We start from the raw sequence: 55,346 nt of genomic DNA, 5'->3' as shown, positions 1-55,346 counted from the left end.
CCCGCGTGCACGAGGCGATGGATATGACCACCGGCCTCAAATACACCGAGGTCTATACCGACAAGAATTCCGACGTGTGGGGGCTGCGGCGCGCCAACGGCATGGCGCCGATCGAGCCGGGCTATGAGGGCGCGACCAATATCTTCGATTTCCTCTGTGCGCAGCAAAAGCAGGGCGAGCACGGCAAGGCGTTCGCCTACAAGACCGTCAACACCGACGTGCTGGCCTGGATCTGCCGCCGTGCCAGCGGCATGACGCTGTCGGACCTGCTTTCCGAGCGGATCTGGGCGCCGATGGGCGCCGAGGAGGATGCGCATTATCACGTCGACCGCATCGGTACCGAAAGCGGCGGCGGCGGACTGTCGACGACGCTGCGCGATCTTGCCCGCTTCGGCGAGACGATGCGCAACCACGGCCGCTTCAACGGTCGCCAGATCGTACCGTCCGATGTGGTCGAAGACATCGCGCGCGGCGGCGATCCCGGGAAATTCAAGCCGGCCGGCTACACCACACTGCCAGGAGCGTCCTACCGCAATCAATGGTGGGTGACGCACAATGCGCACGGCGCCTTCATGGCGCGCGGCGTTTATGGCCAGGGCCTCTATATCGATCCGAAGGCCGAGATGGTGATCGCGCGCTACGCCTCGCACCCGGCTGCCGGCAACGCGGCCAACGACCCTGTGACGCTGCCGGCTTACATGGCGCTGGCCAAGGATTTGATGGCGGGAGGGTGACGTCCGACTACGCGCGCGACAGCTTCTCGAACCGCTTGATCAGGCGCTCCCGCTTCAGGCGGGATAGCCGCCTGATCCAGAACTCGCCGTCGAGCTGATCGATCTCGTGCTGATGGCACACCGCGCGCAGGCCGTCGGACTCTTCGGTCTGCATGTTGCCGTCGAGATCCTGATAGCGGATGCGGACGCGGGCGTGGCGCTCGACCTCGTCATTGACCCCTGGCATCGAGACGCTGCCCTCCTTGTGCAGGATCATCTCGGGCGAGGTCCGGATGATCTCCGGATTGACATAGGTCCGCGCCCCCTCGCTGGCATCGAGCTCGAGCACCACGACGCGCAGGGATACACCGATATGCGGCGCGGTGATGCCGATGCCGGGCGCCGCGCGCATGGTTTCGAGCAGGTCCTGCGCCAGTTCGCGCAGCGCCTCGTCGAACATGGTCACCGGCTCGGCCGGCAGTGCAAGCCGCGGATCGGGATAGCGCACGATGGGGCGAATGGTCATGCCCGTGTCTTAGGCCAGGGCATCGCGCCGGACAAGCTGATGCGGGCGCCGCGCGCGGAGCGCCGTTCAGAGATGCTTTTCGAAGAACAGATCGGGGTAGGGGTCGCCGTTGAAGCGCGGGATCTCGGTCCAGCCCGTCCGGCGGTAGAGCTGGCCGGCTTCCGGCAGCGCGCTGTTGGTGTCGAGCCGCAACACCGCGATGCCGAGCTCGCGCGCGGCCTTCTCGGCCGCGTCCATCAGGCGGCGGCCGAGGCCGAGACCGCGCGCGCCAGGTGCGACCCAGAGCCGCTTGATCTCGGCGAACCCGCTGCTGCCGCCCTTCAGCCCGACGCACCCGATCGGCAGGCCGTCCGACATCGCCACGATGAAGCTGCCGCGCGGCCGCACCATGTCCTTGGCCTCAGGGTCGCGCGACAACCTGACGTCAAAGCCTTTCTCGAAGCGCCGCGCCAGCTCGGCGTAATATTCGCCGAGGCAATAGCGCGCCTCGTCGCCGCGCGGATCCATCTCATCGAGGGCGGTGCCATCGCGGCCGAGCGCCGAGGCGATCAGGTCCATCGCCGCCAGCAGCGCCTCGCGTTGGCTGTGGTGGGAGAGAAAGTCCTTTGCCTGCCGGTTGGAGATCGCCTCATAGGCGTTGAACTCGCGCTTACCCGCCGCCGTCAGCCGCGCGATGCGGCGGCGCGCGTCGTCGCCATGCGCCGTGGTCTCGATCAGTTCCTCGTCCTCGAGGCTGCGCAGCAGGCGGCTCATCAGGCCGGAATCGAGCCCGAGATAATCCCTGATCTCGCCGACATCGGCGCGGCCGTGCCCGATCGCATTCAGCACGCGCGCCGCGCCGAGCGGCCGGCCGCGCCCGAGGAACGAGGTGTCGAGCGCGCCGACGGCGGAGGTCACGGCACGGTTGAAGCGACGGACGCGGGAAACAGGGTCGAGCATATATCTGACTTTAGTCAGATATCGTCGCCGCGTCAATCGGCCGACGATCCGGACCGAATGGAGCCTTGTCGCCTAGTGCAGAGGCCATGCGATAGCGACGCGCATCAGCCTGGGACGCAGTGGCGCGAAGTCAGCCGCTGCGCCGTGTCGTGCCATTTCCGCGGTCACGCCGCAGCCATCCTGGCCTTGAGCACGTGCGGATCGACGAAGCCGCCAAAGCCGACCGCGATCCGGTTCCAGCCGTTGATGACGTTGATCAGCAAGGTCACCTTGACCTGCTCCTCCGGCGTGAAATGCGCCTTCAGCGTCTCGTAGGCCGCGACATGGGTATGCTGCTCACAGATCCGCGTCAGGGCTTCGGTCCAGCCGAGCGCGGCGCGCTCGCGATCAGTGTAGCAGGGCGCTTCGCGCCAGGCCGACAGCAGGTAGATGCGCTGCTCGGTCTCACCCTCATCGCGGGCGAATGTCGTGTGCAAATTGATGCAATTGGCGCAGCCGTTGATCTCCGAGGCGCGGATCTTCACGAGCTCGGCGAGCTTCGGCTCGAGGCTGGAGGAGATCGCGACCGACGCGTCGAACCAGATCTTCATGATCTTGGGGGCGGCGGCGAGCGGATCAAGTCTGACAGTCATGGTCGGTTTCCCTGGGTTGGTTGACGACATCATGACGAACGAGGAACGGCGAATGTGACATGCCGGCGCGATATTTTCATCCGCCGCGGCGCTACTGGGGCGCGAGATCGCTCGCCGCTTGCGGCAGTTCTTGCAGCAGCTCTGTTTCCCATTGCGAAGGATCCGTCAGGAACCGCGCGAGGTTGTCGAAACAATAATACCCGAACTCCGACTTTGATCGGGCGGCGGACGTCGCGGCTGCACGCGCCAGCAAACGCGCCGCATACTGCTTCGCCGTCATCAGGCTCGCCGCGTGCTCGGCCATCTTCGCCATTCGCCAGAGCGCCGAGTGATCGATGGCATTGCCGAGATCGCCGAAATAGAACCCTTCCGCGAGCTCCAGGCGAGCGCTGGCACTGCCCGCGTTCTCCAGCATCAACGGAGCGATCTTCTCGAAAAAGAAGCTCTCGTGATCGGTATCGACCAGCCCGTAGTAGCGCAGCAGGACATCGTTGCTGGTTTTGTCCACGCGCGCGAGGCACCATGCGGCGTAGCCGAACAGCGCGGTCGGAATCTCGTCTCCGTAAGGATCGTACCAGGCGCTGGCATGCGGTCCGATGTGCGTGCATACCGCGTCGATCAGCCTTCGGATCGCAGGCGCGGCGCGGGGGCAGTGCTTCGCAACATGCGAGAAGAACTTCTTCTCGTTGAGCCGCTTGCCATCGAAACGGAACACTGCCTGCAGGTGGTTGTCGTGAGGGCGCTCATTGATATCGGGGCTGATTTGCGCCGTGAGCGCATCGATGGCCGCGATACAATCGGGCTCGCTCATCGAGGCGAGATCGACGGCGTAGGTGCTGAACCGCTTGGCGAGCGTCTCGGCCTTCTTGGCCAGCGCGGCATCCTTGTCCTCTTCTTGCGGCTCGGGTGGCGCGGGCCTGAAATGATCGTCGGTTACGGGCACCACCCGGACGCGGTGTACCGGATCGCCCGGCGCGCCGGAGACCGTCACGATCCCCTCGGTGAACCGGATATCGAGGCGACGGTCCGGCAGGGGCGTCGCCTTCGACCAGCCGCGGGCGCGCGCCAACCAGGGACGGTCGTCCATCCCGAACCGCTCCAGCATGATCTTTGGCGAGACCGTTCCGTCCACGCCGACGCAGGCGACGAAGTCATTTCGCCTCAGCCAGAAGGCCAGACTATCGGGTTGCCAGCCAATCACGTCCCGCTCGGAAAGCTCGAAGTCGCGCAGATTGCTGCTGACGTTGGCGTAGTGGGTGTTCGGATCCGGCCACAGATCGGGGTGCGATTTCGCGTTGATCTCGTTGGTCGTCAGCGTGGCCTCGCGATCGAGCAACTGTGACACCTTGCGGTAGATCTCGCCTCGCCGAGGCGGCAATCCCTGCTTCCGCCTGTCGAGATCGAGCTGGGTCGTGTCGGGCAACCCTTCCGCCTGCATCCACATCGGCGCGACGGAGTGCAGCCGCCGCAGCGGAAATGCCTGCCAGATCTCGACGGCAAAGCTGAAATATTCCCGCTGCGCCGTGGTGTCTCTACCCAGCAACCGGGAGACGAGCGAGCTCTCCTCGGTAATCATGGGAAGCCGGGAATTGTCGGCGCGCAGCCAATAGCGGCCGCACGGGCTCGAGCGGATCAGGAACGACCTGGCACGCGATCCCTCGCAGCTCGACACATTGTAAGCGCCGGTCTGCGGATCAATGCGCAGCAGCAGCGCGATAATTCCATTGTCATGCCGGAACGCCGAAACCAGAATCCGGCCAGCCTGGTCCAGAACCGGCGGGCACAGCGAGTTGCCGCTCGGCATGTCCAGAACCGAGCGGACGATCGCCCTGCGCTCGAGGTCGATGACATGCAGGTCAGTCGCGTTCGCGGCGTGATAAAGCACGAGATAGACGAACCGGCCATCCTTGCTCTGGAGAAATCCGTAACTCAGATAGTCGTCGCGCGCGTCCTTTCCGTCGTGGCCGCGCGCCCAGGGCGTTTGCAGCCGATCGACGAGCCGGCGATGCGCCAAATCATAGAAGGCGAATCCCGCGTCGGTGTTGAAGAACCACGCGATTGCGTCCGGCAGCAGCCCGGCATTCCGCGCGGGCCGCTGGCCGAGGGCAGGACGCATGATCCAGTCATCCTGGCCGTCGACCTGGATTGCGAAGTACTCGGTATTGCGGATTTTGCGGATGGAGTTCACGATCGGGTAACCCTGCGAAGCCGCCTCGTCGTCCCGGGTTGCTTCTTTATATGCGAGCCGGACAACGTCCGATTAATGCGATCGGGAAACATGCGGTTGACCAGCCGGCGACCGGCGGCGGGAGGACACTTGCCGCATGTATCTTGCTGTGCGCCGACGAGCCGGTTAGGCGCGCGCCAGGACCAGCACGTTGCCGGCAAGGATCGCGGCGGCGCCGGCGAGCACAGGCCAGCCCAGCGCAAGGTGCTCGAACAGGGCGGACAGCACGAGCGCGACGAGCGGCACCAATGCGAGCGTATAGGCCGCGCGGCCGGGACCGAGCCGGCGCACCAGCTCGAAATAGAGCATGAAGGTGATGCAGGACGCGGCGATCGCGAGATAGAGGAAGCTCGCCACGTAGGAGGGCGAGATGTCGGCCGCAAACGGCGTGCCCGTCGCGACGGCCCACAGCGCGCTCGCCGTCGCGCCGACGAACGCGCCCCAGCCGAGCACGGAGACGACGGGCAGTCCGGCGCGCTGGTTGCGTGCACCGACCGTTGTCCCGGCGCCGGTTGCGATGGCCGCGGTGAGCGCCCAGACGAATCCCGCAAGCGGCGCGGCGCCGTGCGCGGCGGCGCCGGGCAGGAAGATGATCGCCAGTCCAAGGATGCCGCACAGCGCGCCCGATACGAAGCCGGAGGAGATCGGAACGCCGAGTGCGGCGCGCGCGAGCACGGCCGCGAACAGCGACGATGTCGACAAGACGAGTGCCGCAAGCCCGCTCGGCATCCGTGCGGTCGCCTCATAGAAGGCGATGAAGGCAATGGCGAAGAACAGCAGGCCCTGCAACACGACCGCCGGCCGGTCCTTTCGCGGGATCGCGAGCGGCACGCCGCGCAGCCGTCCGTAGCCGAGCAGGATGACGCCCGCGAGCACCATGCGCAGCGCGACCGACCACGGCGCGGGCGTTACGCCGGCCTGCATCGCCGTTGCCAGCGCGCCGCCGCCCCAGAGCAGCGCGGTCAGCGCGAACAGCAGGACTGTCATGGCGTGCCGGCGTCGTCGCGCAGTGCGCGCCAGCCGCCGGCATCGATCCGCGCGCTTTCCCCCTCAAGCCGGGTGAGGGCGGAATCGAGCGTGACGCGTTCGCTCTCCGAGAGCCGCGCCAGCAGCCGCGTCTCGATCGCGCTGCCGAGTGCAGCGATCCGGTTGAACGCGGCCCGGCCGCTGCGGGTGATGCTAACGGCGGCAAAGCGCCGGTCGGACTTGCCGGAGCGTCGCACCGCGAAGCCGAGCTCTGTGAGCTGGCCGATGCCGCGGCTGACCGCGAACGGATCGAGCGCGCAGGCGCGGCGGATCTCGGAGGCGTTGGCCGCGTCGCGCTCGGCGATGACGGCGAGGATGCGCCAGCCGGCCTGGCTCAATCCGAACGTCTCGCCGTAGAAGCGCTCGAGCGGTCGGGCGACCTGCGCCGCGACCAGGAACAGGCGGTAGGGCAGCCAGGCACTGAGCTTCAGCCCGTCATCGGACGCAGGCGCGGTCTGTTTCATGGAATGAGAGGCTCGCACATATAATTGCAAAGTGCAAGCATATCGCAAATACTTATTGGATCGCATGCGTGAAAATCCCGACACACTTGTCACTCCCACTCACTGCTGCCGCGGCGCCAGATTGGGGCATGACCAACGGCGAACGGCGGGCGGCGATGGAACCGCGCTGGGATCCCGGAGTTCGTCCAAATCGGAGATGGAGAGACCATCATGAATAAATCAGCTGAAAGCGATCGCGGCGGCCTGACGGCGATGCAGACGCCGCCGGTGGTGTCACGGGAGGCGTGGGAGGCGGCGCGCCTCGAGATGCTGGTGAAGGAAAAGGCCCAGGTGCGGGCACGCGACGCGCTTGCGGCGGAGCGGCGGCGAATGCCCTGGATGGCGGTCGAGAAGCCGTATGTCTTCGAAGGACCGAACGGCAAGGCGAGCCTGCTCGACCTGTTCGAGGGCCGCCGGCAGCTGATCATCTACCGCGCCTTCTTCGAGCCCGGCGTGTTCGGCTGGCCGGATCATGGCTGCCGCGGCTGTTCGCTCGGCGCCGATCAGGTCAGTCATCTCTCCCATCTGAACCAGCGCGACACCACGCTCGCTTACGCCTCGCGCGCACCGCAGGCGGACATCGCGCGGCTGAAGGCGCGGATGGAGTGGGACATGCCGTGGTACACGATCACCGACAGTTTTGACACCGACTTCGGCGTTGCCGAGTGGCACGGCCACAACGTGTTCATCCGCGACGGCGAGCGGATCTTCCGCACTTATTTCGTCAACAGCCGCGGCGACGAGGCGATGGGTACGGTGTGGAGCTATCTCGACATCACGCCGCTCGGCCGCCAGGAACTCTGGGAGGACTCGCCGAAGGGTTACCCGCAGGGGCCGACCTACAAATGGTGGAACTGGCACGACAATTACGAGGCCGAGGCCACGCCGAACGCAAAATGGGCGGCGGTGACCGATGCCGGCGAGGCCGCGTTCCGCAAGATCGCGGAGCAGGAGCGCAAGGCGACGTAAGGGGTAGAGCAGGGAGAACGCGCGGCGTGCTTTCAAGGGCTTCGGTTTTGATTGGATCAGAACCGAAGCTCTCGCTTCTTGTCTTGCCTGCCTTCTTGACGCGGACCGGCGTCCACCTCGCTCGACGCTCTAGCGGCCATTGTCCCTGGCCGAGAGCGCCTTCAGCGCCGACAAGGTCTGCCGCAGCCCGCGATCGAGGCGCTTGTCGCGGCGGATCACCACCGCGAGCCGGCGGTAGAGCTTTGGTGACAACGACCGGACGATCAGGTCGCGTTGCTTGGTCCTGGCGGGAACGGCCATGCCGGGCAGCACCGCGCAGCCCAGCCCGGCGCGCACCATCTCCTTGATCGCCTCGACGCTGCCGAGCGACATCAACGGCTTCAACGACACGCCGCCGCGGGCCAGCCACTCGTCCGCGGTGCGTCTGGTGTTGCCGCCCGGCTCGAACAGCAGCACCGACCTGGTCGCCAGCACCTCCGGCGTGATCCGCGCCGGCAGTTGCATGTCGCGGGGCGCGATCAGCACGAACTCGTCGTTCACGACCGGCGTGATCTCGAAGCTGCGCCCCGACGCCGGCAGCGTGACAAGCGCGATGTCGATGGTGTTGTCCTCGACCGCCCGGGCGATCTCCGCGGTGTTGCCAGTCGTGACCGTGATCTCCAGCGAGGGCAGCGCGGCGCGCAGTTCCTTCAGGATCGGCGGCAGCAGGAAGATGCAGGCGGTCGCACCGGTGCCGAGCCGCACGCGGCCTGCCGTTCCGGTCGTCTGCTGTGCAACGGCGTCGACCGCCGATGCCACCGCCGCATTGATCTGATGCGCGTGCGAGAGCAGCGCGACGCCGGCGGCGGTCGGTCTGGCCTTGCGTCCGACCCGCTCGATCAAGGTCGCATTGAGGCTGCGCTCGAGCTGGCGCACCTGCAGGCTCACCGCGGGCTGCGTGAGTTGCAGCCGCTCGGCCGCCGCCGAGAAGCTGCCGCAGTCGATCACGACGGCGAAGCTTTCGAGATAATCGAGGTTGAGGTTCTTCATCAAAGTATCTCTTATGCCGCGCATAAGCTGTCAAAGCTTCACTTATATAACGCCGGGGCGCATAGTCCGGCAAGCGACGGCTTCGGCAGACCGGGAGTGGGCTTTGTCCGGCCTCAAGTCCATTGGCGGTGTCATCGTCGAGCTGGGGCGCTATCTTGCGGTCTCGCCGCATTCGCGCATCCGCCGCAGGCAGGCGCTGCGCGAGCTCGACGATCGCCTGCTGGCCGATGTCGGACTGTCGCGCAGCGATGTCGAGATGAGCCCGTGGTGCCTGCAGCATGCACCGGCGCGTTGTCGAAGCACCGGCATAATGCCGCAAGACGAGGCAAGGATGAGAGACAACGAAGACACCGTGATCCGCGACGCCACAGAGGTCGACATGGCGGAGGTGCAGCGCATCTACGCGCACCACGTGCTCAACGGACTGGCGACCTTCGAGGAAGTGCCGCCGACACTCGACGAGATGCTCAGGCGCCGTGCCGCCGTGCTGGCCGCGGGGCTGCCGTATCTCGTGGCCGATATCGAGGGACGGGTGGCCGGCTACTCCTACGCGACGGCGTACCGGCCGCGGCCGGCCTATCGCAACACCATTGAAGACTCGGTCTACGTGTCGGAAGCCCTGCGTGGCCGCCGCGTCGGCGCGGCGCTGCTGCGGGCGCTGATTGAACGATCGGAGGCGGGACGCTGGCGGCAAATGATCGCGGTGATCGGTAACAGCGGCAACGCCGGATCGATCGCGCTGCACCGTCGCATGGGCTTCGAGACGGTGGGGACACTGAGGTCGGTGGGCTTCAAGCTCGGGCAATGGGTCGACACCGTGCTGATGCAGCGGCCGTTGGGGCCGGGCGCTTCCACGCTTCCGTCAGACAAGGAAACGGCCCGGTGATCGCACGCCGGGTCGTGATTGCCCTCGGGCTGGCTCAACTGATCTCGTGGGGCGCGACCTACTATCTGATCGGCGGGTTCGGCGAGCAGATCGCCGCGGATCTGGGCTGGAGCCGCGACATCGTCTACGGCGGATTTGCTGCGGCGCTCTTGGTCATGGGGGTGACGTCGCCCCTTGCGGGCAGGTGGGTGGACAGAAGCGGTGGCCGGCAGGTCATGGTCGCGGGCGCGGTGATCAACGCGCTCGGCTGCGCCGGTCTCGCGCTCTCGCACCAGATCGGCAGCTATTTCGCATCCTGGATCGTTCTTGGCCTCGGTATGCGGTTGACGCTGTACGATGCCGCCTTCGCGGCGCTGGCCCGGATCGGCGGGCCGGAGGCGCGCCGTGCGATGTCCGGGATCACCTTGCTTGGTGGCTTGGCCGCCACCGTGTTCTGGCCGCTCGGCCATACGCTCTCGGACCATTTCGGCTGGCGCATCGCGGTGCTGGCCTATGCCGGCATTGCGCTATTGACGATCCCGCTGCATCTGCTGATTCCGAACCAGCGATTTGCCGGCGTGCCGGGCTCTGCTGCGGTGGCATCGAGGCAACCGCGCGCGGCGGGGCGACGGCAGCTTGCGGCGGCGAGCGGGCTCTATGCCGTGATCATGACCGGCGCGAACTTCCTGAACGCCGGCATGTCCGCGCACATGATCGCGGTGCTCACCGGCCTCGGGCTCACCGTCACTGTTGCGGTCTGGATCGCAACGCTGCGGGGGATCGGGCAATCCGCCGCGCGTCTCTGCGAAGTCCTGTTCGGCGGACGGCTCGATCCGCTCGTGCTCAACCTGATGGCCTGCCTGATCATGCCGCTCTCCTTCATCGCCGGCCTGTTCAGCGGATCAGCGCGGGAGATGGGGGTCGCGTTTGCGCTGCTCTACGGCGCGTGCAACGGCATTCTGACCATCACCAGGGGGACGCTGCCGCTCATCCTGTTCGATCATCGCAGCTATGGCACGCTGGTCGGCCGGCTCATTGTCCCGAGTTTCATCCTGCCGGCGGCGGCGCCGCTGATCTATGCAATCATGATCGACCGGTTCGGCGATGCGAGCGCGCTCTATCTCTCCACCGGTCTCGCCCTGGTGACGCTGCTTGCCGCCATCCTGCTCAAGCTGCTGTTTCCGCCGCCGCTCGCGGCCGCGAAGCAATAGCCGTCGGCGGTGTCGATCTCAACGCGCCGCCGGCTCGCGCGGCAGCCACAGCGACAGCCAGCCACCGAGCGCCAGCAGCGCGACGTTGCAGCCGAGCGCGATCGTGAAGGCGTGCGCGTAGTCATCGGCCTGCGGATGCGGCCCGAGCAGGCTGTAGAAGATGCCGCCGATCATCGCGACGCCGAGTGCGGCGCCGATCTGGAAGGTCGAGATCATCATGCCCGATGCCAGCCCGGCATGGCGCGGATCGATGCTGCCGATCACGGCCTTGATCACCGAGGGCATCACGGTGCCGAAGCCAAGCCCGCCGCAGATCAGACCGAATTCGAGGCTTTGCGGAAGCGCGCCGCCGACCGACAGCATCACGACACCGAAGCCGACAACCTGAAGCGCAAAGCCCAGCGTCAGCGTGCGCGGGCCAAGCCATTGCATCACCAGCGACGACACCAGCGAGCTGACGAAGAAGCCGGCGGCAAAGGGCAGGGTGGCAAGGCCGGCTTCCAGCGGAGATTGGTGCAGGCCACTTTGCAGGTAGACCGCGAAGGTCAAATAGAAAGACGACAGCATGTAGAAGGCCAGCGCCATCACCAGCCCGATCACGAAATCGCTGTTGCGCAGCAGATGCAGCGCGACCAGCGGGTCGCCGCCTCGGGCTTCGAGGCGCGCTTCGTAGCGGACGAAAGCGGCGAGCATCAGCGGAGATGCCAGCAGCATCGCGACGATCCGGATAGGCCAGCCGGATTCCCGGCCCTCGATCAGCGGATAGACCAGAAGGCCAAGCGTGAGCGACAGCAGAATGACGCCCCCGACGTCAAGCCGCTGCGCATGCGCGGCGTGCGAGTCGGTCAAGAACAGCAGGCCGGCGACGAAGGCGGCGAGGCCGATCGGCACGTTGATCAGGAAGATGGCCTGCCAGGCCAGTCCGAACGGATGAGCCGAGACGAGTACGCCGCCCAGCAGCTGGCCGCAGATATTGGCAAGACCGAAGGTCGCGCCATAGAAGCCGAGCGCACGGCCCTGTTCGGCCGCCGGAAACAGCACGCGGATCGAGGCGAGCACCTGTGGGGCCATCACGGTGGCGGTGAGGCCCTGCAGGATCCGTCCGGCGACCAGCATGGCCGGTGACCACGCGATGCCGCACAGCACAGATGCGATCGTGAAGCCGGCGACGCCGGTCAGGAACATCTGCCGCCGCCCCAGGAGGTCGCCGAGCCGGCCGCCGGTGATCAGGAACACGGCGTAGGTCGCGGCATAGGCCGAGATCACGAACTGCACCTCGCTCGGGCTGGCGCCGAGATTGTCGCGAATGGCCGGCAGCGCGAGATTGACGACATTGAAATCGAGGATCGGCAGGAAGGCGCCGGTGAGCAGCACCGGCAGCGCCAGCCATCGCCGCGGGTCGACCGTCGCCGGCCGGGCGGCGTGCAATTGCAACGTCTCGGTGGTCTCGCTCGTCACCTGCCAGCTCCTCTCGGCAATCGCCGGCGCCCTCACGAGGGGTGTCGTCGGTTGAACGTCCGGGAAGATGGCCTGTCCGTTTGTGATAAGATATTATCCTGCCCTGCGAAGTGAGTTTGCAAAAATGCACAGTGTCCTCGACTGGAACGACCTTCGGCTAGTCCTTGCGGTCGCACGGGAAGGCAGCCTCTCGGGGGCGGCGCGCCAGCTCGGCGTCACGCATTCCACCGTGTTTCGCCGCCTCGGCACGATCGAGGATGCGATCGGAACGCGGCTGTTCGAGCGTTTCCGCGATGGTTACGCGCCGACGCCGGCGGGCGAGATCGCGGCGGCGTCGGCAACCCGGCTCGAGGACGAAGTGCTCGCGCTCGAGCGCAAGCTGGCGGGGCAGGACCTCAGGCCGTCGGGGCCGGTGCGGATCACGACGACGGACACGCTCGGCGCGGTACTGATGCGGCATCTGCCGGCGATGCGCGCCGCGCATCCGGAGATCCAGCCGGAGATCATCATCTCGAATGCGATGGCGAACCTGACGCGCCGCGAGGCCGAGATTGCGATCCGGCCGACGCCGGCACCATCCGAACTGCTGGTTGGACGGCGCATTGCCGATATTGCCCACGCGGTCTACGGATCGCGCGCCTATCTCGCCCGCCGCGTCGACAAGGATCTGTCGACGCACGACTGGATCGGGCTCGACGATGCGCTGGCGGGGACCGTCATCGCCGGCTGGATGCGCGAGAACGTGCGTTCGGCGCGGATCACCTGCCGGGTCGATGCGCTTCCGGCGCTGCGCGATGCCGCGGCGGCGGGACTGGGGCTTGCCCTGCTGCCCTGCTATGTCGCCGATGTCGCGCCCACGCTGCGCCGGGTAACGCCGAAAGCACTGGCGGAGCCGCGCTCGGCGCTGTGGCTATTGACCCATGATGATCTCAAGCGCACCGCGCGCATCCGCGCGACGCTCGATTTTCTCGCCAGGGCGCTCACCTCGGAGCGTGCGCTGTTCGAGGGAAAGCGCGCCGGAAGCACGCGTCGCTAGCCGGCCGGCGCGCAGATCGTTCAGGAGCCGACAACTTCCGTGACGGTTTGGATGTCCTCTGCCGCGCGATTCGCAGGCATCCGATGATGCTCGCGAAAGGCACCAACGATCGTCTTCAGTACCGCGCGCGATTTCGCATCTGACAGCGCCGACAGCAGCATGATCTCGGACGGCGGCAGGGCAGGCAGGCCGAGCCGCCGGCCGACCTCGATCGTCCCGGCCGGCGCGAGCCGGCGGGAGAATACCGAAGTAGCGAGGCCTGCGGCGATTGCGTCGGCGACGGCAAAGGACCCACAGCCGAGGAAGCTTTCCGTCCACGGGATGTCCGCCGCCGACAGCGCGCGCGTCGCGATGTTGAGCACGCCGCAGGACGGCGAGGAGGCGGCGAGCCGCAGCGGCTCGCCCGCGCGATGGACGAAGTCCGGCGTTGCGAACCAGCCGTAACGATCCGTCGCCAGCATCTCGCCGTCGCGGCGGTCGTCCTCGCGGCGGATGATGGCGGCATCGATCTCGCCGCGATCGAAGGCGTCGAGCAGGTCGCGGGAATCCTCGAGCCGGACTTCGATGGTGAGCGCCGGGTCGTGCGCATGCAGCCGCGCCAGCAAGGTCGGAACCTCCGCGCCTCCGACATGGGTGGCAATGCCGAGCGAGAAGCGACGCGGGCGCACGGGCGACAACGCCGCGACGGCGCGATCATGCGCGGCGAGCAATTCCTGCGCCGGGGCGAGGAAAGCTGCGCCCTGTGCCGACAGGCGCACCAGGCGCGGTGTCCGTTCGATCAGCCTGTGGCCGAGCTGGCTTTCCAGCCGCTTCAACTTGACGCTGATCGCGCCCTGCGTGGTGCCGAGCGTTTCGGCGGCGCGGGTAAAGCTCTTGAGATTGGCGATGGTCACGAATGTCTTCACGGCATCGACGTCGAGCGTGGTCATGTCAGTCATCCGGATTTGTTGTCTCTGAAATATCTAGTCATCCAATTCACCAATGCTCAAGCCATGACTAGCTTTGCGTTGTGAAGCGCCGTGGCCACCCGATTCCTGCCGCTGCTGCCTCAATACATCGTGAGTCGATCGATCGACGCTGCTGCCAGCACCCTGGCAACAGCGTGCGGTACGCCGTTGGCTTGCCACAACAAAAGGCCTGATCATGTCTACTGAACTGAGCCGCCGCGGCGTTGTCGTGCTGTCCGCCGTATGCCTTGCTTGCCTGATGTTCGGATTGGAGATTTCCAGCATCCCCGCGATCCTGCCGACGCTGGAGCGGGTGCTGCATGGCGACTTCAAGGCGCTGCAATGGATCATGAACGCCTACACGATCGCGGTCACCACCGTGCTGATGGCGATCGGGACGGTGGCGGACCGCTATGGTCGCAAGCGGATCTTCCTGGTCGCGATCGCGGCATTCGGCGTCACCTCGCTGATCTGCGGCGTTGCCTCGAGCGTCGAAATGCTGATTGTCGCCCGGTTCCTGCAGGGCCTCAGCGGCGGCGCGCTCTTGATCTGCCAGATCGCCGTGCTCTCGCACGAATTCCAGGCCGGCCGGGTGCGCGCCGTTGCCTGGGGCTGGTGGGGCGTCATCTTTGGCATCGGTCTCGGCTTCGGGCCGATCATCGGCGGCGCGGTTGTCGCGGTGCTGAGCTGGGAGTGGGTGTTCCTCGTCCACGTGTTGTTCGCGGCCGTCGCGTTCGTGCTCTCGATCGGCGGCGTGCATGAATCGAAGGACCCGAAGGCGAGCAGCCTCGACGTCGCCGGTATCGTGACGATGTCGCTCGCGGTGTTCTGTCTCGCCTTCTACATCACGCAGGGGCCGGATCTCGGCTTCGTCAGCTCGAGGGGGCTTGCGATCCTCGGCGTTTCAGCAGTGAGCTTCGCAGCGTTCATTATTGCCGAGAGAATCAGCCGGCGGCCGATGTTCGACTTTTCAGTGTTCCGGATCCCGGCTTTCTCCGGTTCGATCGTCGGCTCCGCGGCGATGAACCTCAGCTACTGGCCGTTCATGATCTATCTGCCGATCTGGTTCCACGCCGGCCTGGGCTATGACAGCGTGTCGGCGGGACTTGCCTTGCTCGCCTACACGCTACCGACGCTGGTGATGCCGCCGTTCGCCGAACGCCTGTCGCTGCGCTATCAGCCGGGCCTGATCATCCCGGTAGGGCTGTTCACCATCGGCGCCGGATTCATGCTGATGAAGTTCGGCAGCGCCGCCGCGCAGGCGACCTGGGCGACGATGCTGCCGGGCTGCTTGCTCGCCGGCATCGGTCTAGGCATCACCAACACGCCGGTCACCAACACGACGACCGGCTCGGTCTCGAGCGACCGCGCCGGCATGGCCTCGGGCATCGACATGAGCGCGCGGATGGTTTCGCTTTCGGTCAACATCGCGCTGATGGGCTTCATCCTGGCGAGCGGCGTGCTGGCGCATCTGAAGGCGGTGCTGCCGGCGCTCGACGGCGCGCAACTTCGCACCATCGCCGAGCGGATCGCTGCCGGCGACGTCGCATCGACGCCGGAGCTGACCGGCCCGGTCGTCCATCAGGCACTCGCGAGCGGCTTCGGCTGGGTGATGCTCTATGGCGGCATCGGGGTGTGGATCATGGCCGCGCTCAGCTTCCTGATCTTCAATGCGCGGCCGGTGCGGCAGGCCGAGGCTCACGGCACGAAGTGAACACGATGTCGCCGTGCCTGCCCAGGGGAGGGGCGGGCAGGCGGTACCGGTCACTTCACGAGGGTCAGCAGCGGCTTGTCCTTCTCGACGATGTAGGTCGCTAGCTCGCTGGCGGTGACGTCGCCGACATTCCTCGCCGCATGGACCGTGCCGGCGGGAATGAACAGCACGTCGCCGGCCTTCAGCCTCGCCGGCGGCCTGCCGTCGACGTCGTATTCGAGCGTGCCGGCGAGCACGTAGATGATTTCTTCGCCCGGATGCGTATGGCGGCCGAATGCCTTGTCCGGCGCGATGTCGACACGCACCTGCACGGCTTCACGTCCGCCGACGCTGAGGTCGTGGCGCTGCAGGTCAGTTCGCGTGAAACCGGCCGGTTGCCGCGCCTGTGCGCTCGGTATGGTCAGGAGGCTGGCGGTGAACAAGGCCGTTCTTGCGAGCAGGCGCGTTGCCTTCATCAGCTTGCTGGTCATCTTGAACTCCAGGATTTGCTTGCGTCCTTGTCCGACCACGAGCCCGCAAGCGGCCGGCCCGCGTCGGAGATCGTCGTATGCTCGTTTCAAACGAGGGTGGTCGTGACATCGATGTTGCCGTGGACCGCCTTGGAGTAGGGGCAGATGCCGTGCGCGGCTTCGATCAGCTGCTGCGCAACCTCGCGCTCGACGCCGGGGACGTGGACGGTGAGGCGGGCGCTCAGGAAGAAGGCGCTGCCGGCTTGGTTCAGATCGATCTCGGCGTCGACCTCGGGCTCGCTCGCGAGCTTGACCTTGCGCTGACCGGCGGCGAGCTGGATCGCGCCGATGTAGCAGGCCGACCAGGCGGCCGCGAACAGGTTTTCCGCGGCAGGGTGCGGCTGCGGCAGCTTGACGTCGAGGAAGCCGTCGCGCGAGCGGGCGGCGCCATTCGGGCCGGCGGTGACGTGGGTCTTTCCGGTGACGAGAACCTTTGCATTGGCAGTCATGGCGAACTCCTTTCGGATGAATATAGATCGTATCCGATCTAATCGTGTACACGTCGAAATAGGCCTCGGGCTTGATCGTGTCAAGCACTTCCGATTTAATCGGATGCGATTTACATTGACCGAGACATCACAAACTCCGGAGACGCCCGTGACCCGCACCTCCAAGGCCGAGACCAAGGGCCGAAAACTCTCGAATTTTCTGTGCTTTGCGGTCTATTCGGCCAATCTGGCCTTCGGCCGCGCCTACAAGCCGATCCTGGATGCGGTCGGCCTGACCTACACCCAATACATCGCCATGGTGGCGCTGTCGGAAGAGGACGAGCAGACCGTCAGCGCGCTCGGCGAGAAGCTGTTCCTGGAATCCAACACGCTGACGCCGATCCTCAAGAAGCTCGAGCAGAGCGGCTATCTCAGCCGTACCCGCGATCCCGCCGATGAGCGGCAGGTTCGCGTGAGCCTGACGCCGGCCGGCCGACGCCTGCTCGACAAGGACATCAATGTGTCCCTGGTCGAAGCCACCGGGCTCGGAGACGAATTTCCCGTCGTGCAGAAGACCGTCGCGAGGCTGCGCGACAATCTGCTGCGCAACACACGCGCCGATCCGAAGAAGGGCTGATCCTGCGGGCCAAACCCGATCCTGAATTTGCTCTAGCCAACGAGTTCAGGAACTGCGGGTCGCGACGCGCTCGTCCCGCTTCGATCCGATCCGAGGTGCACGGGCCCTGGCAATTTGATGCGGACAAGAAGGCCGTGCGGCGCGTTGTCGTGCAGGGACAGCTCGCCGCCATGCCCGCACACCATGGCCTGCGCGATCGAAAGGCCAAGTCCGAAGCCGCTTGTCTCGTCCATGGTGCGGGCCTCGTCGCCCCGGACGAACGGCTTCAGCATTTCGGCCCGGCGGTGCTCCGGAATCCCCGGACCGTCGTCCGAGACATCGATGGTGACCTGATTGGCTGACGCACCCAGCCGGATGTCGACTTCGCTACCGAACCTCAGGGCATTCTCCACCAGGTTGGTCACGGTGCGGCTGATCTCGCTCGGGCGGATCAGGAGCGAAGCCCTGGCCGGGCCCTGGTAGCGCACGACGTGGCCGCAATCGGAGAACTGCTCGCAGATCGTCTGCAGCAGGGCGGCGACGTTCACCAGCGTCGGCTTCGCCGCGCTGCCGCCGCTCAGGAATGACAGCACGGATTCCAGCATCGCCTGCATCTGGTCGAGGTCGTGCAGGGTCTCTGCGCGCTGGGCATCGCTTTCGATATATTCGGACCTCAGCCGCAGCCGGGTGATCGGCGTGCGCAGGTCGTGACTGATGGCGGCGAGCATGCGCGTGCGGTCATTCATCAACGTGGTGATGCGTTCGCGCATGCGATTGAGCGCGACCGCTGCGGCGCGGATTTCCTCCGGGCCAGTCTCCGGCAGCGGCGCGGCCGCCTGGCTGATGCTGAAATTCTCGGCGGCGCGGGCAAAGGCGGAGAGCGGCGCGCTGAGCGCGCGGCCGGCCCACACGCCGAGCAGCGTGACGCTCACAAACAGGAACAGGAACGTGCTCACCCAGAACCCGCCGAAGAACGGCGGCATTTTCATCGGGCCGATCGTCGCTTCGAACAGCGCTCCGTCCGGCAACCGAACCGCCGCCGGCGCGGTCTTCGAGGAAAACTCGTCGATATCGTCGGCGCCGGGCCGCTCTGACGAAGCACCGTCGGACGAGTCCGGACCTGCGTCGCGCAATGTGAGGTGCAGCCGAGGAAAGGCTCGATCGGCCGCGCGCAACAACGTTGCGCGATCGGCCGCAGGGGCCTCGGCCAGAAGCTTGGCAACCAGCTGGAACTGATGGATTGGCCTGTCCGCGAACGATCTCGGCTTCTGGCTGATGAAATAGAGCCCGATCAGCGCATGGATGAGCACCAGCGACAGCAGGATCAGCGCGGCGATCTGGCCACTGATCCGGTGGAAGCTGAAAAGCGCGGCAATCCTGCGTGTCCAGCTCATGCGTCCTCCACATGCGGCGTGAAGATGTAGCCGCCGGTGCGCACCGTCCGGATCACCGACGATCCTTCGCTCGTATCGAGCTTGCGGCGAAGCCGGCTGACCAGCACGTCGATGCTGCGCCCGAACGGACTGGCCGGCCGGCTGCGCGTCATGGTCAGGAGGCCATCCCGCGTCAGGATCCTGCCCGGCCGCTCGCAGAACACCTGCAGCAGGTCGAACTCCGCGCTGGTCAACGGGACCTGGGCGCCGTCGGGATCGCGCAATTCGCGCAGGCGAAGATCGATGGTCCAGTCCTGGAAGCGCAGGCGCGCGGCGCTCTGGCCCGAGCGCCCGGCAAGGCCGGCCTGGGCCTGCCGGCGCAGCACGGCGTTGATCCGTGCCAGCAACTCGCGCGGATTGAACGGCTTGGCGAGATAATCATCCGCGCCCATCTCGAGCCCGAGGATCCGGTCGAGGTCCTCGCCCTTTGCCGTGAGCATGATGATCGGGATCGTCGAGTCGCCGCGCAGGCGGCGACACAGGGTTAGTCCATCCTCTCCGGGCAGCATCAGATCGAGGACGACGAGATCGAGCGAATGCCCGGCAAGGTAACGATCCATTTCCCTGCCGTTCGAGGCGGTGGCCACCAGGCAGGATTGGTCGCGCAGGTAGCGGGCAATCAGGTCTCTGGTCTGCAGATCGTCTTCGACGACCAGGATCTTCGGAGTGTTTGCAAGCATGATCCGCGACGGGCCCTCATCATAAGGTCATTGGCGCGCGTTCCGACGCGCTCAGCCACCAATCGACCAGCATACGCGTCGCTTGTGGGCGGCATTGCGCCTTTTCGTAAGCATAGTGTTTCTGAACTGTAAGCGTCGCTCGCAGCCCGAAACAATCGGCGATGCCGGCCGCGTCGCACCGCGCTCACAGTCCCAAACCACTGGAAATAATCCCGCAATCCTGCAGCCACACCGCAGCCATCACCATCCCGTCACAACGGGGGGCTTGTTCGCGAGGTGTGGAATGAAGACGTGGCGGGGCTTTGTCGCGGCAATCGTGCTGTCGGCCTTTTCGATCCCGGGGACGCCGGTGACATGGCCGTTGTTGGCTCCGGTGGCGGCCCAATCGGTCGATGCGATTACGGTCGAAGGCAACCGGCGGGTCGAGGCGGAGACCATCCGCTCCTATTTCAGGCCGGGGCCCGGCGGCCATCTCGATCAGGCTGCCATTGACGATGGCCTCAAGGAGTTGGTCGGGACCGGATTGTTCCAGGACGTCAAGATCAATCAGGCGGGCGGCAGGATCGTCGTTTCGGTGATCGAGAATCCGGTGATCGACCGCGTCGCGTTCGAGGGCAACAAGAAGATCAAGGACGAGCAGCTCTCGACCGAAATGCAGTCCAAGCCGCGGGGTACCCTGTCGCGGCCGATGGTGCAGTCGGATGCGCTGCGGATCGCCGAGATTTATCGGCGCTCAGGCCGCTACGACGTGCACGTCACGCCGGAAATCATCGAACGCTCGAACAACCGCGTCGATCTCGTCTTCACCGTCGACGAGGGAGCGAAGACCGGCATCAAGACCATCGAGTTCATGGGCAACAACAGTTTTTCGGCGGCGCGCCTGAAGGACGTGATCAAGACCCATGAGACGAACTTCCTGAGCTTTCTCGGCAACGCCGACATCTACGACCCGGATCGGGTCGAGGCCGATCGTGACCTGATCCGCCGCTTCTATCTGAAGCACGGCTACGCGGACGTCCAGGTCGTGGCTGCACTCGCCGAGTATGATCCGGAGCGTAAGGGCTTTCAGGTGACGTTCAAGATCGATGAGGGGCAGCAATACCGCGTTGCGACGGTCAGTTTCCGCTCGAACATTGCGGGCTTCGATCCGACGACGCTGCGTTCATTGTCGCGCGTCAGCGAAGGCTCGCTCTACAATGTCGAGGCGGTCGAGAAGTCGGTCGAGGACATGCAGATCGAAGCGTCGCGCCGCGGCTACGCCTTCGCGGTGGTCCGTCCGGACGGCGCCCGGAATTTCGAGGCCCACACGGTGGGGATCGTGTTTCGCGTGGAGGAGGGGCCGCGCACCTATATCGAGCGGATCGATATTCGCGGCAACGGCCGCACCCGAGACTACGTGATCCGGCGTGAGTTCGATCTCTCCGAGGGCGATGCGTATAACCGTGCGCTGGTCGATCGCGCCGAGCGGCGGCTGAAGAATCTGGACTACTTCAAGAGCGTCAAGATCACCACCGAGCCTGGCTCGACGAGCGATCGCGTCGTTCTGATCGTCAACCTGGAGGAAAAGTCGACCGGCGATTTCTCCGTGTCGGGCGGTTATTCCACGACGGACGGCGCGCTTGCCGAGGTCAGCGTCTCGGAGCGAAATCTGCTCGGCCGTGGCCTGTTCGCCAAGGCGACGGTCAGCTACGGCCAGTACTCGCGCGGCCTGTCGCTCTCCTTCGTCGAGCCGTATTTGCTCGACTATCGCGTCGCGCTCGGGCTCGATGCGTATTACAAGGAGCAGCTGCCGACCGACTACACGACCTATGGCGTGAAGACGATCGGGTTCTCACCGCGGCTGGGCCTTGCCTTGCGCGAGGACCTGACCCTCCAGCTGCGGTATTCGCTCTATCAGCAGGAAATCTCACTCGATAGCGCCTACGCGAACTGCAACAACAATCCGTCCAACCCGTCGCTCGCGTTCAATCCGACGCCTGCCTACATCCAGAGTGTGCTCGGCGGCGTCGACCCCACGAACTCGGTCTCGTCAGGGCTGTATGGATATGGCTGCTACGGCGACGGAGAATCCACCCTGCCGGTGCGCAAGGAGTTGGCCGCCGGGGCGACCTGGACCTCGCAGATCGGCTACACGCTGAGCTACAACACCCTCGACAATAACAAGAACCCGACCGACGGCCTGCTGATCGACTTCAAGCAGGACTTTGCCGGCGTCGGCGGCGACGTGACGTATCTGAAGAGCGCGGTCGACGCGAAATACTATACGCCGCTGGTGTCCGACCTGATCGGACTGATTCACCTGCAGGGTGGCCTGCTCACCAAGGTCGGCGACAACGATCTGCGCATGGTGGACCATTTCCAGATGGGGCCGAATCTCGTGCGCGGCTTTGCCACCAACGGCATCGGGCCGCGCGACATCACCTATGCGAGCCTCGGCGCGGTCGGGGATGCGCTCGGCGGCACCAAATATTGGGGTGCGTCGATGGAGCTGCAGATGCCGTTTTGGTTCCTGCCCTCCGAGGTTGGGCTGAAGGGGGCTGTCTATGCGGACGCCGGCTCGCTCTGGGGTTACGAAGGCCCGACGTCGTGGGCCGCAACCGGCGAGGTGAATACGGCTGCTTGCAAATGCGGCCTCCAATACGACGATGGGAACGTGGTACGAACCTCGGTCGGTGTCGGCCTGATCTGGGCCTCGCCGTTCGGCCCGCTGCGCTTCGATTACGCCGTGCCGATCACGAAGGGCAAATACGACATCGTGCAGGAGTTCCGGTTCGGAGGCGGGACTTCATTCTGAGCCGACAGTCGCTCCGCTTGCCGGACTGCGTCGCGGGTTGCGGCCGGCGTGACGCCTGCCATGCCGTCCTGCCGCTTGCGGCGGCCGGAGAAGCGGGGCAGGCTACTTCGGTTCAATTCCCATCCGAGGCAATCCATGTCACGCGTGTCAATCAAGACCAGGAACGACCTGCCGAGCGAGCTCAAGCCGCTGTGGGACAAGATGACCACCTATGGCGCGTTCGAGAACCAGGCAGGCGTCATGGCGCAGCGCCTGCCGATCTTCAAGCACATGTGGTCGCTGCTGGTCGATCTCGCCGACGAGGCGGTGGTCTCGAAGCGGCATCTCGAGCTCGCGCTGGTGACGGTCTCGCTGCTCAACAAGTGCGACTATTGCGTGTCGCACCATGCGCCGAAGCTCGCGATCCAGGGGGTCTCGGAGGCGGGCGCCGAGCGGCTGCTCGACTATCAGGATCATCCCGAACTCGATGCGCTCGACAAGCTCGTGGTCGAATATGCGATCGCCGTCACCAACAACTGGAACAAGACCCGCGACGAGATCTTCGCACGCCTGCGGGAACACTTCTCGGAACCGCAGATTGTCGAGCTGACCTGGCGGATCGCGCTGTGCGGCGCGTTCAATCGCTTCAACGACATCTTGCAGCTCGACGTCGAGCAGGGCGTTCCGCAGCGCGAGGCCGCGGAGTGACGGCCTGATCAGGCCGCCGGTGCGGCGCCGTCGCCGAGCGTCGTGAGCACGAAGTCGGCCCGCGCGGATGGCGGTAGCTTCGGCAGGTTGACGACATCGTAGCCGAGCGTCGGAAGCGTCTCCATCAGCCGCTGATACTCCGCCATTGCAGTCTGGAAGCCGTGCCGCCGCTCCGAATCGGTGACGTAGATCTCGGGCCACGGCGGCGTCATGAACACGCGACCGTGGTAGCGATGGTCGGAGCAGATCGGGTGCAGCACCGGTTCGCCGGTCAATGCCTCCAGCGCCGACGCCGCGTCGACGAGGCCGCGGTCGAAGAACACCCATCCGGAATGGATCTTGGCCATCTCCATATCTTGCAGCGCGACGTCAATGGCGCGCCGCAGGAAGGCCGCCGTATCGACCCAGGGCAGGGCGTTGCCGCCGGACGCGAGCTCATCGGCAACGATGCGGCGGCCGGGCTCTTCGACGACCGGATAGCCGCGTGCACAGAGTTCGGCCAGCAGGGTCGATTTTCCACCGCCGGAGCAGCCGGAGATCAGGACGAAGCGGTTTTGCAAAGGGTATCCTTTCATCAATCGTCACACCGCATGAACGAGCCCTCCGCGAACGCGGGTTGCCAGATAGGCCTGAAATCTTGGGGAAGAAGGCGCGCGGAAATGTCTCGACGCGCGGAGTGAGCATAGCCTCGAATGTGACGCAAATGGGGGCGCGCTTGACGAATTCTTCAGTGCCACGCCGATAATGTCGATCGAGCTGGGTTGGATTCTGCTCGAAGGGACGACGCACATGGCATCACGCTCGATCATCTGCACGACGCTCGCGCTGCTGCTCTGCGGTGCGATGCTTCAGCTGGCGCGCGCCGCGGAATCCGACGGACCGATCCGTATCGGCGCGGTGCTGCCGTTTTCCGGTGGCGTCGAGCTCTATGGCCAGCAGGCGAGGCTCGGGCTCGATCTCGCCGCCAAGGAGATCAACGCGCTAGGCGGCATTCTCGGCCGACCCGTCGAAGTGATCTATGCCGACGACAAGACGCGGCCGGAGGCCGCAGCTGACGCAATGCGTTCGCTGGTCGAAAAGGATGGCGTGCTGGCGGTGGTCGGTCCGATCACCTCGCGCAATCTGAATGCGCTGGTGCCGCTTGCGGAGAGCTCGAAGACGCCGCTGCTCTATGCAACCAATTACGAGGGCGGCAAATGCAGCCGCTATCTGTTTTCGTTCGGCGCGGTGCCGAACCAGGAGCTCGGCCAGCTGCTGCCCTACATGACCCGGACGTTCGGCAACACCTACTTCCTGCTCGGCGCCGACCGGGTCTGGCCGCATCAGATGTTCGGCATCGCGCAGCCCCTGATCGAGAAGCTCGGCGGCAAGGTGGTCGGGACGAAATACACGCTGGGAACGGAGACCGACTTCTCACCGCTGATCAAGGAGATCGCGGCGAGCAAGGCAAAGGTGCTGCTGTTCGCGCTGAAGGGCGACGGGATGGATTTCATCCGGCAGGCCGACGAGGCCGGATTGCTGAAGGACATCACCGTCGCGTTCCTCGGATTGTCCGAAGTCGACCTCGGCATCTTCCGCGGCAAGGGGCAGAACATGGTGACCGTGGTGCCGGCGGTCGCGGCGAGCGAGGACCCTGCCGTCAAGGCGTTCGTCGCGAAGGCCCGCGCCGCCGCGGAGCCAGGCGTCGCGGTGTCGAACTATGTGGTGACGCATTACAACACGCTGATCGCGCTCAAGGCGGCGGCCGAGAAGGCCGGCAAGCTCGACAAGGAGGCGATCGTCGACGCGATGGCGGGCCTCGCCATTCCGTCGCCGACCGGCCCTGTCACGCTCGGTCAGGATCATCACGTGGCGATGAACATGTTCATTGCCGAGACGCAGGGCTCGGAACTCGTGCAGGTGCGAGCACTCGGCGAGATCGCGCCGGAGCCGGGGGTGCAGTCCAGCTGGCCGCTGACCAGGAGGAATATGTCGGTAGCGGCGCTCGAGGCCGCGATGCTCGCAAAAAAGTGAGCTGGCGCGCTCGTCGGTTGTCGGTTTCGCGTCGTCCCGCCCGTCTTCCAGCCAGAATGAGCTGCATGGGAGTTCCGGAATGAGCAATTCGACCTATCGCTGGGTGATCGTCGCGGCCGGCGGCCTGCTCGGCTGCGTCGCGATCGGCGGCATGTTTTCGCTGCCGGTGTTCCTCCAGCCCATGGCGCGCGAGACCGGCTGGTCGGTGACCGGCATCTCCAGCGCGATGACGATCGGCTTCCTCGCGATGGCCTTCACCAGCATGATCTGGGGCACGCTGTCGGACCGCTTCGGGCCGCTCCCGGTGGTGCTGACCGGATCGGTCGTGCTGGCGGCAAGCCTCGCGCTGGCCAGCCAGGCGCCATCGCTGCTGGCCTTTCAGTTCGTGTTCGGCGCGCTGGTCGGCGCCGCCACCGCGGCGATCTTCGCCCCGATGATGGCCTGCGTCACCGGCTGGTTCGACACCCATCGAAGCCTCGCCGTCTCGCTGGTGTCGGCCGGCATGGGCATGGCGCCGATGACGATGTCGCCGCTCGCGGCGTGGCTGATCTCCCACCACGACTGGCGCACCGCGATGCTGATCGTCTCGGGCGTGGTCGGCGCGATCATGATCCCGGTCTCATTCCTGGTGCGCCGCCCGCCGGCGCTGCAGGGCGACCACGCTGAAGCGGTCTCGGAGAACGGCGAACCGCCGATGTCGCTGGCGCAGGCGCTGCGCTCGCCGCAATTCATCATCCTGATCGCGACCAATTTCTTCTGCTGCGCCACCCATTCGGGCCCGATCATCCATACCGTGAGTTACGCGGTCACCTGCGGCATTCCGATGGTTGCTGCGGTGACGATCTACAGCGTCGAAGGGCTCGCCGGGATGGGCGGCCGCATCGCCTTCGGCCTGCTCGGCGACCGTTTTGGCGCCAAGCGCGTGCTGGTGCTCGGATTGCTGGCGCAGGCGTTCGGCGCGCTCGGCTATGTCTTCGTGCGCGAGCTTGCTGCATTCTACGCGGTGGCCGCGATCTTCGGCTTCATCTATGCCGGCACCATGCCGCTGTATTCCGTGCTGATCCGCGAGAACTTCCCGCTGCGGATGATGGGCACGGTGATCGGCGGCACCGCAATGGCTGGCAGCCTCGGCATGGCGACCGGACCGCTCGCCGGCGGCCTGATCTACGACACCTTCGCGAGCTACACGTGGCTCTATGTCGGCTCCTGGGCGGTCGGCATCGGCGCGTTCCTGATCATGATGACCTTCCGCCCGATCCCGGCGGCGCGGCCCACCGCGGTGCCGGCGCCGGCGTGAAGCCGGTGCGTGCGTGAGGCGATCTGCTTCACGCGCGGCTGCGCTTCGGTCGCCGGATGGCACGCACCTTGTTGTTGGCGGAGCCGCTTCCGCAGAAGAAGCGGTCGGCGCCGTCGGACTCGAGACCAGAGACGAACACGCCCTGCGGCATCTCCAGCTTTTCCATGACCTCGCCGGTCTGCGGGTCGATGCGCCGCACGTCGCTTTGATCGCCTTCCCAGGTGCCGTGCCAGAGTTCGCCATCGACCCAGGAGACGCCGGTGACGAACCGGTTGCTTTCGATGGTGCGCAGAACGTTGCCGGTTTCCGGATCGATCTGAACGATCGTGCGGTCGCGATACTGGCCGACCCACAGCGAGCCCTCTGCCCAGGCGAGGCCCGAGTCGCGGCCCCCGCCGGGTGAGGGGATGGTGGATATCACGCGCCCGCTGGTCGGCTCGATCTTCAGGATGCGGTCCTCGGCGATCTGATAGAGGTGCTTGCCGTCGAAGGCGGTGCCGGCATGGGCCGCGATATCGAGGGTGCGGGTGGTGTTGCCGCTGTCGGGATCGAAGGCGACCAGGCGGTCGCCGGCCGCGAACCAGACCTGCTCGCCGTCGAAGCTGACGCCGCCGACGTTCTCGACGCCGTCGAAGGGGCCGTATTCCCGGATGATCTCGGCCGTGGCCTTTTTCATGTGCGCTCCTGTCGCCTGGAGTTTCAGTTCTGATTGAATCAGAATCGAGGCTCCAGATTTCCTGTTTTGACGCGTTTTCTTCACGCGAACCGGTATCCGCTTCGCTCGAAAACGCTTCCGATTGCACCCGGATGCTAGCCGTTCGGCAGCGGGGCAGGGAGTAACAAGGTCGTCGTGAATCCCGGCACCGGCGGCGTCATCCAGCGCCGGGCGCGGGCACGGCCGACCGATTGCACCTTGCCGGTGGCGGCCAGCGCGTCGAGCGCGCGCTGCACGGTGCGCTGGCTCGCCCCCAGCGCAACCGACAGCGCCGAACTCGACCAGGCCTCGCCGTCGGCGAGAAAGGCCAGCACCGCGGCATGCTCTTCCTCGACCGGCAGCGCCAGCACGGTCACCTCGCGCCGGCCATGCGGCTGGAGCACAAAGCCGTCCGGCGTCGCGCTGAGATCGGCCAGCGGCCGCAGCGCCCGGCGCAGTCGTCCGATCTCGACCCGCAGCCGCGCCCGGTGTGATTCATCGGCGTGCTTGCCGCGAAACGCCCGCGCGATCAGCGTGCCGCGCGACACGTCCTGCGGCCACGCTTCGCCCAGCGCGCGGGCGAGCGCGAACAGCACCGGCCGGCGGGTCAGCGAGACCGTCGTGCCGACATCGCGCACGACGTAGCGGCAGGCATCGATGACGAGCGCCTTCGATGCCATCAGGGCCTCGACCTCCTCGAGCAGCAGCGGCCGCTCGCTGCCGCGCGCGATCAGACGCGCCGCGGGTGTCGCGAGCAGGCGCGCGGTGCTCTCGACCTCGGCCGCGAGCTCGGCGATGCCGGCGCGGCGCGCTGCTTCCCTCGCGCGGGCCAGCGCTTCGCGTGCCGGCTTGGTCCGCAACCGCCGCATCGCGATTCCGGCGACGACCAGTTCATGGCCGACCCGCAGTGCCGGCGGGAACGGTGCTGGGTCGAGGCCGGCAAGCATGCGCTCGGCCGCATCGAGGCTCCCGATCAGCAGCAGGCGGCGGATTTCGAGATAGCCGGCATGGGCGGCGTTGAGTGCATCGCCTCGTGCCGCGAGCGTTGCGCGCGCCGCGGCGAGGCTCTTCCCGGGGAAGGAAAGGTCGCGCGACACCAGCGCGATCTCGGCCTCCGCCACCACGCAGCGCGCCCGCGCGACCGCTTCGCGCGGGCCGAAGGCGCGTCCTGCACGCCGCAACAGCTCCTTGGCGCGGGCGAAATCGCCGAGCCGGGCCATCGCGATTCCGCGCAGCGCCAGCGCCGGCGCATCGTCGCGCAGGGCTACCCGTTTCAGTGCGCCGAGGGGATCACCCGCCGCGAGCGCGCGCGCCGCAGCTATGATCAGCGAATCCATTCGAATCCCGACACACTTGTCACTCTCACCCTCCGAGGCCCGGTCCTAACCTAGCACATGACGACATGGATCATCTCCAGAGAGATCGAACGATGACCGGTTTCGAAACACGAGAAGATTGGGCGAGGAGGCGGCTCAGCGGACGCGGGCCCGTCGTGGCGCGCTTTCTGTCGCTGGCGGCGGCGCCGACCTTCGCCGTGATGGCGCTGATTGCCGCGATGGCGCCGGCCGACATGATTTGCGGCGCGATGCAGGGACCGCTGTCATTGCAGGGCATGGTCCCGATGTACGCGCTGATGAGCGCATTTCACCTGGCGCCATGGCTGCGCCTGTTCAGATGACTGGCTCAGCCCTCCGGCAAAGTGAAGACCGCGCATGGCCGTGCGATACCGCGCAAGTCATGACTGCCGAGCGCGACCAGCGGCGTCTCGGTCTCGGCGGCGAGGGCGCCCGAAACCAGCACGGTCTGCTCCAGCGGCTTGCACAGCCCTTCGAGCCGGCTTACCAGATTGACCGCGGCACCGATCGCGGTGAAGTCGAGGCGGTCGGCGGCGCCGATATTGCCCCAGTGCACCTCGCCGAGATGCAGCGCCGCGCCGAATGGCAACGGCGGCAAGCCCTGCTTGCGTCGCTCTGCATCGAGATGCGCCATGCCGACGCGCGCCGCCGACACCGCGCGCAATGCCGCCTCGGATGCGCTGCGCGCGCTGGTCGTGACCGGAAAGATCGCAAGCAGGCCGTCGCCGATGAATTTCAACACCTCGCCGCCGAAGGCGTGGATGGCGCCGGCGATGCGGTCGAACCAGGCATCGAGCGCCGCGATCACCTCGGCAGGCGGATGGCTTTCCGACAGCGCGGTGAAGCCGCGGAGGTCGGCGAACAGCAGTGCCGCCCGGATGGTTTCGCCGGTATTGCGACGCAATGGCGATGCCAGCACGCGCGCCGCGCTGCGCCGGCCGAGATAGGCCTCCAGCGCCGCCGTCAGTGTCGCGCGCGCCGCGAGCGCGGCGACCGGCGCGGCCATGAACCGCGCCGCCTCGCGCAATTGATCCGTCTCGGCAGGTGTGAAGGCGCGTGTCCCGATCCAGCCGAGGGTCGGGCCATCCGGCCGCGTTCCGATCGTGCCCTCATGGATCGGGCCGGGCCCGAGAGTTCCGAGCCAGCGCCGGCCGGCGTCGCCGGATCCCACCATATCGGGCATCGCAAAAGGTTGTTCCGGCGCGAATCCGAGCGCTTCGATGACCTCGCCATTGTCGGCACGCCACAGCCAGGTTCGTCTTGCAATCAGGGGGTGCGGAACCTCGAGCGTCAGAGCGCCGCCGGCAAGCGGCAGGCCATCCGTGATAAGGTGGCTACCCAGGTCTGCCAACAACCGGTTGGCGCCCGCGGTCTCGGCGGCGGCGTCGACCAGCCAGCTCAACGTCGAGGACAATTGCATCACACCATCATGGGGTTGACGCACCACCCTTGTCACGAATTATCCCTGAGCACCGACTGTCAATGGAGCATGGATCGATGACTGAAGCCTTCATCGTTCAACGCGAGATCCAGATCGCAGCCCCGGCTGCAACCGTGTTCGCCTTTCTGACCGATCCGCAGAAGATCGTGAGCTGGATGGGGCTCGAAGCCGCGACCGAGACGCATCCCGGGGGCCTCTACTTCCTCAAGGGGCTCGGCAGCGATCGCAGCCGCGCCGCGCGCGGAGCGTTCCGCGAGGTTGTGCCGGTGCATCGTCTCGCCTACAGCTTCGGCTGGGAGGGCAGCGAGGAAGTGCCGCCGGGATCGAGCCTGATCGAGATCGACCTGATGGAGCAGGACAACGGCACGCTGCTCCGCATGACCCATAGCGGCCTTCCGAACGCCGCGCAGTGCGAGAGCCATGACAAGGGTTGGGCGCATTACATGGGCCGGCTCTCGCTGGCGGCCGCCGGTCGGGATCCCGGCCCCGACCACGGTCCCGCCAACCGCCATTGACGTCGCGTCATGTCGGCCATTTCGAGCCGAGGATGATCGAGCAGAAGTTCATCCTGGTGTAGTTCATGTCCTTCAGCGCCAGCACGTCGGCCTTGACGTTGCCGAAGGTCGTCAGCGGCTTCTTGATGGTGCCGGCGGCGAAATGATCGATGATGTTCTCCTTGAAGTTCGCCTCGCGCGGATGGTGCGCGCAGACATGGTCGCGGTGCTCGTGCGGGAAATCGTCGTAGGCGATGCCGAGCACGTCCATCTCGACGCCGGCGGTGACCAGCGCAATGGTCGGACGCATATGCTCGGGGACGCCAGGCGTGGTGTGCAGGGCGATTGAGGTCCAGACATCCTCGATGTCGCGCTCCGGAACGCCATAGCCCTTGAGGAAGTCGCGTGCGGCGTTGGCGCCGTCGACCTCGAAGCGCAGATCGGGGCTCGCATGCGCTGCGGTCAAGCCCATGTCGTGGAACATGGCGCCGATATAGAGCAACTCGGGATCGAATTTCAGCTTGCGGCGGTTGCCGGTCAGCGCGCCCCAGAAGAACACGCGGCGACTGTGATTGTAGAGCAGGTCGTCCTCGGTATCGCGCACCAGCTGGGTGGCGGCGCGGGCCATCGCGCTGTCGGGTACGCGGATGCCGGCGATGATCTCGGTCATTTCAAGACGCTCCTCGATGTGGCAAGACGATGCCGTGGCGTGCGAACACGCGAGCCCGGCGCTCGTCTCTGCGGTGTGTGCGGATCGCCGGGGTGGCGCGATCCGTGGTGCGTTTGTCGCCCGGTTGGGCCCGATCCCGCAACGATCGCGCGCCGCCGGATCGGGCCAACCAGACGTCGTTTCGCGCCAGCGGGCAGGGAGAAGGTATGGCGGTTCAGAGAGTCGCGATCGCGATTCACGAAGGGGTTCAAGCGCTCGATGTCGCGGGCCCCGTCGACGTGTTCGCGGAGACGAACGGCTTTGTGCCCGCGGGGAATGGCTATGAGACCGTGCTGGTCGGCGCCGGCTGCGAACCGCTGCGCGCGTCGAACGGCATGAAGATATCGGCCGATCTCAGCTTCGCCGAGGCACAGGAGAAGTTCGATATCCTGCTGGTGGCGGGCGGGCCGGCATTGCCCGACGCCGCGCCCGATCCCGAACTGACGCAGTGGCTGCGTGGGGCGCCCGCGCGCGCCGAGCTCTATGGTTCGATCTGCACCGGCGCCTTCGCGCTCGGCCATGCCGGGCTGCTCGACGGCCACAAGGTGACGACGCATTGGCAGAATGCACAGCTTCTGGCGGCGCGCTTCCCGGCAGCCGAGGTGATCTTCGACCGCATCTACATTCGCGACGGACAGCTGATGACCTCGGCCGGCGTGACCGCGGGGATCGATCTCGGGCTCGCGCTGGTCGCCGAGCGGCACGGGCCGCAGGTTGCGGTCGCGGTGGCCAAGCGGCTGGTCGTGGTGGCGCAGCGCCAGGGCGGGCAGTCGCAATTCAGTCCCTATCTCACCGCGCCGGTCGATGAGGATTCGCCGATTGCGCGCGCGCAGGCGCATGTCATGCAGCATGTCGGCGAGCGCCACACGCTGCAGTCGCTGGCGGAAGCCGTCGGCATGAGCGTGCGCAATTTCGGCCGCGCCTTTGCGCAGGAGACCGGAATCACGCCGCATGAATTCGTCGAGCGGGCGCGGGTTGACGCCGCACGCCGGCTGCTCGAGGGCTCAGACCGGCCGCTGAAGGCGGTTGCGTTCGATTGCGGCTTCGGTTCGGCCGACCGGATGCGGATCGTGTTCACCGAGCGGCTCGGCGTGTCGCCGGCGCAGTACCGCGCGAGTTTTAGCAAACTGTGATGCGGTTCATCAACCGGAGGCTGTATCGGGGATAGGATCGACGTCACCGACGCCGGATCCTGCCACACATCTTCTCCCGAGAGGCCGCCCATGGACGCGCTCACGCTCTTCATCATCCGTCATGCCGAGAAGCCGGGCGATTCCTGGCCGGGACCCGGTTTCACCGCGGATGGCGTCTCCGACACCGAATCGCTCGTGCTCCGTGGGTGGGAGCGTGCGGGCGCGTGGACCGCGCTGTTCGGCACCGATCTCACCGGCGGTGACTATGCCAAGCCCGATGCAATCTATGCCGCGACACCGGGCACCACGGCCAATCAGCCGCCGTCGAGCCGTCCGGCCGAGACGATCTCGGCGCTTGCCGCACGGCGCGGCCTGACCCCGAACGAAAGCTTTGGCAAGGGCGATGAGCCGAGGCTGGTGCCTGCGGTGCTGGCGCTGAAGGGCGTCGTGCTGCTGTGCTGGGAGCACAAGGCAATCATCTCCGATATTCTTCCGCTGATCCCGGTCAGCAAGGGCGCGCCGCCGACCAAATGGGAGGGCAGCCGCTTCGACGTCGTGCTGCGCTTCGACCGCGGCAAGGGCGACGACAAGTTCGCCTTCAAGGAGCTGTTTCCAAAATTGCTGTCGGGCGATTCCGACAAGCCGCTAGGCAGCTGAGCCGCGTTGCGACTCCGGCGATCAGTCGAGCCCGAGCGCTTTGCGCGACAACTTTTCGACGATGAGCGCATGCGCCTGGTCGAGATAGGCCTTGAGCTCGGCATCGGGCAGGGAGTCGTTCGCCATCAACTGCACCCATTTGGCGCGCGCCAGATACGGCGCCGGCTGCGCCAGACCCTGCTCGATCAGCAGCTGATAGGCCATGTTCGAGGTCTTGAACATGAACCCGCCGGTGCTCTCGATGTAGCCGCCGGCCAGCGCGAACATCTTGCCGCCGACCTTGAACACCGACGTCCCTTCCCATTGCACCACCTTGGTGGCGGCGGGCAGGCGCAGACAATGGGCTTCGAAGGTCTTGGGGCGCATGAGTCACAAGGCTGGAAGGCGTTCAAAGCCATAGGCCAGCCGTATGAAGGTCGGCAAGCCCCGGACTGAGCCCGGCCAGCCCTCCGCCAGCACCAGCCGCCGCTTCGTCCCGACGTCTCACGAAAACGTGGGTTGCTGTCGCTCAATCTGTAGATATATCGTAAGATATGTTTTCAGTAAGGAATGAACAAATGAGACGATCGATGTTTCGCGACCGGGACGATGACGGCTTCCGGTTCGGGTTCTTCGCCATGGGCCGGCACGGCCGGGGCGGCCACCGCTTTGGCCGCGGCGGCCATGGCTTCTTCGGGCGGGGTGGCAGCAGTGACTTTCCGGGATCGCGGCGGCTTTCGTCGCAGGATCTGCAACTGGTCATCCTCGCGTTGCTCGGCGAGCAGCCGGCACACGGCTACGAGCTGATCAAGAGGATCGAGGAGCGGTCGGACGGCTTCTACAGCCCGAGCCCGGGCGTGATCTATCCGGCGCTGACATTCCTCGAGGAGATCGGCCATGCCAGCGTCACCCAGGACGCCGCGCGCAAGCTCTACAGCATCAACGAGCAGGGCAGAACGTATCTCGGCGAGAACCGCACGACCGCGGATACCATCCTCGAGGCGCTGTCGCGGATCGGCCGCCGCATGGAGGAGGTGCGCGAAGCCTTCGCCGGCGTGAGCGATCTCGATGGCGAAGCGTCCGACGAGGTACACCGCGCCCGTCACGCGCTGAAGAGCGCGCTGCGCCAGAAGCGCGGCTGCGATGCCGCGGAGGCGCGGCGGATCGCAAAGATCCTCGACCGCGCGGCCGCTGAGATCCTGCAGCAATGACGCCGTCGCAGCAAACGAGACCTTTCTTGTACAACGCCGAACCGCACAGCGCGATCCGTGATGCCCGCGTCACCGCCGTCATCGAGCGTCTGCAGGCCACCCGCCGGGCGCCCGTGCGCGGCAATCCGATGCAGAGCGGCAGCCGCGACCCGCACGACTACGCCGAGCAGGGATTCTCGATCCACCCGGAGCAGGGCGAGCTCATCTATCTGTTGTGCCGCGGCCTGCGCGCCAAGCGCGTCGCCGAGTTCGCGACCTCGGTCGGAATGTCGACCCTCTATTTCGCTGCCGCGATGTGCGACAATGGCGGCGGCACCGTGATCGGGTCGGAGATCGTACCGGCCAAGGTCGCAGCGGCGAAGCGCAATCTTGCGGAGGCCGGCCTTGCCGACTACGCCGAGATCCGCGAGGGCGATGCGCGCAAGACGCTGCGCGATCTCGGTGGTCCCGTCGACTTCGTCCTGATCGACGGCTGGCCGGGCGACAAGGGGCCGACGCTGGCGCGCCAGGTGATCGAGATCGTCGCGCCGCAGCTGCGTGTCGGCGGCTACGTCATGAACGACAATGCCGAGGCGGATTTCCTGGAATTCGTACGCGATCCCGGCAACGGCTTCGTGTCGATCACGCTGCCGCTCAAGGGTGGCACCGAGCTCTGCCTGAAGGTGGCGTAGCGGGGTTTTCACCTGCTGTCGTGATTGTGAGCCGCAACCACACCATGCCATGCTGGATTTTGCCGGCGCTTCTTGCTCTGTTCGAGGAAAATCAGGAGCGAAGCGCCGCATGTCCGAAGTCCCGCCCATTCATCCGCTCGATCGCCCGATCTGGAGCGCGCTGACCACGAGACAGCGCGAGTTGGCGGAAGGCGGCGCCGATGCAAGGCGCTTTCCGCTTGCGATCGCACCCTTCGCCGACATGGTCGACATGTCGCCACGGAGCTTTGCCGCGCTCGGTGCGCTGCTGTCGGGACCTGACGTCGCGGTGCTGTTCACGCCCGATCCTGTCCCGGTGCCGCCGCAGTTCAAGGTGCTGCTGGCCGAGACCGGCGAGCAGATGATCGGCGTGCCCGCGGACCATTCTGCGCCCGGCGTCGAGATCGTCACGCTCGGCGCTGCCGATGTTCCGGAGATGATGGCGTTGACGGAGCTGACAAAGCCCGGCCCGTTCAGTGCGCGGACGCATGAGCTCGGCAGCTTTTTCGGCATCCGTATCAATGGCGAACTGGTCGCGATGACCGGCGAACGGATGAAGCCGGGGAACTACACCGAGATGACCGCCGTCTGCGTGCATCCGGAGCATCGCGGCCGCGGCTACGCGCAGGCGCTGCTGTCGGCGGTCGCCGGCCAGATCGTGGCGCGCGGCGAAATTCCATTCCTGCACGTCTTCACCAGCAATGTCTCGGCGATCGCGCTCTATCGTCGCCAGGGCATGGAGGTCCGCCGCCGCCTGCACATCACGGTGTTGCAGAAGCAAGGGTAGGGATGCCCGGCAGAGTGGGTTGAGGGAAATCCCTCATTCCTCATCGCGGATCTCGTGCTTACCTTTGCCGGATCGCAACACGATGAGAGAGGATATCTCGATGTCCGAGCAATCCCAGGACAAGCGTCCCGTACCCGATCCGGCGGAGAACAACGCTTTCTTTCCGTCGCCTTACTCGCTTGGGCAATTCACCTCGGCCAAGTCGGATCTCTCCGGCGCGGACTACCCCAACGCCTACAGGGGCGGCCGCTGGAAAATTCTGATGATCGCCGCGGACGAGCGCTATCTGCTGTTGCAGAACGGCACGATGTTCTCGACCGGCAACCATCCCGTTGAGACCTTGTTGCCGATGTATCACCTCGACAAGGCGGGCTTCGAATTCGATATTGCGACCGTGTCGGGTAATCCGGTCAAATTCGAGCTCTGGGCGTTTCCGAAGGAGGACGACGCGGTCAAGAGCATCTACCAGAAATATCTCCCCAGGCTGAAGCAGCCGCTGAAGCTCTCCGACGTGATCGAAAAAAAGCTCGGCAAGGATTCCGACTATATCGCGGTGTTCATTCCCGGCGGCCATGGTGCGCTGATCGGCTTGCCCGAAAGCACCGACGTGAAGGCCGCCCTGAAATGGGCGCTCGACAACGACAAGCACATCATCTCGCTTTGCCATGGCCCGGCGGCGTTGCTGGCGTCCGCGGTCGGCGAAGCCAAGGGCGACTATCCCTTCAAGGGCTACAAGATCTGCGCATTTCCCGACGCCATCGATCGGACCACGCCCGATATCGGCTACATGCCGGGCGCGCTGACCTGGGCATTCGGCGAACAGTTGCAGGCGCTCGGCGTCGAGATCTTGAACAAGGACATCACCGGCAAGACCCATCAGGATCGCAAGCTGATCACCGGTGACAGCCCCTTCGCCGCCAATAATGTCGGCAAGGCTGCCGCAAAGGCGCTGCTCGATACGCTCGGCGGGCGCTGAGCGGTCGGCGGCTCAAGCTGCGGGCGCGGCGCACCCCGCCGCGCCGCCGGTGGCGGCTCAATGTCGCGCGCCTTGCAGGCCGGTCTCGCTTGAGGGAAAATCCTCAACGCGCTGGGCCGCACGATCGGCCTTCCGCAAGACACGATGGTACCGCATGGACCGCTACATCGAAGCCGTGGTTGCGATCGAGGGCAGCGAGAGCTTGCCCGCGATCCAGGCGGCGGTGCGGTCCGCGAGCCTGCCGCTCGGCTACGACCGGTTCGTGATGTTCTCGGCGTCGCCGGCACGCGAGGACCTGGTTGACCGGATCTACTGGGTCGAAGGCGACTGGTTCGGCAAAGGCGTGACCGTCGATGCCGAGACCTATGTCCGGCATTGTCCGGTGACGCGCAATTTCCTCGATGTGGACCAGGCGTTTTTCTGGACCAAGGTGATGTCGGCGCGCGGCGAGAAGTACCGCGTGGTGCGCACGCCGCGCGGGCCCGGTTTCCATGGGCTGCAGGTTCCGGTGTTCGGGCGCACCGGCCTTGAAGGCGCGATGAGCTTCGCCGGGACGCGGATCGATGCGTCGGCGCGGACGCGTGCGGCGCTGACCATGATCGGTGCGGCGGCCTTCCGCGCCGCCCGCGGGCTGATGGAAGCCCACGAGCCGAACGGTGCGTCGAGCCTGTCGCCGCGGGAGCGCGAGGTGTTGCGCTGGACCTCCGCGGGACGTCGCCAGGCCGACATCGCGGCATCGCTCGGCCTGTCGGAACGCACGGTCGAGAACCATTTGCGACGTGCGCGGCTTCGGCTCGGCGTCGCCACGACAGCGCAGGCCATTCGGCTCGCGATCCGCAGCGGTGAGATCGAGGACTGAGGCGCTTGCGGACGGCCGCCACAGGGCCGGGCGAGCGATCGCCGCGGCTCAGTGTTTCTTCGCCGTCTTCGCCCTGGTCTTCGGCGCATGCGTGCCCGCCGCGATCCGCGTCAATGCATCGGCAAACGCGCGTGCCGCAGGTCCCAGCGGTTCATCGAGCCGGTGGGCGAGATAGGCCTCCATTGCAAGCGCGGCGTTGCGGCCGAGCGCGCCGGTTTCGACCCGCACCAGGCGGCGCTCCTTCAGGTCGCGCGCCACCTGCCAGAGCGGCAGCCGGCCCCAGCCGAGCCCCGCCAGGATCATGGCGTGCTTGGTGTCCTGATTGCTCACCCTGCATATCTGCGGCGAGAGCACGCCGAAGCTACGGCCTTCCGACAGCGGGGTCGGATCCGACAGCACGATCTGGAGATGATCGGCGAGATCCGCCACGCTCTTGCGGCCGCGGCGCGCGAGCGGATGGCTTGCGGAGGCGACGGCGACGATCTGCACCGCACAGATCGCATCGAGCGCAAGACGGGGATCGCGAAAATCCTCGCCGACCGTGACGGCGAGCGCGCTGCGCCGTTCGGTCAAGCCGGCGATCGGACCGCCCATCGGTTCGACCGCGAGCCGCACGCTGACAGACGGATAGGCCGCCCGCATTTCCGTCAGCGCCGCGCCGACGGCGGCGATCGGAAACAGCGTATCGACCACCAGCGAGAGTTCCGATTCCACGCCATCGCCCAGGCTGCGTGCCCGCGCCCGCATCGCGTCGACACGCAGCAGCAGGTCGCGCGCGTTGCCCAGCAGTGCCTTGCCCTCGGCCGTCAGCGCCGGGCGATGGTTGGAGCGGTCGAACAGCGTGAGCCCGAGCTCGGCCTCGAGGTTGGCGATGGCATGACTGACCGCGGATTGCACCCGCGCCAGTTTGGTCGCGGCGGCGCGAAAGCTGCCGCTCTCGGCGATGGCGACAAAGGTGCGGAGCGTCAGGTTGTCGAGCATGATCTATGAAATCGATCAATCGGATGCAAAACATATCACTCCTGTCGATGGTCGGGAAACGCTATCTCTGTGCCGTGAGCCAGGGGCGGAGTGGACGCATGACGATCGAGACGGCCGTGATGCAGCAGAGCGAGGCGAAGCGATGGGCCACGGTCGCCATCGTGATCGGTTGCGGGATCGGCGCGGCGCTGCAGGTCGGCAAGGTTCCGATTGCCGCCTCGATGCTGCAGCAGAGCCTCGGCATCGACCTTGCCGCGGTCGGAACGATCGCCGGCATCTTTGCGGTCCTCGGGCTTGTCGGCAGCGTTCCGGCGGGCGTGGTGATTGCCGCGGTTGGCACGCGCAGGGTGCTGCTGTGCGGGCTCGCGGCGATCACGCTGGGGGCAGGCTCGGGCGCGCTCGCGCCACAGCTCGCGGTGCTATTGGCATCGCGCATGCTGGAAGGGCTCGGCTTCCTTCTGGTGATGGTCGCGGCCCCCGCATTGCTCGATCGCGTCGTCGATGTCAGCGCACGTGACGTCACCATGGCGGTGTGGAGCTGCGTGATGCCGTTCGGGATCGCGCTGGCCCTGGTCGCCGGACCGATCTTCGATGGCTGGCGCACGATCTGGTGGGCCAGTGCGGCCTTTGTTGCCGTGCTGTTCATCCTAGCCGGCCTCATCGTGCCTGAAGTGGCATCGCGGACCGGCGCGGCGCGGAGCGGCCTGATGCGGGAAGCCACCGCGCTGGCACAGCGCCGCACCCCGGCGCTTCTGATGGTGCTGTTTGCGCTCTACAGCCTGATGTTCTTTGCGTTGTTCAGCTTCCTGCCGATCGTGCTGACCGAGCGGCTCGGCGTGTCCAGCCAAGGCGCCGGCGGGCTCAGTGCGTTGGCCGCGGCCGGCAACGTCGTCGGCAATCTCGCCGCCGGTCATCTGCTTGCGCGCGGCGTCAGCCGCAATTTGCTGATTGCCGTGGCGGCATTCGTGATGGGCGCGTCCGCGCTCGGAATCTTCCTGCCGGTGCTCGGCGGCTGGGGCGCATTCTGGCTGTGCCTTTTGTTCTCCGCGATCGGCGGCCTGATCCCGGCGACGTTGCTGGCAACCGCACCCGCCGCGGCGCGATCGGCGGCGATGGTGCCTGTCATGATGGGCCTGTTGATGACGGGCAGCAATTTCGGCCAGGTCACCGGTCCGATCGCGGTCGGCGCCGTGGTCTCGGCATGGGGCTGGGGCGCGGCTTGCGTCATGGTGGTGGCCGCGGCGATCCTTGCCGGTCTCGCGGCGTGGATGCTGGCGCGGGGCGATCACAACAGCGTAAGCGAGGCGAGGGACCCGGCTTGACGCCGCGCGCGCAGGGGCCGAAGGAGTGACGGTCTCTCACGCCAACGACAGCAGGAACCTTCATGACACGCGTGCGCTGTATCACCGAAATGGGCATGGGCGTCGACGTCCACGGCCGCGACGCCACCAAGGCCGCCAAGCGGGCCGTCTCGGACGCCATCCGTCATTCCAGTCTCGGCTTCTTCCGCATGCTCGGCAAGACCGCCAACGACATGTTCGTCGACGTCACGATTGCCGTGCCGAATCCCGAAGATATCGATACCGCAGCGGTCGCGAAGGAATTGCCCTATGGCACCAAGACCGTGAAGGCGATCGCGGGTGGGCTCGAGATTCCGTCTGATCTCGGCAACGACCCGATTCTGATCGCGAACGCCGCCGTCATCGTCAGCTTCGACGACGGCAAGTGACGGAAGCGCGTCAGGCGACCGGCATGCGTGCGTTATTCGCCGCCACTGAAATAGTCGGGCTTGCCGGTCGTCCAGGTCTCGCCCCAATGCTGGCCGCCGCCGTCGACGGTCAGCGTCTCGCCGGTGACGAACTTGCCGGAGGGCGCGGCGAGGTAGACGGTTGCCTCCGCAATGTCCCATGGCGTGCCCGGGCGCATCATCGGATTGGAGCGCGGGTAGGCGGCGCGCGCCGCTTCGCTGTAAACGTTCCAGCCCTCGGTCTCGATCGCGCCGGGCGCGATGCAGTTGATGCGGATGTTCAGCGGCGCCCATTCGACCGCGAGCGCGCGCGACAGGCCGATCACGCCGGAGCGTGCCGCGATCGAGTGCGCAATGCCGTAGAGGCCGTGCGTCGTGACCACGACGATATTGACGATGCTGCCGGGATGCTTGCGGTCGCGCCAGCGCTGCGCCGCGGCCTGCATCATGTACCAGGTACCGTTGAGGTTGGTGTTGATGACCGCATTCCAGCCCTTGATCGAGACGTCGATCGCAGCTTGCGGGAACTGGCCGCCGGCGCTGTTGACGAGATGATCGACACGGCCGTGCTCGGTCCACAGCGCCTCGAACATCGCATTGACCGCGTCGGGATCCTTGATGTCGGCGACATGCGCGGACGCCTTGAGCCCACGATGGACGAGACGATCGACCAGTGCGTCGAGCCGGTCGGCATTGCGGCCGGCGACCACGACATGCGCGCCGAGCCGGGCGAACAGCCATGCGATGGCGCGGCCGATGCCGCCGGCGCCGCCGGACACCACGACCACCTGACCGGCGAGCGCATCAGCCGCGAACACGGTCGGGTGCGTTGCGAGTTCGTCGTCGGAGAGGCCGAGCGTTGCGCCTGTTGTTGCGCCTGTCTGTTGATCGTTCATGGCCGGTTGCAGACCTTGCGGCTTTCACTGAGCTCCGTACATTAGCCATCCAACAACAACCGTGCAAAGCAACAACCCTGCAAAGAATGTCGACATGACCGACTTGTCTGCCTTTCCCATCACAAAACGCTGGCCCACCCAGCATCCGGACCGCCTTCAGCTCTATTCGCTGCCGACGCCGAACGGCGTGAAGGTCTCGATCATGCTCGAGGAGATCGGGCTGCCTTACGAGGTCCATCTCGTCGACTTCAACAAGGATGACCAGAAGACGCCGGAGTTCCTGTCGCTGAACCCGAACGGCAAGATCCCGGCGATCCTCGATCCCAACGGTCCAGGCGGCAAGCCGCTGCCATTGTTCGAATCCGGCGCCATCCTGCAATATCTCGCCGACAAGACCGGCAAGCTGCTGCCGGCGGACGCGGCGCGCCGCTATCAGGCGATCCAGTGGGTGCATTTCCAGATGGGCGGCATCGGACCGATGTTTGGCCAGGTCGGGTTCTTCCACAAATTCGCCGGCAAGGATTACGAGGACAAGCGGCCGCTGCAGCGCTACGTCGCCGAGTCGAAGCGCCTGCTCAGCGTGATGGAGATGCATCTCGCCGGACGGCAGTGGTTCATGGACGACGAATACAGCATCGCCGACATCTCGATGCTCGGCTGGGTGCGCAATCTGATCGGCTTCTACGGTGCGCGCGAGCTCGTCGAATTCGACCAGTTCACGCAGGTCGCGGCCTGGCTGGAGCGCGGTCTCAAGCGGCCGGCCGTGGAGCGCGGATTGAATATTCCGAAACGGCCCTAAGCAGCCTACTTCAGCAGCTCATAGACGATGGGATTGTCGGCGCAGGCGGCAAAGCCACACTCGAGCAGGGTGGAGAGCACATTCAGTGCCGTCAGCCCGACCACCAGCCACACCGCACCTTGCGCGAAGGCGCCGGGCGAGCTGCCCGGCGCCGCGCGGCGCTCGAACTGGCGGTCGAACAGCAGCATCGCCGCGAGCAGCACGATCGCGGCGATGAATCCGATCAGCGCCCACGTATAATAATGATAGCCGAACAGCGCCGAACCGTAGCCGGCATCGCCGGGGAGGATGTGCAGCAGCACCTGCCGGGTCGAGACCGTCGCGCCGACGACGGCCGTCAGCAGCGACAACGCATAATGACTTGGCCGCGGCCCGAAGCGGATATTGAGGATCGGCCCGATCGCCAACAGTGCGAACAGGATGCGCTGCAACAGACAGAGCGGGCAGGGCAGCTCGTGGAGCAGCAGCTGCGCGGCAAAGGCGGCGGCCAGTACCAGCGCCAGCCCATAGAGCGCGACGGCATTGAGGGTGACGGCCTGGGTGTCGTTCATGGCCGGCCTCAGAACGACAAATTGAGACGGTCGGTGGCGTGGTGCAGCAAGGTCGCGACGCAGGCGATCAGGATCACCGCGAACAAGCCGATCGCGACGGGGCGCGGGCCACGCCAGGCCACCAGCATGGCGATGGTGATGGCGAGAAACAATGCCGTGAATTCCATTCCCAGCCTCCCGATGCGAGCCGGCCGCACTCTATGACAGATTCGTGTGCGCTCGCGACGCCACGAATGGGCATTGTCGCTTGCGCGCGGCTCCGCCAAGATGGCATCACCAGTTGAGTTCATCCTAGCCGGGGCACCTCATGACCACAGCCGCGATCAAGCCCATTGCCCATCCCCGTCATCAGCCCTGGTACAAGATCCTCTACGTTCAGGTGCTGATCGCGATCGTGGCAGGTGTCCTGATCGGATATTTCTATCCGAATCTCGGCAAGGAATTGAAGCCGCTGGGCGACGGCTTCATCGCGCTGATCAAGATGATGATCGCGCCCGTCATCTTCTGCACCGTGGTGCACGGCATCTCCTCGATGGGCGATCTCAAGCGCGTCGGCCGGGTCGGGTTGAAGACGCTGATCTATTTCGAGGCGGTGTCGACGGTGGCGCTTGCGGTCGGTCTTCTGGTCGGCGAGCTGCTGCAGCCCGGCCACGGCTTTAACATCGATCCATCCACGATCGATCCGAAATCGGTCTCCAACTACGTCACGCAGGCCAAAGAGCAGGGCATCGTTGCCCATCTGATGGCGATCATTCCGGACAGCTATCTCGGCGCGGTGGCGCGCGGCGACCTGTTGCAGGTGCTGCTGATCTCGATCCTCTCGGGCTTCGCCATCGCTCTCATGGGCAAGGTCGGCGAGCCGATTGCGTCCGCGATCGACACGGCCGCCAAGATGTTCTTCGGCATCATCCGGATCATCGTCCGCGTCGCGCCGCTCGGCGCATTCGGCGCAATGGCCTTCACGGTCGGCGCCTACGGCCTCGGCTCGCTGTTGAATCTGGCAGCGCTGATCGCGACCTTCTATCTCACCAGCATCTTGTTCGTGCTGATCGTGCTGGGCGCCATCGCACGGCTCGCCGGCTTCTCGATCATCCGCTTCATCGCCTATATCAAGGACGAGCTCCTGATCGTGCTCGGCACGTCGTCGTCGGAGACGGTGCTGCCGCAGATGATCCAGAAGATGGAGCATCTCGGCGCCTCGCGCTCGGTGGTCGGGCTCGTGGTGCCGACCGGCTACAGCTTCAATCTCGACGGCACCAACATCTACATGACGCTGGCGACGCTGTTCCTGGCGCAGGCCACCAACACGCATCTGACGATCTGGCAGGAGCTCGGCATTCTGGGCATCGCCATGATCACCTCGAAGGGCGCTTCCGGCGTCACCGGCGCCGGCTTCATCACGCTCGCCGCGACGCTGTCGATCGTACCCGACATTCCGATCCAGTCGATCGCGATCCTGGTCGGCATCGACAAGTTCATGAGCGAGTGCCGTGCGCTCACCAACCTGATCGGCAACGGCGTCGCTTGCGTCGTGATCAGTCTGTCGGAAGGGGAGCTCGACAAGCAGGCGCTGCACGAGACGATGGCGCATCCGCTCGAGCTCGGCGAGGCGCTGGAGCCGGGCGGCTCAGGCTAGAGTAATATGAAGTTATGGGGCCGTCGCAGGGGGCGCTGCCAAAAATAGCGAAAACAACCCCATGCAAAGCAGCCGGCGGCCGGCGTTGGGCCAAACAACTTGACACGTCGGGCAACTCAGGGATATTCTTCTAATATTCCGAAATTGCGCAGCCTGGACTTAGTCCGCTAGGTACGGCCTATCGTATGCTGTCGCCTCATCGAACGTCAGGTTTCGGACCGAGATCGACGGGACAAAATCGACCCGTTGGGGACGTAGGTGGGGCGGCAAAAATGTCTTCTTTTTAAGGCAATTCGGTCGGAGGCGAGATGGTCGATCCGTGGCCCCCAGATGCAAAGTTTCAAATGGGTGACTATGCTGCAAAGAAGGGGCGAGCATCATGGCGCGGTAGAATCGTTGGTTGGTATCGTACGGATTTGACCAAGCTCGGATACGCGATCGAGAGCTACTTCGAGCCTGGCTCGGTGCAGATTTACCCAGAGACGGCGATCGACGCATGGAAGCCGCCGGTCTTGGAACGTGAGTGACCGAGTCTCACCCTCCTGCGACCTTCGCAACGTCTGCTAATGGGCAAGGGCGCGGTGCTCTTACACGAATCGGAAGGACGGTCGTGGGCAGGTACCAAGCGTTAGATTCGATCCACTAGCCCAATCCAGGAACGCTTAACCATGCTCACCGTCTATGGCGAAGGTCGTGGCTTCCGTGTTGTCTGGCTGCTCGAGGAATTGGGATTGGCGTATCGGCTGCGCCCGGTCGATCTGTTCGCAGTCGAGAATGATCGCGATTTCCTCGCGATCAACCCCGCCGGCTTCATTCCCGTACTGCAGGACGGCGAGACAATCATGGTCGAATCGATTGGGATTCTCGAGTACCTGCTCGCCCGCCACGGCTCGGGTTCGCTTGCCGTCGCCCCTGATGATCCCGCCTTCGCGTCCTATCTGCAATTTCTCCACTTGGGCGAGGCCGGGCTCGCCGGGCCGATGAACGCCGTCATTGTCGGTCGCCAACTGGCGCCCGCAGCCGAGCGAGATGCCCGGGTGACCTGCTGGGCATTCGAGACCTTCGAGAGCCGGCTGGGGCTGGTTATCCGCCGCCTCGCGGATTGCCCCTATCTCGCCGGCGACCGCTTCACGGCTGCCGATATCTCGGTGAGCTACGCCCTGCTGCTCGGCCTGCGAACCGGCAACTACGTCCCCGGTCCGACCGAGCGGGACTATCTCGCCCGCACGACGGTACGCCCTGCCTACCTCCGAGCGATGGAAAGCTGCCAGGCCACCAAGGCCTGGGCGGCAAGATCACCGGGATTGTAGTGTTTCGCTTCAATCCGGCTGTGGCTCCGGGCTTACAAGTCTACTGCCTGGGCCGTGTACTCATCGAGCGGCTGGCGCCCGATGTCCGCTTAACCCCCATCAGCGGCGGAGAAGCGGATATCTCCCGAGATCGCCGAAAGGGCCTGTAGCAGACGTCGACTCGCGGTTGATTGTTTCCGCCTCGTGCCAATCGCGGGCTTGTAATCAGCGAAAGGTCAGTTCAATCCCTGGCTTTTTCAAGCGCGTGCCGCATTACCTTCTGCTCATCGCTCGATAGTTGCGTTGCCCCGAGGTTGAAGGTCAGCTTGTCGATCTTCCCGGTGAACTGGAATGGCAGCTTGTAGCTGTCATCCACGCCGGTCCGGGTATCGGAGCCGATGTCGAAAGACTCGTCGATGGCCATCAGGAACGCAATCGAGTGCGGCATCGACTTGCGGGAAATCTCTTTGCCGTCTACCGAGAGTACCCCGGTGCCGCCTTTGCCGAAGCCGGGCCCATCATATTTGAAATCGAACACGATCGTATGCTTGCCCGGCTTGAGCGGCGAGCCGAGCCAGTCGCGCGCTCCTACGCCGGCTTCCCAGCGATACCGTTTCAGATCCAGCATGTTGTAGACAAAGACGGGCTTGCCTTTCAGCAGGTAGAGGCCATACCCGGCGAAGCGGCCGCCCAGCGTTGCGATCATGCCCTCGGCCCCGCCCGGTGGGACCGTGATCTCGGCAGTGATCTTGTAGTCTTTGTTTAAGAGGCTTGGCGCGTTATCGACCGGAATACCGGAATTGAAACCTGTATACGTGAAGACGGTCCGTCCCGCGGTGGCGCTCGGCCGCGGTGTGATGAGGCGCGGCAGAACTGAATTATCCAAAGGCAAGACCTGAAATTTGGCTGCCTCCGCCAGGAACAACGCCTGCATCTCCTTCAGCTTGTCGGGATTCTGACCGGCAAGGTCGTTGTTTTGCGAATAGTCGTCCGCGATGTTGTAGAGTTCCCACTTGTAGTCGCTGATCTCAGGCAGCTTGGCCGTTCCCAGAAGCCAGGGCGGCGCCGGCGGCGTCGTGCATGCATACCAACCATCGTGATAGATTCCGCGGTTGGCGAACATCTCGAAGTACTGGGTGTCGCGTTTCGACGGCGCGTTGGCATTGGCCTGGTCGAACGTGTAAGCCATGCTCACGCCCTCGATGGGCTTTTGCGCAATTCCGTTCACCGTCGTCGGAGCTTGGATGCCTGTGGCTTCAAGAATGGTCGGCACGATGTCGATCATGTGGTGGAACTGGGAGCGAATGCCGCCGACATCCTTGATGTGTCCGGGCCATGAGATGGCCATACCCTGCCGGGTGCCGCCGAAATGCGATGCCACCTGCTTGGTCCATTTGAACGGCGTGTCGAAGGCCCAGGACCATGCCACCGACATGTGCGGGTAGGTCTTGTCGGAGCCCCAATTCTCGTAATGGAGCATCAGCTCGGCTTCGGGCAATTTCAACACGCCGTTGTAGGCGGTCATCTGGTTCGGAGTGCCTTCCAACGTCCCTTCAGCGCTAGTGCCGTTGTCACCACTGATGTAAATGATCAGCGTGTTATCGAGCTTGCCCATGTCCTGGACGGCCTGGATGACGCGGCCGATCTCATAGTCGGTATATGCCGCGTAGCCGGCAAATACCTCGGCCTCGCGCGCATATAGCTTCTTCTGAATCAATGACAGCGAGTCCCACTTCGGCAACGTGTCGGGCCATGGGGTGAGCTGGGTGTTAGCCGGGATCACGCCGAGCTTTTTCTGGTTGGAGAAAATCTGCTCACGCAGCTTCTCCCAACCCATGTCGAACTTGCCCTTGAACTTGTCTATCCATTCCTTTTTCGGCTGATGCGGCGAATGCGTTCCTCCGGGCACGTAGTAGACGAAGAACGGTTTGTCGGGAGCGGCGGCGTTCAATCCGTTCATGTAGTTGATGGCGTCGTCCGCCATATCCGTGATGAGGTTGTAGTTTTGCTTGCCGATCCACGGAAATACCTGGGTCGTGTTACGAAACAGATAGGGCGTCCATTGGTCCGTCTCGCCGCCCATGAACCCGTAAAAATACTCAAATCCCATGCCGATCGGCCATTGATCGAACGGCCCCGCCGAGCTGTACGTATAGGTCGGCGTGTTGTGGTTCTTACCGAACCATGAGGTCGCAAAGCCATTGTCCCGCAGAATCGTCCCGATTGTCGCGCTCTCAGGTCCGATGACGGAATCGTATCCGGGATAACCGGTCGACATTTCACCGATCACGCCAAACCCGACAGAGTGGTGGTTACGACCGGTAATTAGTGCCGCCCGCGTCGGCGAGCAAAGTGCTGTCGAGTGAAATTGCGTATAGCGCAAGCCGGCCTTGGCGACACGATCCATCGCAGGGGTCGGAACGACGCCACCGAACGTACCCGACACACCATAACCTTGGTCGTCGGTCATGATCAGCAGTACGTTTGGCGCGCCTTTGGGCGGCACGACGGACGGTGGCCAGTAGGGCTTTGAGTCTTTGGCGGTTTCGTTGATCACGCCGCCGAACTTCGGAGGTTCGGGGGGAAGCTGCTTGCCGTCGATTGTGATCGTAGCGCCGGGCGAACCCGCTGCTCCGGTCGTCTGCTGCGCTATCGAGGGCAGCGTTGTGAGCAAGGTCAACGCAGCAGTAGACAACATCAGGGCGGACAAATTCATGATCGATCCTCCAGACGGGCTCGACGCACGGGCCACATACTGACACTGAAATAAACGGCCGGCAGCTTGGGGTTGATTTAGATCAACGAATGTCCGCTTCGGGCTAAACTCGGCAAAACTCAAGGTGAGCAAAATGCGTCCACTTTCGGGCGCATCGCGACCGATCCCGTCGGCACGGGCTCATTGAGCCTCGCTGCCGGGCAAGATTCCAATCTTGGACCGAAGGCGGTTGAATCATGCGTTACGAATTCTCCGACGAGGAAGAGACTGTCATCAGGCCGATGCTGCCAGGCAGCCCGCGCAACGTACCACGGGTGAATGATCGTCGCGTCCTCGGAGCGTCTCAATCCCGGACGCCGGCGGCCTTGAGGGTCTCACGATAGGTCGCGGACATCGCTTCTACCGGAAACGGAATCCGCGACAGGAAGCCGGAGATCGAAAACTCCGGATCGACCTTGAGCAGCTCGCGCGCGATCTGGGTCGCGCGCTCGGTCTCGCCGGTCTTGACGAGCGCCACGATCAGGACGCGCAGCGCCACCGCGAAGCGGCGGTTCTGCGCCAGCGCCTTGTCCGCCCACATCACCGCCTCGGCGAAATTCTGGTCGAGCACCGCGCAGATCGCGAGCGCCGCGGCGGCGAACCAGCCGCGCGGATCGCGCGGGTTCAGACGCTGCGCGCGCTCGATCATGGCGCGGCCGGCTTTCTGATTACCACGCATCGCCTCGATCCAGCCGCCGAGCACCAGCGCCATCGCCGAGTTCGGGTTGATCGCCAGCGAGCGCTCGAACAGATCGCGTGCGGGCTCGATCTTGTCGGCCATGTTCCAGATCGCGAACGCCGCCATCCACAAGACCTGCGGGTCACCGGGCGCGAGCTCGACCGCGCGCCAGGCTTGCGCGACCGCGCGTTCCCGGTAGGCATCGTTCGGCTTCAGCCAGCCCTGGACATGGCGCATCGCATGACAATAGGCGGAGGCCGCCAGCGCCGGTGCATAGGCGGGGTCGAGCGCCAGTGCCTGGTCGAGGCAATCGAGCGCCGCTTCCATGCTCTCGGGCGTGAACTCGTAACGCAGGCTGTAGGCGCGCAGCAGCAGATCGTAGGCGTCGAGCCTGTCGGGCGGCGCTGCCCGCACCCGCTCGGCTTCCGCGACGAGCAGGGTCGGCTCGATCGCGCCGACCACGTTCTCGGTGATGCGGTCCTGCAGGTCGAACACATCAGTCGCTGCGCCATCGAACCGATCGGCCCACAGATGCGCACCGGAGACGGCGTCGATTAGCTGCCCGGTGATGCGCAGCCGATCGCCGCCGCGGCGGACGCTGCCTTCGAGCACATAGCCGACGCCGAGATCGCGTCCAACCTGGCGGATGTCGACCGCCTTGCCCTTGTAGGTGAAGGCGGAGTTGCGCGCGATCACGGTGAGGCGGCTGCAACGCGCGAGCGCGGTGGTGATGTCCTCGGCGATGCCGTCGGCGAAATAATCCTGCTCGGGATCGCCGCTCATGTTGGTGAAGGGCAGCACCGCGATCGACGGGCCCTCGCTCGGCCGCGGCGGGCTGGCACTGTCTGCAGCCGGGCGATCGGGCGCGGTGTCCTCCCGGACATCGCCGACAAAGCGGAGGCCCTTGCGGGGCAGGGTGCGGATCAGCCGCTGCTCCTCGCCATTGTCGCCGATCGCAGTCCGTGCGGCGTTGATCCGGCTGCTCAGCGTCGCTTCCGAGACGATCCGGCCGTGCCAGACGGCGGCCAGCACCTCGTCGCGGCTGACCACCCGATCACGGGCGCGGATCAGGAACTCGATGAGGTCGAAGACCTGCGGCTCGACGGCCACCAGAGCATCGCCACGGCGCAGCTCACGGCGCTCGGAATCGAGGGTCAAGTCGTTGAAATGGTAAGTCAAATCGAAGAGTCCGGCGGCCGGCGGCTGAATGCGTGGCGGAACCTAGCACAGGCGGCCCGGAGCCAAAATCACGACGGTCTGAAGGGCAAATCCACGTCCTCTGAAAGCGGACGGGGGCGGTCTCTGCAATATTTCATCCCGACACCAGACGCAGGAGATCGCCATGTCGCAGTCCATCAATCAGCAACGCCGCCGCTTCCTTGGCATCGCCGGCGGGATCCTTGCCGCCTCCAGGCTCGGCTTCATCGGCTCGGCTCAGGCACAGTCCAAGCCGGCGCTGCCTGCGATCAAGGCTGGCGCGCACACCACGATCGGTCCGGTCAAGCAGATCAATGCCGGCGTGCTTGATACCGGTTATGTCGAGATGGGGCCTGCGTCCGGTCCCGCAGTGATCCTGCTGCACGGCTGGCCCTACGACATCCACAGCTATGCCGACGTCGCGCCGGCGCTCGCCGAGGCCGGCTACCGCGTGATCGTGCCGCATCTGCGCGGCTACGGCACGACGCGCTTCCTCTCCAGCGACACCATGCGCAGCGGCCAGCCGGTCGCGGTCTCAGCCGACATCATCGCGCTGATGGATGCGTTGAAGATCGAGAAGGCCGTGCTCGGCGGCTATGATTGGGGCGCGCGCACCGCCAACATCATGGCGGTGCTCTGGCCCGAGCGCTGCAAGGCCATGGTTTCGGTGAGCGGCTATCTGATCGGCAGCCAGGCGGCCGGCAAGGTGCCGCTGCCGCCGAAGGCCGAGCTGCAATGGTGGTACCAGTTCTATTTCGCGACCGAGCGCGGCCGCGAGGGCTACGCCAAGAACCGGCATGACTTTGCCAAGCTGATCTGGCAGTTGGCGTCGCCGCAGTGGAAGTTCGACGACGCCACCTTCGACCGCAGCGCGGCGGCCTTCGAGAATCCTGACCACGTCGATATCGTGATCCACAATTACCGCTGGCGGCTTGATCTCGCCGAGGGCGAGGCGAAGTACGACCCGTTCGAGAAGACGCTCGCCCAAGCGCCCGTCATCGCGATCCCGACCATCACGATGGAGGGCGATGCCAACGGCGCGCCGCATCCCGAGCCCGCAGCCTATGCCAAGAAGTTCTCCGGCCACTATGAGCATCGGCTCCTGATCGGCGGTATCGGCCACAATCTGCCGCAGGAAGCGCCGCAGGCCTTCGTGCAGGCCATCATCGACGTCAGCAAGGTCTGAGACGGAGCGGATCACCGATCATGAGACAGGTTGTGAAATGGGCAGCTGCCGCGATCGCGGCAGCCTGCATCAGCGCGGCACTGCCGTTCGCCGTTGGGCGCGCCGATGACGCGGCACTGGCATCGCCGATCTTCGGCGTGAAAATCCCTGACGGCTATCGCGACTGGAAGCTGATCGCGGTCGGCGAGGAGACCGGGCTGGACGAACTTCGCAGCGTGCTCGGCAACGCGACCGCCGTGAAGGCCTATCAGGACGGCGCCGCGCGTTTCCCCGACGGCACCGTGCTGGTCAAGCTCGCCTGGAAGCGCAAGCCGGTTGCAGGCCTCGACGGCGCCTTCATCACGGGGCCCGCGACCACGGTCCAGGTCATGGTCAAGGACTCCGTCAAATATGCCTCCACCGGCGGCTGGGGCTTTGGCCGCTTCATCGACGGCAAGCCGGTCGACGCCGCCCAGCACGAGACGTGTTTTGCCTGCCACGAGGCCCACGCCAGCGATCACGATTTCGTCTTTACCCATTACGCGCATTGAACGCCGGCAATATCGGTGTGGAGACCTGATGGCTCTGATCTGGCGCCGGGATTGCCGCGAGGCTAGTTTCCCCGCGGCAATCGCATGCGGGGAACGGCTTTGACCATCACCATCTACGGCATCAAGAACTGCGACACCATGAAGAAGGCGCGGGCCTGGCTCGACGATCATGGCGTCGCCTACGACTTCCACGACTACAAGACCGCCGGGATCGCCAAGGACAAGCTCAAGCAGTGGAGCGACGAGGTCGGCTGGGAAACGCTGCTCAACCGCGCCGGTACCACCTTCAAGAAGTTACCCGATGCCGACAAGGAAGGCTTGAACGAGCGCAAGGCGCTGGCGCTGATGGCCGAGCAGCCCTCGATGATCAAGCGCCCGGTGCTCGATCTCGGACCGAAGCGCGTCGTCGGCTTCAAGCCGGACATCTACGCCAAGGAAGTGCCGGCGAAGGCGCGCAAGAAGGGCTAAGGCGCTTCCAGCGATGGGGTGACCGCTTCGCGTGAAGCGACGCGTCTAGATCAACTCGACTGAATCATGGCTCACGGGACGATCCGTCGGGACGAACCTGCGGTCGATCACCGCCCGCTCCGTGACCACCGGGGCCGACTTCGCAGCCACACCCATCAGATTGTGCAGCCGAAAGCGGCCTTCGGTGCTGATCGCCTTGTAGGAGCCGATGATGTGCTCGACGGCATCGCCGCGTCCGAACGGCAAGAGCAGCCGTTCATAGGAAACCTCCTTGCCGTCGGCGTCGGCGACCGTCGCAACGGTGTAGGTCGGGCGCTTGCGCACGAGGCAGGCACGATATGACAGGATGACCCCCGCGTAGCGCTCGGGTCCGATCGCGTCATCGAGGTAGCGGTTGGTGCGCAGCCGCGACTCGACGTGCTCGTTGCCATAGGCCGTCGTCAGCCGCGCGCCTTCCTGCGTGATCAGGAAACGCGCGGCCTCGCCACTGCCGACCACGTCGAAGCTCATCATGTCGGCGCGCTCGTCGGCGGTGTCCTCGATATGGAAGTCGCACAGCAGGGGAAGCGCGTCCGGCATACGCAGCGCGCGCAGCCAGGCGTTCAGCAGCACCCGCTGCGTGATCGATTTGACCACCGATGGATCGGCACTTCTGAATTGCATCGGCTAGCCGAATTCAGGCACATCCCCGAACGGGATGCGGCCAAGGACAAGTTCATCGATCTGCGGGATGGTTTGGCTGCGGGCATAAAGTCGCAGCCACGTGCCGAGGAAATCACGTTGCGGGATCGATTTGACGACCGAAGAACTGGCGCGCTCGAAATGCAAGGCTCTAGCCATTCATATGCAATGGCCGGAGCTTCGGCGAGAGGCGCAAATATTCTATGAAAGCGGGAGTCCGGAGCAAAACACCGTTAACAACCGCTTTCCCGAGGCGCAAAGCGCGCCGAAATGCCATTCGACTAAGGATCAACCGGAACCGGTCACGCTGATGCCGCAGTGCACAGCTTTCCACCTTGCGTAACCGCCGCAGATGACGGCATATTCCGGCCCGGAGGCGACGGGCCCCGGACGGTTTCCAAGACGGATCGGACGCCTGTCGGACACGAAAAAAGCTGGCCACGCGGGCGAGGGGCTTCGCAGCGATGGCGTATGGGGGAATCTATTTGGCAGATGAGTTCATCCTCGAAACCAGCGGATTGACCAAGGAATTCGCGGGTTTCTTCGCCGTTCGCGACGTCGCGTTGAAAGTGCGTCGGGGCAGTATCCATGCGTTGATCGGGCCGAACGGCGCCGGCAAGACGACCTGTTTCAATCTGCTGACCAAATTCCTGAAGCCGTCGGCAGGCCAGATTCGCTACAAGGGCCACGACATCACCGCGATGCCGCCGGCCGACGTGGCGCGCCTCGGGCTGGTCCGTTCGTTTCAGATTTCGGCGGTATTTCCGCATCTGACCGCGCTCGAGAACGTCCGCGTGGCGCTTCAGCGGCAACACGGTTCGTCGTTCGATTTCTGGCGTTCGAAAAGCGTGCTGGACCGCTTCAATCCGCGCGCCCACGAGCTCCTGAACGACGTCGGCTTGAGCGAATTCGCCAACACGCCGGCGGTGGAGATGCCGTACGGCCGCAAGCGCGCACTTGAAATTGCAACGACGCTCGCGCTCGACCCCGAGATGATGCTGCTCGACGAGCCGATGGCCGGCATGGGCCACGAGGACATCGACAAGATCGCGGCGCTGATCAAGCGGATTTCCGCGAAATACACCATCCTGATGGTCGAACATAACCTCTCGGTGGTGGCCAACCTCTCCGACATCATCACCGTGCTGACGCGCGGGCAGGTGCTGGCGGAGGGCAACTACGCCGACCTCTCCAAGGACGAGCGCGTGAAGGAAGCCTATCTGGGAGCGGGTCATGGCTGAGGCAAAACTGGCGGAGAAGCCCGTGGCTGCGGCCGGCGCCGACGTGCTGACGGTCAAGGATCTGCAGGCCTGGTACGGCGAATCCCACATCCTTCACGGGATCAATTTCAACGTGAAGGCCGGCGAGGTGGTGACGCTGCTCGGCCGCAACGGTGCCGGCAAGACCACCACGCTGAAGTCGGTGATGGGCGTGATCGGCAAGCGCGCCGGCTCGATCCGCTTCGACAATCAGGAAATCATCCGCGCCACCTCGGACAAAATCGCGCGGCTCGGCATCGCATTCTGTCCCGAGGAGCGCGGCATTTTCGCCAGCCTCGACGTCCGCGAGAACCTGCTGCTGCCGCCGGTGGTGCGGCCGGGCGGCCTGCCGCTCGACCAGATCTTCACGCTGTTTCCCAACCTGAAGGAGCGCCTCACCAGCCAGGGCACCAAGCTCTCGGGCGGCGAGCAGCAGATGCTGGCGATTGCGCGCATCCTGCGGACCGGCGCGCGCTTTCTGATGCTGGACGAGCCGACCGAAGGGTTGGCCCCGGTCATCATCCAGCAGATCGGGCACACCATTGCGCGCCTGAAGTCGCAGGGATTCACGATCCTGTTGGTCGAGCAGAATTTCCGTTTCGCCTCGACCGTTGCGGACCGCTACTACATTGTCGAGCACGGCAAGGTGATCGACGGCTTCGCGAATTCGGAGCTGTCGGCCAACATGGACAAGCTCCATACCTATCTCGGCGTCTGATATCGCCAGAACCAGAAAATTTAGGACGAGGGAATACGATATGAAGAACAAGATTTCGGCGCTCTTGCTCGGCACCGCGATGGTGCTGTCTGCCGCAAGCGTCGCCTCCGCCCAGGAAAAGCTCGACAAGACGGTCAAGATCGGCGCGCTGTCGGATCAGTCCGGCCTCTACGCCGATCTCGCCGGCCCCGGCTCGACGCTGGCGGCGCAGATGGCGATCGAGGACTCCGGCCTCAAGGCCAAGGGCTGGACCATCGACCTGATCTCCGGCGATCACCAGAACAAGCCCGATATCGGCACCACCATCGCCCGGCAGTGGTTCGACGTCGACAAGGTCGACACCATCGTCGACGTGCCGAATTCCGGCGTCGCGCTCGCGGTCAACAACGTCGTGAAGGAAAAGAACGGCGTCTACATCAATTCGGGCGCCGCCACCTCCGATCTCACCAACGCGCAGTGCTCGCCGAATACCGTGCACTGGACCTACGACACTTACATGCTCGCCCACGCCACCGGCCAGGCGCTGGTGAAGGCGGGCGGGGACACCTGGTTCTTCCTCACCGCGGATTACGCGTTCGGCGCCGCGCTCGAGCGCGACACCACGGCCGTCGTCACCGCCAATGGCGGCAAGGTGGTCGGCGGCGTCAAGCATCCGCTCAACACCGCTGACTTCTCCTCCTTCCTGCTGCAGGCGCAGGCCTCCAAGGCCAAGATCATCGGTCTCGCCAATGCCGGCGG

58 protein-coding genes and 1 pseudogene (1 of these 59 running past the window's edge) are annotated in these 55,346 nt (G+C 65.2%); 32 read left to right on the top strand and 27 right to left on the bottom strand.

The genetic code is table 11. The features are described 5' to 3' along the window. Window positions 1-734, top strand: the 3' portion of a protein-coding gene (locus AKL29_RS30565) for a serine hydrolase domain-containing protein (protein WP_050386765.1). The gene continues 529 nt to the left of window position 1, outside the view; the window shows 734 of its 1,263 coding nt (coding positions 530-1,263); the start codon falls outside the window, past its left edge; its stop codon occupies window positions 732-734. A 7-nt stretch (window positions 735-741) separates the two neighbouring features. Here the strand turns inward: AKL29_RS30565 and AKL29_RS30560 are convergent, their stop codons facing one another. The 6 genes from AKL29_RS30560 to AKL29_RS30535 form a co-directional block, all read right to left on the bottom strand. After that, window positions 742-1,239 (bottom strand): peptide deformylase, encoded by a 498-nt coding sequence (locus AKL29_RS30560; RefSeq protein ID WP_028335075.1) that lies wholly within the window; start codon window positions 1,237-1,239, stop codon window positions 742-744. Between the two features lie 66 nt (window positions 1,240-1,305). Beyond that, a complete protein-coding gene (locus AKL29_RS30555) occupies window positions 1,306-2,178 on the bottom strand; it encodes a bifunctional helix-turn-helix transcriptional regulator/GNAT family N-acetyltransferase (protein WP_050386707.1) in 873 nt (290 codons plus the stop codon). Window positions 2,179-2,342: 164 nt separating this feature from the next. Beyond that, window positions 2,343-2,810, bottom strand: a complete 468-nt coding sequence (locus tag AKL29_RS30550) for a carboxymuconolactone decarboxylase family protein (RefSeq protein ID WP_050386706.1) — start codon at window positions 2,808-2,810, stop codon at window positions 2,343-2,345. Between the two features lie 91 nt (window positions 2,811-2,901). Further along, a complete protein-coding gene (locus AKL29_RS30545) occupies window positions 2,902-4,998 on the bottom strand; it encodes a hypothetical protein (RefSeq protein ID WP_050386705.1) in 2,097 nt (698 codons plus the stop codon). A 165-nt stretch (window positions 4,999-5,163) separates the two neighbouring features. Continuing rightward, window positions 5,164-6,024, bottom strand: a complete 861-nt coding sequence (locus AKL29_RS30540; RefSeq protein WP_050386704.1) for a DMT family transporter — start codon at window positions 6,022-6,024, stop codon at window positions 5,164-5,166. Beyond that, window positions 6,021-6,527: a MarR family winged helix-turn-helix transcriptional regulator gene (locus AKL29_RS30535; protein ID WP_050386703.1), complete on the bottom strand. Its 507-nt coding sequence runs from the start codon at window positions 6,525-6,527 to the stop codon at window positions 6,021-6,023. The genes AKL29_RS30540 and AKL29_RS30535 overlap by 4 nt, the downstream gene beginning before the upstream one ends. Window positions 6,528-6,737: 210 nt before the next feature. Here AKL29_RS30535 and AKL29_RS30530 point away from each other — a divergent pair, with 210 nt between their 5' ends. Beyond that, window positions 6,738-7,535 (top strand): DUF899 domain-containing protein, encoded by a 798-nt coding sequence (locus AKL29_RS30530; protein ID WP_050386702.1) that lies wholly within the window; start codon window positions 6,738-6,740, stop codon window positions 7,533-7,535. A gap of 129 nt (window positions 7,536-7,664) precedes the next feature. Here AKL29_RS30530 and AKL29_RS30525 read toward each other — a convergent pair whose 3' ends face one another. Next, on the bottom strand, window positions 7,665-8,564 hold the full coding sequence (locus AKL29_RS30525) for a LysR family transcriptional regulator (protein WP_028335082.1): 900 nt from the start codon (window positions 8,562-8,564) through the stop codon (window positions 7,665-7,667). A 103-nt stretch (window positions 8,565-8,667) separates the two neighbouring features. Here AKL29_RS30525 and AKL29_RS30520 point away from each other — a divergent pair, with 103 nt between their 5' ends. Both AKL29_RS30520 and AKL29_RS30515 read left to right on the top strand, forming a co-directional pair. Continuing rightward, the gene (locus tag AKL29_RS30520; RefSeq protein ID WP_082190761.1) at window positions 8,668-9,450 is read left to right on the top strand and encodes a GNAT family N-acetyltransferase; all 783 of its coding nucleotides are present in this window, start codon (window positions 8,668-8,670) and stop codon (window positions 9,448-9,450) included. Further along, on the top strand, window positions 9,447-10,640 hold the full coding sequence (locus tag AKL29_RS30515) for an MFS transporter (protein ID WP_028335084.1): 1,194 nt from the start codon (window positions 9,447-9,449) through the stop codon (window positions 10,638-10,640). The genes AKL29_RS30520 and AKL29_RS30515 overlap by 4 nt, the downstream gene beginning before the upstream one ends. Before the next feature lie 18 nt (window positions 10,641-10,658). Here AKL29_RS30515 and AKL29_RS30510 read toward each other — a convergent pair whose 3' ends face one another. Then, window positions 10,659-12,098, bottom strand: coding sequence for an MFS transporter (locus AKL29_RS30510; protein WP_063779973.1), 1,440 nt, complete (start codon window positions 12,096-12,098; stop codon window positions 10,659-10,661). Window positions 12,099-12,222: 124 nt separating this feature from the next. On the opposite strand from AKL29_RS30510, the gene AKL29_RS30505 reads away from it, so the two are divergent. Then, window positions 12,223-13,134 carry a LysR family transcriptional regulator gene (locus AKL29_RS30505; protein WP_050386701.1) on the top strand — a complete coding sequence of 304 codons (912 nt, stop codon included), beginning with the start codon at window positions 12,223-12,225 and terminating at the stop codon, window positions 13,132-13,134. 20 nt (window positions 13,135-13,154) lie between these two features. On the opposite strand, the gene AKL29_RS30500 is transcribed toward AKL29_RS30505, so the two are convergent. Then, entirely contained in the window at window positions 13,155-14,063 is a 909-nt protein-coding gene (locus tag AKL29_RS30500; RefSeq protein ID WP_050386700.1) for a LysR family transcriptional regulator, read from the bottom strand. A 214-nt stretch (window positions 14,064-14,277) separates the two neighbouring features. On the opposite strand from AKL29_RS30500, the gene AKL29_RS30495 reads away from it, so the two are divergent. After that, complete coding sequence (locus AKL29_RS30495; protein WP_050386699.1) at window positions 14,278-15,795, top strand: MFS transporter; 1,518 nt, start codon at window positions 14,278-14,280, stop codon at window positions 15,793-15,795. Between the two features lie 50 nt (window positions 15,796-15,845). On the opposite strand, the gene AKL29_RS30490 is transcribed toward AKL29_RS30495, so the two are convergent. Together AKL29_RS30490 and AKL29_RS30485 are read right to left on the bottom strand one after the other, a co-directional pair. Beyond that, on the bottom strand, window positions 15,846-16,250 hold the full coding sequence (locus tag AKL29_RS30490) for a cupin domain-containing protein (RefSeq protein ID WP_050386762.1): 405 nt from the start codon (window positions 16,248-16,250) through the stop codon (window positions 15,846-15,848). Window positions 16,251-16,351: 101 nt separating this feature from the next. Continuing rightward, window positions 16,352-16,753, bottom strand: a complete 402-nt coding sequence (locus AKL29_RS30485) for an Ohr family peroxiredoxin (RefSeq protein WP_050386698.1) — start codon at window positions 16,751-16,753, stop codon at window positions 16,352-16,354. A gap of 148 nt (window positions 16,754-16,901) precedes the next feature. Between AKL29_RS30485 and AKL29_RS30480 the strand changes: the two genes are divergently transcribed. Further along, entirely contained in the window at window positions 16,902-17,369 is a 468-nt protein-coding gene (locus AKL29_RS30480; protein WP_050386697.1) for a MarR family winged helix-turn-helix transcriptional regulator, read from the top strand. Window positions 17,370-17,401: 32 nt separating this feature from the next. Here the strand turns inward: AKL29_RS30480 and AKL29_RS30475 are convergent, their stop codons facing one another. Then, window positions 17,402-18,742, bottom strand: coding sequence for an ATP-binding protein (locus tag AKL29_RS30475; RefSeq protein WP_050386696.1), 1,341 nt, complete (start codon window positions 18,740-18,742; stop codon window positions 17,402-17,404). Next, on the bottom strand, window positions 18,739-19,461 hold the full coding sequence (locus tag AKL29_RS30470; RefSeq protein ID WP_050386695.1) for a response regulator: 723 nt from the start codon (window positions 19,459-19,461) through the stop codon (window positions 18,739-18,741). The genes AKL29_RS30475 and AKL29_RS30470 overlap by 4 nt, the downstream gene beginning before the upstream one ends. A 283-nt stretch (window positions 19,462-19,744) precedes the next feature. Between AKL29_RS30470 and bamA the strand changes: the two genes are divergently transcribed. Beyond that, window positions 19,745-22,255, top strand: a complete 2,511-nt coding sequence (gene bamA / locus AKL29_RS30465; RefSeq protein ID WP_050386694.1) for an outer membrane protein assembly factor BamA — start codon at window positions 19,745-19,747, stop codon at window positions 22,253-22,255. A gap of 135 nt (window positions 22,256-22,390) precedes the next feature. Then, window positions 22,391-22,942 carry a carboxymuconolactone decarboxylase family protein gene (locus AKL29_RS30460; RefSeq protein ID WP_050386693.1) on the top strand — a complete coding sequence of 184 codons (552 nt, stop codon included), beginning with the start codon at window positions 22,391-22,393 and terminating at the stop codon, window positions 22,940-22,942. Between the two features lie 8 nt (window positions 22,943-22,950). On the opposite strand, the gene AKL29_RS30455 is transcribed toward AKL29_RS30460, so the two are convergent. Next, window positions 22,951-23,517 (bottom strand): AAA family ATPase, encoded by a 567-nt coding sequence (locus tag AKL29_RS30455; RefSeq protein ID WP_050386692.1) that lies wholly within the window; start codon window positions 23,515-23,517, stop codon window positions 22,951-22,953. A 214-nt stretch (window positions 23,518-23,731) separates the two neighbouring features. Here AKL29_RS30455 and AKL29_RS30450 point away from each other — a divergent pair, with 214 nt between their 5' ends. Then, the gene (locus AKL29_RS30450; protein ID WP_160321807.1) at window positions 23,732-24,955 is read left to right on the top strand and encodes a substrate-binding protein; all 1,224 of its coding nucleotides are present in this window, start codon (window positions 23,732-23,734) and stop codon (window positions 24,953-24,955) included. 79 nt (window positions 24,956-25,034) lie between these two features. Then, window positions 25,035-26,252, top strand: a complete 1,218-nt coding sequence (locus AKL29_RS30445) for an MFS transporter (protein WP_050386690.1) — start codon at window positions 25,035-25,037, stop codon at window positions 26,250-26,252. Between the two features lie 28 nt (window positions 26,253-26,280). Here the strand turns inward: AKL29_RS30445 and AKL29_RS30440 are convergent, their stop codons facing one another. Both AKL29_RS30440 and AKL29_RS30435 read right to left on the bottom strand, forming a co-directional pair. Then, entirely contained in the window at window positions 26,281-26,928 is a 648-nt protein-coding gene (locus AKL29_RS30440) for a Vgb family protein (RefSeq protein ID WP_050386689.1), read from the bottom strand. Between the two features lie 134 nt (window positions 26,929-27,062). Further along, complete coding sequence (locus AKL29_RS30435) at window positions 27,063-28,283, bottom strand: helix-turn-helix domain-containing protein (protein ID WP_050386688.1); 1,221 nt, start codon at window positions 28,281-28,283, stop codon at window positions 27,063-27,065. A 92-nt stretch (window positions 28,284-28,375) separates the two neighbouring features. Between AKL29_RS30435 and AKL29_RS30430 the strand changes: the two genes are divergently transcribed. Next, window positions 28,376-28,624: a hypothetical protein gene (locus AKL29_RS30430; RefSeq protein ID WP_244482504.1), complete on the top strand. Its 249-nt coding sequence runs from the start codon at window positions 28,376-28,378 to the stop codon at window positions 28,622-28,624. A 5-nt stretch (window positions 28,625-28,629) separates the two neighbouring features. Here AKL29_RS30430 and AKL29_RS30425 read toward each other — a convergent pair whose 3' ends face one another. Beyond that, a complete protein-coding gene (locus AKL29_RS30425) occupies window positions 28,630-29,721 on the bottom strand; it encodes an adenylate/guanylate cyclase domain-containing protein (RefSeq protein WP_050386686.1) in 1,092 nt (363 codons plus the stop codon). A gap of 77 nt (window positions 29,722-29,798) precedes the next feature. Between AKL29_RS30425 and AKL29_RS30420 the strand changes: the two genes are divergently transcribed. Then, window positions 29,799-30,257: an SRPBCC family protein gene (locus AKL29_RS30420; protein WP_028335101.1), complete on the top strand. Its 459-nt coding sequence runs from the start codon at window positions 29,799-29,801 to the stop codon at window positions 30,255-30,257. A 7-nt stretch (window positions 30,258-30,264) separates the two neighbouring features. Here the strand turns inward: AKL29_RS30420 and AKL29_RS30415 are convergent, their stop codons facing one another. Continuing rightward, entirely contained in the window at window positions 30,265-30,906 is a 642-nt protein-coding gene (locus tag AKL29_RS30415) for an HD domain-containing protein (RefSeq protein ID WP_028335102.1), read from the bottom strand. Between the two features lie 206 nt (window positions 30,907-31,112). Between AKL29_RS30415 and AKL29_RS30410 the strand changes: the two genes are divergently transcribed. Both AKL29_RS30410 and AKL29_RS30405 read left to right on the top strand, forming a co-directional pair. Beyond that, window positions 31,113-32,078, top strand: coding sequence for a GlxA family transcriptional regulator (locus tag AKL29_RS30410; protein ID WP_050386685.1), 966 nt, complete (start codon window positions 31,113-31,115; stop codon window positions 32,076-32,078). A 90-nt stretch (window positions 32,079-32,168) separates the two neighbouring features. Next, complete coding sequence (locus tag AKL29_RS30405) at window positions 32,169-32,735, top strand: hypothetical protein (protein WP_050386684.1); 567 nt, start codon at window positions 32,169-32,171, stop codon at window positions 32,733-32,735. Window positions 32,736-32,756: 21 nt separating this feature from the next. Here AKL29_RS30405 and AKL29_RS30400 read toward each other — a convergent pair whose 3' ends face one another. Continuing rightward, window positions 32,757-33,101, bottom strand: a complete 345-nt coding sequence (locus AKL29_RS30400) for an MmcQ/YjbR family DNA-binding protein (RefSeq protein ID WP_050386683.1) — start codon at window positions 33,099-33,101, stop codon at window positions 32,757-32,759. A 191-nt stretch (window positions 33,102-33,292) separates the two neighbouring features. Here AKL29_RS30400 and AKL29_RS30395 point away from each other — a divergent pair, with 191 nt between their 5' ends. The 5 genes from AKL29_RS30395 to AKL29_RS30375 all read left to right on the top strand — a co-directional run bounded on the left by AKL29_RS30395 (window position 33,293) and on the right by AKL29_RS30375 (window position 37,236). Then, window positions 33,293-33,925, top strand: coding sequence for a PadR family transcriptional regulator (locus AKL29_RS30395; RefSeq protein WP_244482503.1), 633 nt, complete (start codon window positions 33,293-33,295; stop codon window positions 33,923-33,925). Window positions 33,926-33,951: 26 nt separating this feature from the next. Continuing rightward, window positions 33,952-34,596 carry an O-methyltransferase gene (locus AKL29_RS30390; protein WP_244482502.1) on the top strand — a complete coding sequence of 215 codons (645 nt, stop codon included), beginning with the start codon at window positions 33,952-33,954 and terminating at the stop codon, window positions 34,594-34,596. 109 nt (window positions 34,597-34,705) lie between these two features. Next, window positions 34,706-35,401: a GNAT family N-acetyltransferase gene (locus AKL29_RS30385; protein ID WP_050386680.1), complete on the top strand. Its 696-nt coding sequence runs from the start codon at window positions 34,706-34,708 to the stop codon at window positions 35,399-35,401. A 100-nt stretch (window positions 35,402-35,501) separates the two neighbouring features. After that, a complete protein-coding gene (gene hchA, locus AKL29_RS30380) occupies window positions 35,502-36,377 on the top strand; it encodes a glyoxalase III HchA (RefSeq protein ID WP_028335108.1) in 876 nt (291 codons plus the stop codon). Between the two features lie 154 nt (window positions 36,378-36,531). Continuing rightward, a complete protein-coding gene (locus AKL29_RS30375) occupies window positions 36,532-37,236 on the top strand; it encodes a PA1136 family autoinducer-binding transcriptional regulator (RefSeq protein ID WP_028335109.1) in 705 nt (234 codons plus the stop codon). A gap of 48 nt (window positions 37,237-37,284) precedes the next feature. On the opposite strand, the gene AKL29_RS30370 is transcribed toward AKL29_RS30375, so the two are convergent. Next, window positions 37,285-38,217 (bottom strand): LysR family transcriptional regulator, encoded by a 933-nt coding sequence (locus tag AKL29_RS30370; RefSeq protein WP_050386679.1) that lies wholly within the window; start codon window positions 38,215-38,217, stop codon window positions 37,285-37,287. A 98-nt stretch (window positions 38,218-38,315) separates the two neighbouring features. On the opposite strand from AKL29_RS30370, the gene AKL29_RS30365 reads away from it, so the two are divergent. After that, entirely contained in the window at window positions 38,316-39,539 is a 1,224-nt protein-coding gene (locus AKL29_RS30365) for an MFS transporter (protein ID WP_050386678.1), read from the top strand. Window positions 39,540-39,601: 62 nt separating this feature from the next. Next, window positions 39,602-39,946 (top strand): Lin0512 family protein, encoded by a 345-nt coding sequence (locus AKL29_RS30360; RefSeq protein ID WP_050386677.1) that lies wholly within the window; start codon window positions 39,602-39,604, stop codon window positions 39,944-39,946. Between the two features lie 32 nt (window positions 39,947-39,978). On the opposite strand, the gene AKL29_RS30355 is transcribed toward AKL29_RS30360, so the two are convergent. Next, complete coding sequence (locus AKL29_RS30355) at window positions 39,979-40,860, bottom strand: SDR family oxidoreductase (protein ID WP_050386676.1); 882 nt, start codon at window positions 40,858-40,860, stop codon at window positions 39,979-39,981. 94 nt (window positions 40,861-40,954) lie between these two features. On the opposite strand from AKL29_RS30355, the gene AKL29_RS30350 reads away from it, so the two are divergent. Then, a complete protein-coding gene (locus tag AKL29_RS30350) occupies window positions 40,955-41,659 on the top strand; it encodes a glutathione S-transferase family protein (RefSeq protein WP_028335114.1) in 705 nt (234 codons plus the stop codon). A 5-nt stretch (window positions 41,660-41,664) separates the two neighbouring features. Here the strand turns inward: AKL29_RS30350 and AKL29_RS30345 are convergent, their stop codons facing one another. Both AKL29_RS30345 and AKL29_RS43485 read right to left on the bottom strand, forming a co-directional pair. Further along, window positions 41,665-42,210: a disulfide bond formation protein B gene (locus tag AKL29_RS30345; protein ID WP_050386675.1), complete on the bottom strand. Its 546-nt coding sequence runs from the start codon at window positions 42,208-42,210 to the stop codon at window positions 41,665-41,667. 8 nt (window positions 42,211-42,218) lie between these two features. After that, window positions 42,219-42,377 carry a DUF5993 family protein gene (locus AKL29_RS43485; RefSeq protein WP_167350435.1) on the bottom strand — a complete coding sequence of 53 codons (159 nt, stop codon included), beginning with the start codon at window positions 42,375-42,377 and terminating at the stop codon, window positions 42,219-42,221. 140 nt (window positions 42,378-42,517) lie between these two features. Here AKL29_RS43485 and AKL29_RS30340 point away from each other — a divergent pair, with 140 nt between their 5' ends. The 3 genes and pseudogenes from AKL29_RS30340 to AKL29_RS30335 all read left to right on the top strand — a co-directional run bounded on the left by AKL29_RS30340 (window position 42,518) and on the right by AKL29_RS30335 (window position 45,156). Continuing rightward, entirely contained in the window at window positions 42,518-43,846 is a 1,329-nt protein-coding gene (locus AKL29_RS30340) for a dicarboxylate/amino acid:cation symporter (RefSeq protein WP_050386674.1), read from the top strand. A gap of 290 nt (window positions 43,847-44,136) precedes the next feature. Then, window positions 44,137-44,373 (top strand): annotated as a pseudogene (locus tag AKL29_RS39935) (hypothetical protein); the annotation flags it as partial. Window positions 44,374-44,514: 141 nt separating this feature from the next. After that, window positions 44,515-45,156 carry a glutathione S-transferase family protein gene (locus tag AKL29_RS30335; RefSeq protein WP_050386673.1) on the top strand — a complete coding sequence of 214 codons (642 nt, stop codon included), beginning with the start codon at window positions 44,515-44,517 and terminating at the stop codon, window positions 45,154-45,156. 220 nt (window positions 45,157-45,376) lie between these two features. On the opposite strand, the gene AKL29_RS30330 is transcribed toward AKL29_RS30335, so the two are convergent. Beyond that, a complete protein-coding gene (locus AKL29_RS30330) occupies window positions 45,377-47,851 on the bottom strand; it encodes an arylsulfatase (RefSeq protein ID WP_244482501.1) in 2,475 nt (824 codons plus the stop codon). Window positions 47,852-48,194: 343 nt separating this feature from the next. Continuing rightward, window positions 48,195-49,748 (bottom strand): winged helix-turn-helix domain-containing tetratricopeptide repeat protein, encoded by a 1,554-nt coding sequence (locus AKL29_RS30325; RefSeq protein WP_050386672.1) that lies wholly within the window; start codon window positions 49,746-49,748, stop codon window positions 48,195-48,197. A gap of 163 nt (window positions 49,749-49,911) precedes the next feature. On the opposite strand from AKL29_RS30325, the gene AKL29_RS30320 reads away from it, so the two are divergent. From AKL29_RS30320 to AKL29_RS30310, 3 genes are all read left to right on the top strand, one after another. Then, window positions 49,912-50,952 (top strand): alpha/beta fold hydrolase, encoded by a 1,041-nt coding sequence (locus AKL29_RS30320; RefSeq protein WP_050386671.1) that lies wholly within the window; start codon window positions 49,912-49,914, stop codon window positions 50,950-50,952. Window positions 50,953-50,972: 20 nt separating this feature from the next. Further along, the gene (locus AKL29_RS30315) at window positions 50,973-51,482 is read left to right on the top strand and encodes a cytochrome P460 family protein (protein ID WP_050386670.1); all 510 of its coding nucleotides are present in this window, start codon (window positions 50,973-50,975) and stop codon (window positions 51,480-51,482) included. Window positions 51,483-51,581: 99 nt separating this feature from the next. Next, a complete protein-coding gene (locus AKL29_RS30310; RefSeq protein WP_028335122.1) occupies window positions 51,582-51,950 on the top strand; it encodes an ArsC family reductase in 369 nt (122 codons plus the stop codon). A gap of 45 nt (window positions 51,951-51,995) precedes the next feature. Here the strand turns inward: AKL29_RS30310 and AKL29_RS30305 are convergent, their stop codons facing one another. Both AKL29_RS30305 and AKL29_RS43030 read right to left on the bottom strand, forming a co-directional pair. Beyond that, a complete protein-coding gene (locus AKL29_RS30305) occupies window positions 51,996-52,613 on the bottom strand; it encodes a hypothetical protein (RefSeq protein WP_050386668.1) in 618 nt (205 codons plus the stop codon). A 3-nt stretch (window positions 52,614-52,616) separates the two neighbouring features. Further along, on the bottom strand, window positions 52,617-52,778 hold the full coding sequence (locus tag AKL29_RS43030) for a hypothetical protein (protein WP_167350425.1): 162 nt from the start codon (window positions 52,776-52,778) through the stop codon (window positions 52,617-52,619). Window positions 52,779-53,116: 338 nt separating this feature from the next. Here AKL29_RS43030 and AKL29_RS30300 point away from each other — a divergent pair, with 338 nt between their 5' ends. The 3 genes from AKL29_RS30300 to AKL29_RS30290 form a co-directional block, all read left to right on the top strand. Then, window positions 53,117-53,872 (top strand): ABC transporter ATP-binding protein, encoded by a 756-nt coding sequence (locus AKL29_RS30300; RefSeq protein ID WP_016839877.1) that lies wholly within the window; start codon window positions 53,117-53,119, stop codon window positions 53,870-53,872. Further along, window positions 53,865-54,608, top strand: a complete 744-nt coding sequence (locus AKL29_RS30295) for an ABC transporter ATP-binding protein (protein WP_050386667.1) — start codon at window positions 53,865-53,867, stop codon at window positions 54,606-54,608. The genes AKL29_RS30300 and AKL29_RS30295 overlap by 8 nt, the downstream gene beginning before the upstream one ends. Before the next feature lie 40 nt (window positions 54,609-54,648). After that, the coding region (locus tag AKL29_RS30290) for an ABC transporter substrate-binding protein (RefSeq protein WP_244482511.1) at window positions 54,649-55,346 on the top strand (698 nt) is incomplete at its 3' end.

It is taken from the genome of Bradyrhizobium pachyrhizi, from assembly GCF_001189245.1.
Taxonomy (GTDB): domain Bacteria; phylum Pseudomonadota; class Alphaproteobacteria; order Rhizobiales; family Xanthobacteraceae; genus Bradyrhizobium; species Bradyrhizobium pachyrhizi.
This window is presented reverse-complemented; position numbering and strand designations above follow the sequence as displayed.

Coding starts and splice junctions, on each gene's coding strand:
- AKL29_RS30530 (WP_050386702.1), top strand. CDS start 6,738: ATGAATAAATCAGCTGAAAGCGATCGCGGCGGCCTGACGGCGATGCAG.
- hchA (WP_028335108.1), top strand. CDS start 35,502: ATGTCCGAGCAATCCCAGGACAAGCGTCCCGTACCCGATCCGGCGGAG.
- AKL29_RS30410 (WP_050386685.1), top strand. CDS start 31,113: ATGGCGGTTCAGAGAGTCGCGATCGCGATTCACGAAGGGGTTCAAGCG.
- AKL29_RS30400 (WP_050386683.1), bottom strand. CDS start 33,101: ATGCGCCCCAAGACCTTCGAAGCCCATTGTCTGCGCCTGCCCGCCGCC.
- AKL29_RS30350 (WP_028335114.1), top strand. CDS start 40,955: ATGACCGACTTGTCTGCCTTTCCCATCACAAAACGCTGGCCCACCCAG.
- AKL29_RS30385 (WP_050386680.1), top strand. CDS start 34,706: ATGTCCGAAGTCCCGCCCATTCATCCGCTCGATCGCCCGATCTGGAGC.
- AKL29_RS30475 (WP_050386696.1), bottom strand. CDS start 18,742: ATGAGCTGGACACGCAGGATTGCCGCGCTTTTCAGCTTCCACCGGATC.
- AKL29_RS30490 (WP_050386762.1), bottom strand. CDS start 16,250: ATGAAGGCAACGCGCCTGCTCGCAAGAACGGCCTTGTTCACCGCCAGC.
- AKL29_RS30500 (WP_050386700.1), bottom strand. CDS start 14,063: ATGACCACGCTCGACGTCGATGCCGTGAAGACATTCGTGACCATCGCC.
- AKL29_RS30415 (WP_028335102.1), bottom strand. CDS start 30,906: ATGACCGAGATCATCGCCGGCATCCGCGTACCCGACAGCGCGATGGCC.
- AKL29_RS30320 (WP_050386671.1), top strand. CDS start 49,912: ATGTCGCAGTCCATCAATCAGCAACGCCGCCGCTTCCTTGGCATCGCC.
- AKL29_RS30315 (WP_050386670.1), top strand. CDS start 50,973: ATGAGACAGGTTGTGAAATGGGCAGCTGCCGCGATCGCGGCAGCCTGC.
- AKL29_RS30430 (WP_244482504.1), top strand. CDS start 28,376: ATGACCGGTTTCGAAACACGAGAAGATTGGGCGAGGAGGCGGCTCAGC.
- AKL29_RS30505 (WP_050386701.1), top strand. CDS start 12,223: ATGCACAGTGTCCTCGACTGGAACGACCTTCGGCTAGTCCTTGCGGTC.
- AKL29_RS30375 (WP_028335109.1), top strand. CDS start 36,532: ATGGACCGCTACATCGAAGCCGTGGTTGCGATCGAGGGCAGCGAGAGC.
- AKL29_RS30370 (WP_050386679.1), bottom strand. CDS start 38,217: ATGCTCGACAACCTGACGCTCCGCACCTTTGTCGCCATCGCCGAGAGC.
- AKL29_RS30560 (WP_028335075.1), bottom strand. CDS start 1,239: ATGACCATTCGCCCCATCGTGCGCTATCCCGATCCGCGGCTTGCACTG.
- AKL29_RS30360 (WP_050386677.1), top strand. CDS start 39,602: ATGACACGCGTGCGCTGTATCACCGAAATGGGCATGGGCGTCGACGTC.
- AKL29_RS30405 (WP_050386684.1), top strand. CDS start 32,169: ATGGACGCGCTCACGCTCTTCATCATCCGTCATGCCGAGAAGCCGGGC.
- AKL29_RS30540 (WP_050386704.1), bottom strand. CDS start 6,024: ATGACAGTCCTGCTGTTCGCGCTGACCGCGCTGCTCTGGGGCGGCGGC.
- AKL29_RS30395 (WP_244482503.1), top strand. CDS start 33,293: ATGAGACGATCGATGTTTCGCGACCGGGACGATGACGGCTTCCGGTTC.
- AKL29_RS30450 (WP_160321807.1), top strand. CDS start 23,732: ATGGCATCACGCTCGATCATCTGCACGACGCTCGCGCTGCTGCTCTGC.
- AKL29_RS30460 (WP_050386693.1), top strand. CDS start 22,391: ATGTCACGCGTGTCAATCAAGACCAGGAACGACCTGCCGAGCGAGCTC.
- AKL29_RS30495 (WP_050386699.1), top strand. CDS start 14,278: ATGTCTACTGAACTGAGCCGCCGCGGCGTTGTCGTGCTGTCCGCCGTA.
- bamA (WP_050386694.1), top strand. CDS start 19,745: ATGAAGACGTGGCGGGGCTTTGTCGCGGCAATCGTGCTGTCGGCCTTT.
- AKL29_RS30440 (WP_050386689.1), bottom strand. CDS start 26,928: ATGAAAAAGGCCACGGCCGAGATCATCCGGGAATACGGCCCCTTCGAC.
- AKL29_RS30425 (WP_050386686.1), bottom strand. CDS start 29,721: ATGCAATTGTCCTCGACGTTGAGCTGGCTGGTCGACGCCGCCGCCGAG.
- AKL29_RS30455 (WP_050386692.1), bottom strand. CDS start 23,517: ATGAAAGGATACCCTTTGCAAAACCGCTTCGTCCTGATCTCCGGCTGC.
- AKL29_RS30330 (WP_244482501.1), bottom strand. CDS start 47,851: ATGAATTTGTCCGCCCTGATGTTGTCTACTGCTGCGTTGACCTTGCTC.
- AKL29_RS30340 (WP_050386674.1), top strand. CDS start 42,518: ATGACCACAGCCGCGATCAAGCCCATTGCCCATCCCCGTCATCAGCCC.
- AKL29_RS30295 (WP_050386667.1), top strand. CDS start 53,865: ATGGCTGAGGCAAAACTGGCGGAGAAGCCCGTGGCTGCGGCCGGCGCC.
- AKL29_RS30550 (WP_050386706.1), bottom strand. CDS start 2,810: ATGACTGTCAGACTTGATCCGCTCGCCGCCGCCCCCAAGATCATGAAG.
- AKL29_RS30335 (WP_050386673.1), top strand. CDS start 44,515: ATGCTCACCGTCTATGGCGAAGGTCGTGGCTTCCGTGTTGTCTGGCTG.
- AKL29_RS30485 (WP_050386698.1), bottom strand. CDS start 16,753: ATGACTGCCAATGCAAAGGTTCTCGTCACCGGAAAGACCCACGTCACC.
- AKL29_RS30305 (WP_050386668.1), bottom strand. CDS start 52,613: ATGCAATTCAGAAGTGCCGATCCATCGGTGGTCAAATCGATCACGCAG.
- AKL29_RS30470 (WP_050386695.1), bottom strand. CDS start 19,461: ATGCTTGCAAACACTCCGAAGATCCTGGTCGTCGAAGACGATCTGCAG.
- AKL29_RS30525 (WP_028335082.1), bottom strand. CDS start 8,564: ATGAAGAACCTCAACCTCGATTATCTCGAAAGCTTCGCCGTCGTGATC.
- AKL29_RS30365 (WP_050386678.1), top strand. CDS start 38,316: ATGACGATCGAGACGGCCGTGATGCAGCAGAGCGAGGCGAAGCGATGG.
- AKL29_RS30345 (WP_050386675.1), bottom strand. CDS start 42,210: ATGAACGACACCCAGGCCGTCACCCTCAATGCCGTCGCGCTCTATGGG.
- AKL29_RS30445 (WP_050386690.1), top strand. CDS start 25,035: ATGAGCAATTCGACCTATCGCTGGGTGATCGTCGCGGCCGGCGGCCTG.
- AKL29_RS30435 (WP_050386688.1), bottom strand. CDS start 28,283: ATGGATTCGCTGATCATAGCTGCGGCGCGCGCGCTCGCGGCGGGTGAT.
- AKL29_RS30355 (WP_050386676.1), bottom strand. CDS start 40,860: ATGAACGATCAACAGACAGGCGCAACAACAGGCGCAACGCTCGGCCTC.
- AKL29_RS30555 (WP_050386707.1), bottom strand. CDS start 2,178: ATGCTCGACCCTGTTTCCCGCGTCCGTCGCTTCAACCGTGCCGTGACC.
- AKL29_RS30535 (WP_050386703.1), bottom strand. CDS start 6,527: ATGAAACAGACCGCGCCTGCGTCCGATGACGGGCTGAAGCTCAGTGCC.
- AKL29_RS30420 (WP_028335101.1), top strand. CDS start 29,799: ATGACTGAAGCCTTCATCGTTCAACGCGAGATCCAGATCGCAGCCCCG.
- AKL29_RS43485 (WP_167350435.1), bottom strand. CDS start 42,377: ATGGAATTCACGGCATTGTTTCTCGCCATCACCATCGCCATGCTGGTG.